The organism is Streptomyces sp. NPDC111656, assembly GCF_055656965.1.
Genome location: NZ_JBVKCA010000032.1, coordinates 57,672 through 99,087, shown reverse-complemented (window position 1 = coordinate 99,087; position 41,416 = coordinate 57,672). Strand labels below are relative to the sequence as shown.

The 41,416-nt window shown below is 67.8% G+C and carries 30 protein-coding genes and 6 pseudogenes (1 of these 36 running past the window's edge); 18 read left to right on the top strand and 18 right to left on the bottom strand.

What is annotated here, in order from left to right:
* Positions 1-101: 101 nt before the first annotated feature.
* Together ACZ7M3_RS48070 and ACZ7M3_RS48065 are read right to left on the bottom strand one after the other, a co-directional pair.
* Positions 102-401 carry an AzlD domain-containing protein gene (locus tag ACZ7M3_RS48070; protein WP_123980683.1) on the bottom strand — a complete coding sequence of 100 codons (300 nt, stop codon included), beginning with the start codon at positions 399-401 and terminating at the stop codon, positions 102-104.
* Complete coding sequence (locus tag ACZ7M3_RS48065; protein ID WP_472072458.1) at positions 401-1,159, bottom strand: AzlC family ABC transporter permease; 759 nt, start codon at positions 1,157-1,159, stop codon at positions 401-403. Before ACZ7M3_RS48065 ends, ACZ7M3_RS48070 begins: the two co-directional genes overlap by 1 nt.
* 79 nt (positions 1,160-1,238) lie before the next feature.
* Here ACZ7M3_RS48065 and ACZ7M3_RS48060 point away from each other — a divergent pair, with 79 nt between their 5' ends.
* Both ACZ7M3_RS48060 and ACZ7M3_RS48055 read left to right on the top strand, forming a co-directional pair.
* The gene (locus ACZ7M3_RS48060) at positions 1,239-1,688 is read left to right on the top strand and encodes an Lrp/AsnC family transcriptional regulator (RefSeq protein WP_388180810.1); all 450 of its coding nucleotides are present in this window, start codon (positions 1,239-1,241) and stop codon (positions 1,686-1,688) included.
* A 610-nt stretch (positions 1,689-2,298) separates the two neighbouring features.
* The gene (locus tag ACZ7M3_RS48055; protein ID WP_472072456.1) at positions 2,299-5,391 is read left to right on the top strand and encodes a hypothetical protein; all 3,093 of its coding nucleotides are present in this window, start codon (positions 2,299-2,301) and stop codon (positions 5,389-5,391) included.
* A gap of 147 nt (positions 5,392-5,538) precedes the next feature.
* On the opposite strand, the gene ACZ7M3_RS48050 is transcribed toward ACZ7M3_RS48055, so the two are convergent.
* The gene (locus ACZ7M3_RS48050) at positions 5,539-6,540 is read right to left on the bottom strand and encodes an AraC family transcriptional regulator (protein WP_472072454.1); all 1,002 of its coding nucleotides are present in this window, start codon (positions 6,538-6,540) and stop codon (positions 5,539-5,541) included.
* On the opposite strand from ACZ7M3_RS48050, the gene ACZ7M3_RS48045 reads away from it, so the two are divergent.
* The 3 genes from ACZ7M3_RS48045 to ACZ7M3_RS48035 all read left to right on the top strand — a co-directional run bounded on the left by ACZ7M3_RS48045 (position 6,451) and on the right by ACZ7M3_RS48035 (position 8,791).
* On the top strand, positions 6,451-6,963 hold the full coding sequence (locus tag ACZ7M3_RS48045; protein WP_472072452.1) for a DUF6417 family protein: 513 nt from the start codon (positions 6,451-6,453) through the stop codon (positions 6,961-6,963). The genes ACZ7M3_RS48050 and ACZ7M3_RS48045 overlap by 90 nt on opposite strands.
* A 231-nt stretch (positions 6,964-7,194) precedes the next feature.
* Positions 7,195-7,575: a hypothetical protein gene (locus ACZ7M3_RS48040; RefSeq protein ID WP_472072450.1), complete on the top strand. Its 381-nt coding sequence runs from the start codon at positions 7,195-7,197 to the stop codon at positions 7,573-7,575.
* A gap of 256 nt (positions 7,576-7,831) precedes the next feature.
* Positions 7,832-8,791: a hypothetical protein gene (locus ACZ7M3_RS48035; protein WP_472072448.1), complete on the top strand. Its 960-nt coding sequence runs from the start codon at positions 7,832-7,834 to the stop codon at positions 8,789-8,791.
* Here ACZ7M3_RS48035 and ACZ7M3_RS48030 read toward each other — a convergent pair.
* Positions 8,778-9,194, bottom strand: a complete 417-nt coding sequence (locus ACZ7M3_RS48030) for a DUF6262 family protein (protein ID WP_472072446.1) — start codon at positions 9,192-9,194, stop codon at positions 8,778-8,780. The genes ACZ7M3_RS48035 and ACZ7M3_RS48030 overlap by 14 nt on opposite strands.
* A gap of 323 nt (positions 9,195-9,517) precedes the next feature.
* On the opposite strand from ACZ7M3_RS48030, the gene ACZ7M3_RS48025 reads away from it, so the two are divergent.
* The 3 genes from ACZ7M3_RS48025 (at position 9,518) to ACZ7M3_RS48015 (ending at position 12,630) form a co-directional block, all read left to right on the top strand.
* The gene (locus ACZ7M3_RS48025) at positions 9,518-9,778 is read left to right on the top strand and encodes a DUF4240 domain-containing protein (protein ID WP_472072444.1); all 261 of its coding nucleotides are present in this window, start codon (positions 9,518-9,520) and stop codon (positions 9,776-9,778) included.
* Positions 9,779-10,018: 240 nt separating this feature from the next.
* Positions 10,019-10,870: a class I SAM-dependent methyltransferase gene (locus ACZ7M3_RS48020; protein WP_472072442.1), complete on the top strand. Its 852-nt coding sequence runs from the start codon at positions 10,019-10,021 to the stop codon at positions 10,868-10,870.
* Positions 10,871-11,034: 164 nt separating this feature from the next.
* Positions 11,035-12,630, top strand: a complete 1,596-nt coding sequence (locus ACZ7M3_RS48015) for an ISL3 family transposase (protein ID WP_472072440.1) — start codon at positions 11,035-11,037, stop codon at positions 12,628-12,630.
* 80 nt (positions 12,631-12,710) lie between these two features.
* Here ACZ7M3_RS48015 and ACZ7M3_RS48010 read toward each other — a convergent pair whose 3' ends face one another.
* A complete protein-coding gene (locus ACZ7M3_RS48010; protein WP_472072468.1) occupies positions 12,711-13,340 on the bottom strand; it encodes a DUF1963 domain-containing protein in 630 nt (209 codons plus the stop codon).
* Between the two features lie 198 nt (positions 13,341-13,538).
* Between ACZ7M3_RS48010 and ACZ7M3_RS48005 the strand changes: the two genes are divergently transcribed.
* Positions 13,539-14,087, top strand: coding sequence for a hypothetical protein (locus ACZ7M3_RS48005; protein ID WP_355978488.1), 549 nt, complete (start codon positions 13,539-13,541; stop codon positions 14,085-14,087).
* 32 nt (positions 14,088-14,119) lie between these two features.
* Here ACZ7M3_RS48005 and ACZ7M3_RS48000 read toward each other — a convergent pair.
* The 3 genes and pseudogenes from ACZ7M3_RS48000 to ACZ7M3_RS47990 all read right to left on the bottom strand — a co-directional run.
* A pseudogene (locus tag ACZ7M3_RS48000) lies at positions 14,120-14,378 on the bottom strand (tyrosine-type recombinase/integrase); the annotation flags it as partial.
* Positions 14,379-14,540: 162 nt separating this feature from the next.
* A complete protein-coding gene (locus ACZ7M3_RS47995) occupies positions 14,541-15,953 on the bottom strand; it encodes an FAD-dependent monooxygenase (protein ID WP_472072438.1) in 1,413 nt (470 codons plus the stop codon).
* 272 nt (positions 15,954-16,225) lie between these two features.
* Positions 16,226-16,480, bottom strand: a complete 255-nt coding sequence (locus tag ACZ7M3_RS47990; protein ID WP_472072436.1) for a hypothetical protein — start codon at positions 16,478-16,480, stop codon at positions 16,226-16,228.
* Between the two features lie 265 nt (positions 16,481-16,745).
* Between ACZ7M3_RS47990 and ACZ7M3_RS47985 the strand changes: the two are divergent.
* The 3 genes and pseudogenes from ACZ7M3_RS47985 to ACZ7M3_RS47975 form a co-directional block, all read left to right on the top strand.
* Positions 16,746-17,013: pseudogene (locus tag ACZ7M3_RS47985) on the top strand (hypothetical protein); the annotation flags it as partial.
* Between the two features lie 52 nt (positions 17,014-17,065).
* The gene (locus tag ACZ7M3_RS47980) at positions 17,066-17,377 is read left to right on the top strand and encodes a hypothetical protein (protein WP_472072434.1); all 312 of its coding nucleotides are present in this window, start codon (positions 17,066-17,068) and stop codon (positions 17,375-17,377) included.
* 180 nt (positions 17,378-17,557) lie between these two features.
* Positions 17,558-17,710: pseudogene (locus tag ACZ7M3_RS47975) on the top strand (UTRA domain-containing protein); the annotation flags it as partial.
* Positions 17,711-18,671: 961 nt separating this feature from the next.
* On the opposite strand, the gene ACZ7M3_RS47970 reads toward ACZ7M3_RS47975, so the two are convergent.
* Positions 18,672-19,673, bottom strand: coding sequence for a hypothetical protein (locus tag ACZ7M3_RS47970; protein WP_472072432.1), 1,002 nt, complete (start codon positions 19,671-19,673; stop codon positions 18,672-18,674).
* 411 nt (positions 19,674-20,084) lie between these two features.
* On the opposite strand from ACZ7M3_RS47970, the gene ACZ7M3_RS47965 reads away from it, so the two are divergent.
* Both ACZ7M3_RS47965 and ACZ7M3_RS47960 read left to right on the top strand, forming a co-directional pair.
* Positions 20,085-20,306, top strand: coding sequence for a hypothetical protein (locus tag ACZ7M3_RS47965; RefSeq protein ID WP_355311446.1), 222 nt, complete (start codon positions 20,085-20,087; stop codon positions 20,304-20,306).
* Complete coding sequence (locus ACZ7M3_RS47960) at positions 20,306-20,560, top strand: hypothetical protein (protein WP_472072430.1); 255 nt, start codon at positions 20,306-20,308, stop codon at positions 20,558-20,560. Before ACZ7M3_RS47965 ends, ACZ7M3_RS47960 begins: the two co-directional genes overlap by 1 nt.
* An 83-nt stretch (positions 20,561-20,643) precedes the next feature.
* Here ACZ7M3_RS47960 and ACZ7M3_RS47955 read toward each other — a convergent pair whose 3' ends face one another.
* The 4 genes and pseudogenes from ACZ7M3_RS47955 to ACZ7M3_RS47940 form a co-directional block, all read right to left on the bottom strand.
* Entirely contained in the window at positions 20,644-21,060 is a 417-nt protein-coding gene (locus tag ACZ7M3_RS47955) for a DUF4259 domain-containing protein (RefSeq protein WP_472072428.1), read from the bottom strand.
* A 61-nt stretch (positions 21,061-21,121) separates the two neighbouring features.
* Positions 21,122-21,490 (bottom strand): ISL3 family transposase, encoded by a 369-nt coding sequence (locus tag ACZ7M3_RS47950; protein WP_472072466.1) that lies wholly within the window; start codon positions 21,488-21,490, stop codon positions 21,122-21,124.
* A 202-nt stretch (positions 21,491-21,692) separates the two neighbouring features.
* Positions 21,693-22,919 (bottom strand): IS110 family RNA-guided transposase, encoded by a 1,227-nt coding sequence (locus ACZ7M3_RS47945; protein WP_472072426.1) that lies wholly within the window; start codon positions 22,917-22,919, stop codon positions 21,693-21,695.
* 463 nt (positions 22,920-23,382) lie between these two features.
* A pseudogene (locus tag ACZ7M3_RS47940) lies at positions 23,383-23,616 on the bottom strand (helix-turn-helix domain-containing protein); the annotation flags it as partial.
* A 403-nt stretch (positions 23,617-24,019) separates the two neighbouring features.
* Here ACZ7M3_RS47940 and ACZ7M3_RS47935 point away from each other — a divergent pair.
* A pseudogene (locus ACZ7M3_RS47935) lies at positions 24,020-25,116 on the top strand (integrase core domain-containing protein).
* A gap of 126 nt (positions 25,117-25,242) precedes the next feature.
* On the opposite strand, the gene ACZ7M3_RS47930 reads toward ACZ7M3_RS47935, so the two are convergent.
* Complete coding sequence (locus tag ACZ7M3_RS47930; protein ID WP_472072424.1) at positions 25,243-29,184, bottom strand: hypothetical protein; 3,942 nt, start codon at positions 29,182-29,184, stop codon at positions 25,243-25,245.
* 633 nt (positions 29,185-29,817) lie between these two features.
* Between ACZ7M3_RS47930 and ACZ7M3_RS47925 the strand changes: the two genes are divergently transcribed.
* Together ACZ7M3_RS47925 and ACZ7M3_RS47920 are read left to right on the top strand one after the other, a co-directional pair.
* The gene (locus ACZ7M3_RS47925; protein ID WP_472072422.1) at positions 29,818-36,786 is read left to right on the top strand and encodes an RHS repeat-associated core domain-containing protein; all 6,969 of its coding nucleotides are present in this window, start codon (positions 29,818-29,820) and stop codon (positions 36,784-36,786) included.
* Between the two features lie 97 nt (positions 36,787-36,883).
* The gene (locus ACZ7M3_RS47920) at positions 36,884-37,207 is read left to right on the top strand and encodes a hypothetical protein (RefSeq protein ID WP_472072420.1); all 324 of its coding nucleotides are present in this window, start codon (positions 36,884-36,886) and stop codon (positions 37,205-37,207) included.
* Between the two features lie 415 nt (positions 37,208-37,622).
* Here the strand turns inward: ACZ7M3_RS47920 and ACZ7M3_RS47915 are convergent.
* Positions 37,623-37,891: pseudogene (locus ACZ7M3_RS47915) on the bottom strand (ATP-binding protein); the annotation flags it as partial.
* 61 nt (positions 37,892-37,952) lie between these two features.
* Here ACZ7M3_RS47915 and ACZ7M3_RS47910 point away from each other — a divergent pair.
* Complete coding sequence (locus ACZ7M3_RS47910; protein ID WP_472072418.1) at positions 37,953-38,438, top strand: hypothetical protein; 486 nt, start codon at positions 37,953-37,955, stop codon at positions 38,436-38,438.
* 252 nt (positions 38,439-38,690) lie between these two features.
* Here the strand turns inward: ACZ7M3_RS47910 and ACZ7M3_RS47905 are convergent, their stop codons facing one another.
* The 3 genes from ACZ7M3_RS47905 to ACZ7M3_RS47895 all read right to left on the bottom strand — a co-directional run.
* A complete protein-coding gene (locus ACZ7M3_RS47905; RefSeq protein WP_472072416.1) occupies positions 38,691-40,013 on the bottom strand; it encodes a UDP-glucose dehydrogenase family protein in 1,323 nt (440 codons plus the stop codon).
* Positions 40,014-40,098: 85 nt separating this feature from the next.
* Positions 40,099-41,343 (bottom strand): hypothetical protein, encoded by a 1,245-nt coding sequence (locus tag ACZ7M3_RS47900; RefSeq protein WP_472072414.1) that lies wholly within the window; start codon positions 41,341-41,343, stop codon positions 40,099-40,101.
* 62 nt (positions 41,344-41,405) lie between these two features.
* On the bottom strand, positions 41,406-41,416 hold the 3' portion of the coding sequence (locus tag ACZ7M3_RS47895; RefSeq protein WP_472072412.1) for an aminotransferase class III-fold pyridoxal phosphate-dependent enzyme. It continues 1,294 nt past the right edge of the window; the window shows 11 of its 1,305 coding nt (coding positions 1,295-1,305); its start codon lies off the right edge, out of view; its stop codon occupies positions 41,406-41,408.

Genomic DNA, 41,416 nt, shown 5'->3' with positions numbered 1-41,416 from the left:
CCCCACCACCGACAACGACTGAAACGACCGAACCGAAGACACCCGGGTCAGATTTCACCTGTCCAGACTGGGTCCAGGTTCACCCGCCGCCGACAGTCCTGTCAGGCAATCAACCGAAGCAGGGCTGCCGCGGCAGCGGCGAGAGTCACCACCACGAGGAATGGGGCACGCAGCAGAACTGCGATGACGGCCACCCCGACCCCCGCCGCTCGTGGGTCGATCGTCAACTCCTGCTGTTTGCTGAATGTCTGCGTGACGATGAGTGCGGCAAGCAGCGCCACGGGCAGCAGCTCCGCCACCTTCTGCACCCGACGGTCCTCAAGCACAGCCTTGGGGGCTGATAGACCGCCCAGTTTCAAGGCGTAGCAGCTCACCGCGCCCACAGCTATAGCCACCCACATCAGCCGACCTTCCTTTCCTCGGGAACTGTGTCGTCTACATGACTTGCGTTCCGGGGAACCTCTCTGCTGTCCGTCTCGACACGCCTCCCGTCGTCGTGGGAACTCCACAGCGAGAGGGCAACCACGGCTGCTGCCGCCAGGAGCACCGGCACTCCGGCCGGCGTGAAAGGCACGGCCGTCAGCGCTACCGCGGCAGCGATCAGCGCGGCCCACCATGTGATGGGTGTGCGCAACCGGGGGGCCATCAATGCGACGAAGGCCGCAGGCGCGACCACATCGAGGCCGAGGACGGAGGGATTCGACAGTGCCCGCGCTCCCAGCGCGCCAAGCAGGGTCGCAATGTTCCAGCAGCCAAACACAGACAGGCCGGCCGCCCAGAATCCCAGCCGGGCAAGCGGTTCGTTGCGGGTGTCGAGGGACATCGCCGCGCTCTCGTCGATGACGAACTGCGCGGCCCCAAGGCGCCGTGGCAGGCGCATGCGATGCAAGCGAGCCAAGTGCAACCCGTAAAGCGCGTTGCGTGAGCCGAGCAGCGCTGCCGTGGCGGCTCCCGCCAAGGGTGCGCCTCCGGCCGCCACAACTCCAACGAAGGCGAACTGCGAGGCTCCCGTGAACATCAACAGCGACAGCACACACGTCTGCGGGAGGGTAAGACCGGCCGTCGTAGACAGGGCCCCGAACGAGAGGCCATAGGTGCCGGTGGCTATCCCGATGCCCAGCGCGTCGCGGATGACCCTTTTTTCCGCTTCATTTCGCATGGCAATATCGTACCGAGATTCGTGCACTATATTACTTCAAATATCCACCGTATGCAGGGATTCGGAGTATGTTCGACTCATGGATGCAGTAGACCGCGCGATTTTGTTCCAGCTGCAGCAGGACGGTCGGCTCTCGAACGTCGACCTCAGCGCACGTGTCGGCCTGAGCCCCACCCCATGCCTCAGGCGGGTGCGTAACCTCGAAGAAGCGGGGATCATCCAGGGCTACCACGCCGACCTCGACCCGACAGCAATCGGACGAGGCTTCCAGGTCCTCGTCCAGGCGAACATGATGATCAAGGACCAATCCACCATCGAGGCGTTCGAGGACCAGGTCCGCGAATTTCCGGAGATCGTCGAATGCAGGCGCATGTTCGGCGATCCGGACTACGTGATCTGGGTCGCCACCACGGACGCCGACGCCTACGAGCGCTTCTACATGACGAAACTGACCAATCTGCCGGGCGTGGCCAGAATGAACTCACAAATGACCATGAAGATGGTCAAGGAGCGCACTCTCACCCTGTGACCGGGCAGCCGGCCACCGCATCCAGGCCGCAATCAGGCAACGTCGCCGCAACCGCGGCAAGATCGTCCTGCTGCCCTGACCCGACCCCCGAGCCGTCACCCTCGTCACCGTTCACCTACACGAGGAATACCCATGCCGTTGTGCGGGAGAGCGTCAGGTGGACCTCGTCATCCGAGTGTCAGTGGCGCAGCCTCAGCGACCTGGTGATTGGCACTGACGGGTGATGCTCACCTGTTGCTGACGTGAGTGACGAAAGGCCAGGTCATTCTCCCTCCGACCGCTATAACGCGTGCAGAGTTTGCGCTGGTCAGAGACGTGACGCCGTGCTGTGGAGGGGCCCCGACCCGTTGGCGGCGGTGCGGAACTGCTGTGTGTCCAGCCACGGTTAGCCATGGCAGCCAGCGAACGTGGACGGCGGCAGCAACAGCACGTGATGGTCCTTGCGCGTCCAGGCTGGCTGGTGCTTTCACTGCGGGGGAGGCGATGGCGTCAGTTGAGGCCGCATGTCGGTGAAGCCCCGTAGGCTTTGAGGGTTCCGCTGTCTGAGCGGATTCCTTCCCAAGGGGTGCGGGTGCCAGCTCTTCCTCCTCCCAGCGCTACGGGTGTGCGCGTGGCCGGGGACACCTACCAGTGGTTGTACGTGTGGGAGGGGTGCGTCCAGGCCTACAAGGACTCGATGGAGGGTGCCCGGGGCGCGGTGGTGGCGGTCGGTGTCGAGGTCACGGGGGCCGGCAATCTGGACGATGTCGTCTACTACTACGCGGATGGGGAACCGACCCGCTACGCGCAGGTCAAGTACGCGGTGAACACGTCGACCGCGGTGGGGGAGGAGTACCTGTTCAAACCAAGCGGCAACGGCGGTCCGTCGATCCTGCAGAAGATCGCGAGCTCCTGGCAGACCTTGACCCAGGACGGGACGCCGGTGCGACTGGCCCTGCTGACCAATCGGTTCCCGGATCCGGCGGACGTCCTGCTCAAGGACCGGGACGCGCGAAGCGGTCTCCTGCGTCCCCGGGCAGACCAGCAGGGCCCCCAGTCTGAGCGGGGTAAGGCACGTGCTCGCTGGGCCGCTCATGCCGGGCTCGATGAGGCCCAGCTCTTGGAGCTTCTGGACGTATGGGAGTTCCACCTGGGACGCGACGTGTTCGTTCAGCGCGAACTCGTCTCCCACTTGATGCAAGCCGCTGGCCTGAGACACGACGATCAGGCGGTGATGGCCGCCATCCAGTGGGTTGCTGAGCAGGCCATCAACGGTAAGCGCCGGCTGTCTCTTGCCGACATCCACGCGGCGGTCAGCCAACTTGGCCTGCTGGCCGGTCGCTTGGCTGAGCCGGGTACCCTCCGGCGCGGCGAGGCGCCCGCGCTGGTCGCAAAGCCCCGCCAGGTCACCGACTGGCAGCCGGATCGCCTGGGTGTGCACCGGGCCGTCCAGGAGCACGATGACAGGAAGTTGCCCCCTTACGTCGAACGGGACCACGACGGCGAACTCCGCAGCCACTTGCGCACGTTGGCCAGCACGGGCGCAGGCATGGTCGTCGTGCGTGGGGACTCCTGCACCGGCAAGACCCGGTCGGCCTGGGAAGCGGTGACCGCGTGTCTGCCCGACTGGCAGTTGCTGTACCCGAAGTCCGCCGGCGGGCTGCGCTCCTGCCTTCAAGCCTACGTGCTCACCGGTCCCACGGTGATCTGGCTGGACAACGCCCACCATCTGTTCGCCGAGGCGGACGGCAACCGTGCTGCCGAAGACCTGCTCGGGCTGCTGGAGCAGCCGCCCGTCCCGGTCATCGTCCTGGCCACCATGTGGCCCACCCCTCTCGATGCGCCCGGATCCAAACCCAAGAAGAAGGGCCGGACCCGGCACATTCACTCCCTGCTCGATCTGGCCCGCACCGTCCACCAGCCCAGGGCTTTCGACACCCGTGGTCTCAACCGGTTCGCGGACCAGGCCCGTGGCGACGGCCAGTGGACCCAGGCAGCCGCCCAGGCACGCGCGAACGGTGAACTGTGCCAGCGCCTGGCGGCCGCCCCCGAACTCCTGGACCGCTACCGCCATGCCGACCACGCGCCCGGCAAGGCCGTCGTGACCGCGGCAGTCGAAGCCCGCCGCCTGGGCGTACGCGGGCCGCTTCCCCTGGTCTTCCTGGAGCACGCCGCACTGGGCTATCTCAGCCCCGACCAGAGCCGCGAGCTGGACCGGCAGACCTGGTTCACCGACGCCCTTGCCTGGGCGCGGACTCCGGTCAAAGAGGTCGTCTCCTGCCTGCAGGGCGTCCTCGCCCCCGACGGCATCGGTGAGGCGGCGGACCTGGTCGATCTAAGCGACATCATCGAGCAGCAGATCACCCCCGAGCGATGGGGCATCAAGCCCCCAGCCACACTCTGGCAGGCCGCGCAGGCGGACGTGACCGACGGCAGCGACCTGGAAACTCTCGCCCTGCAGGCGTTCGCCTTCGCGCGCTTCCACATCGCCCGGGACCTGTACGTCGCGGCCCTTGAGCGGGGAACCTCCTCGGCCTTCGAGGGCCTGTGCTTCTCCTATGTCGAGACCCACCGCATCCGCACCAGCCAAGGCCTGAAGGAACTGTGCGACCAGGTCGACCGCCTCCGCGACGGCGGCGCTGGCCTCGCAGACCTGGGCACCGCACTCATGCAGCTCGCCTTCGCCGGCGAAACCGTCGAGTACGCCGACACCCTCCTGCCCCTTACCGAAGAACTCCTGACCCGGGCCTGCCGCGAAGGCAACCGAGACGCCCACCTGGCACTGGAGCACTTCCTGCACGCCCAGGGCCGCCACGGCGACGCCGAAGCTCTCACCCTGCCGCCCGAGCCCTCGGCACCGCACGACCCCGCCCAGCTCCTGCACGACGCCGCCGCAGGCGACACGACCGCCCTGGAACGACTGCGGAAGGCCGTGGGCAGGCGGAACGAGACGTTCCATCAGATCGCAGCTGCCGCCTTCAATGCCAGTCCCTCATTGTGGAGTTGGCCCACCGACCTCGCCCGTGTAGGCGCCCCCGACCTGGTCGAACCGCTGCTGCGCGCCGGCGCCGACAGCGGCGACCGCCAGGCCCGGCAACGACTGGTGAGCTTCCTCGACGACCAGGAACGCACCCCCGAGGCTGAGGCCGTGCTCCGTACTGTCTCCGCCACCGACATGTACGCCCTCAACACTCTGTTTCACCGCCTGTGGCCCCACCGGCCCCGTACCGCCCGAGAGGTTCTCACCGAGGCCGCGCAGGCGGGCCACATCCTGCACGTCCTCACTGTGCTGCGGCCCCTGACCTACGGGGGACGCCTTCCCTGCGATCGCCGCTTCGCCATCACCGCCATCCGCGTGCTGGCCCGGCTCGGCTACGAACCCGCCCAGGTCCAGCTCGCCCGAACCCTGCTGGCCGAGGCGGACGAACTCGAACGGGAGAAGACACCACACCACGACCTCATCGCCCGCAAACGCGACGAGGCGCACCAACTGCTGCGACAAGCAGCCCCGAGCCACCGTGAAGCCCGTAGCCTTCTAGGCCGACTGGCCGAGCAGGAGGACAACTACACGGAGGCCGCCGACTGGTACCGCCAGGCCATCGACGTCGGCGACTACGAGATGTTCCCCTCCCTCCTGCAAGCACTGCGCCAGGGAACATCACCCGACGAAGATGAGGTTCTCTACGGCCTCGACGCCGACGGCAGCCTGCTCCCCCCGTGGTGATGTCGCGGGCCATCGGCACAACAGCGACATGCTCCGCGGCTCTGTCTGCGATCGGCTGGTTGAACCTTCGTACTGTCGGCGCGCGGAACCGTCCCATCACTCACGAACGGGCGACACCACATCATCAGGAACGGGACTTAACGCCTCTCAGGACGCGGCGCTCACAGCTTCCCGCGCCTTCAGATCGGTATGAGCGTGGTTGTGTTTGCGGGACTCTCTGCGGAAGCTGCCCGGCGCTACACCCAGTTCGCGTTTGAAGGCGAGCGCGAAGGCCGCCTCGGAGCCGTAGCCGACTGCGTCGGCGATGGAGGCGATGGTCTGGTTGGTTTCGGTGAGTTGGTGTGCTCCCAGTTCGATAGGCCACCGGGTGAGGTATTCCAAAGGCCCCCGCCCGACGATCGCCTTGAAGCGTGCGGCCAGCGTCGAGCGTGAGACGAGCGCCGCGTCTGCCAGCAGCCGCACCGTCCAACGGCGGGACGGATCGGCGTGGATGGCGCGCAGGGCTGCCGAGACGACGGGGTCACGCAGTCCTTGCAGCCAGCCAGCCAGCCAGCCAGTCCGGTCCGGCTGCTGGGTGAGGTGAGAGCGGACGACGTCGATCAGCAGAACCACGGCCAGGTGCTCGGTGACGACGTTGGAGGCGAGCCCGGCGGTGCGGGCCTCCTGGTCGATCCGGGTGAGCAGGTGGGGAAGCATCGCCGCGCCCTCGGCGTGGGCAGGCAGATGGATCACGGGAGGCAGGGCGTCCAGCAGGAGCTCCCGGGCGCGCCGGCCGAAGGTGAAACTGCCGCCGACCAGACGGGCTGTGACCGGCTGATCGAGAGGCCCGGCCTCCGTGCTGGCTCCGCCGCTGGCCCTGAAGAAGGGCGAGGCGGATAGCACCGTGGCCTCCGGTGAGGTGCTCAGGACGAATCCCTGGGGGCGGGTGAGGAGGAAGGAGTCGCCGGCGCGCAGTGTCAGCGGGTGGTCCAGGCCGTGCGTGCTGAGCATGCAGGAGCCGGTGAGGACCGAGTTGAACTTCGCACCCTCCGGGGCGGGGAAGCGCAGGGCCCAGTCGCCGTGTCCTGTCAGCGTGGAAGCCCGTCCGGCGCGTACGTTGACCAGCCCGAGGATCTCTTCGTGCGCTGGGCGGCCCGCCTGACCCCGCACGGGTACGACACCATTACCTACGGCCGGTCCCGACCCCGGGCCGAGCCCGCACCCGGCGGGGAGGGACCGAGGCGGCTGGTGGAGCTGATCCCGTCACAGATGGCGGCGCTACGCGTGTTCATCGGCCTCGCCGACCGGCTCCGGGTACCACCCGCTGACGGTTTGGCCGAGCAGGTCCGCACGGCCTCGTGCGATCACGGGATCAAACGGTGGCGGCTCTATCTGACGCAGGAGCAGATCGCATCTGCGGCATACGGGTTCTGGCTGCACCGGATGACAGGCTCCGCCGCAGAGGCCAACCGCTTCGGCCGCGAGTACGGAGCCGTCTACACCCCCTCTCCGGCGCCGGGAACCGGGCCGCCGGCAGTCGTCCCTGCGCCGACAGTGCTCGGACGTAGCAGGCACGGCGGCTCGAAGACCTAGCAGACTGGGGCCGTGTGACGAGCTGATCAGGCAGTGGCTACCGCTCTGCGGTGCGCCTCCTGTTGTGCTTCTTCGCGCGGGCTCCGCCCGGTGTGCTCGTGCGTCCGTCAGGCAGTATCTTGCCCAGTCGTTACCCGCTCGTGAGGGGTCGTCATGCGCTCGAACCGCCGCGCTGCACCGTCCGTACTGCTCGCCGCACTAATGCTGGCGGGCTGTTCATCTGTCCCGACGGTGTCCCCCTCCATAACGGGGCCATCGAGTACGGGCGCGCGGGGCGGCGGAGGTCCTGGGCGGGCGCTCGCGGTCGGCGCCGGCCCGCAGGCCAAGTACACCGTCCAGCAGCAGCCCCCGGCGGGCAGTTGCCACTACCGCTACGAGAAGGGGGAGCCGGTGGAGGATCCCACGTGTACGCCGGGCGCGGTCTCCCCGGCCGTCACGCAGGCGAACCTGAAGTCCACCATCTGTCGCAAGGGCGGCTACACCTCAGGCATCCGGCCGTCCACGACGGTCACCGGCAAGGAGAAGGCGCTCAATGCCGCCTCCTACGGCTACAAGGGCCGCATGGACGAAGCCGAGTACGACCATCTCCTATCCGGCGTCCTGACTGCATAGCGAGTCGTATCTCCTGTTCACAGCGCCAGCGGCATGTCGCTGACGAGCGCTCGGCGTGCAGATGACCCTGGAGTTCCTGGCTCGGGCACCAGCTGTGAAGCGGGGGTCGTGGCCCTGCTAGCGTGCCGCCGTGCCTTCGGAGATACCCCAGCTCGTTGACGAGCTTGTTGCGCAGATGAGGTCTGGTTCGGCTCGTGGCTACCGGCGGGCTATGTCGCGGTTGGGCGACACCGCGCGTGCGGGAGGTCCCGCGAGTTTGACCGCCGCGGTCGAGGCCCTTGCGCCGTGGCTGCCGGGTTTGGCGGGCGACTTCGCCAAGACGGCCGTCCTGGCGGGGGCGTGCGTCGAGTGGGGCGGTTCACCAATGGCGCTGGCCAACGTGCTGCCACAGCGCGCTGCGGAGGCGATGATGCTCAACGATATGGTCCCGGGGTGCTGGGCCGAAGCGGCTCCCGGGCGGCCGCTGCCGGAGCAGGTGAGTGCCAGTACGAAGCAGCTGGTACAGGCTCTTGTCACCCTGGCCAGACCGAAAGGACGCCCGGACAAGGGGGACATGACCCGGATCGCCATGTCCTGGTTCGACATGGAGGACTGGCTCAAGGCGCTGATCACCGTCTTGGGGCACGGTCCCTTCCGGGCAGCGGTGCCCACTGAGGTCAAGGCCGAGCTGCGGGAATACGCCACAGCGGTCGCCGACCGGTCGCAGCACGCTACCTGGGTCAGAGACCTGGCTGCCGTCCTCGACGACGAGCCTCTGGTCGTCCTCAACCCCCGTGCACGTAGGGGGTATGCCCTCACGATGAGCGGTGTCGGGGACAACTTTCAGCTGCACACCCTGCTCGCGGACCGGCTCATCGGCGACTCCGACCAAGGCATGGTTCCAGGAGTGCGCCCCGACCGCTCGTGGGTCGAGGCAGCGACGGACGCCGACCCGTACCTCGGCCCCGATAATCCGGCGCTCCGCCGTTTCCGCCTTTTCGACGGCCATGGCGCCTACATCTACCCGGAAGGGGTGCCCGCCGACATCAAACCGCTCGATGGCACCCGCGTGCTGGTACTGCACCCACCGAACGGAGACTTTGGCATGGGCGTCGGCCGGGCCTTCCTGAATATGATCCCCACCCTCAACCTTGATCGGGTCCTGGGACCGGACGAGGCGGAGTTCTGGCTCACCCGCATCACCCCCGCCGTCGAGAGCGACTTCATGGCTGACTAATAAATCCGCTCTGGGGCTGTCGTCGAAGCGCGAGGAGCTCACCGTGGGCCGCGGCGAGAGCGGCTTGCAACTGGGCTACGTCTTCTCGGTGTTTGCGGCGCTCGGTGGCGAGTTGCTGAGTGAGGCGGCGGACCAGGGTGCTGGCGGCTTCCTCGGTGTCGCATGAGTGGGCGTCGTCGGGGGCGGCATCGCGTCGTGCTCTGCGGAGGGCCTCGACCTGCGGGCGCAGGACAGGGTGCCGGTAGATGAAGTCGGTGGACACGCCGGCCGCCCTGGCAATCGAGGTCACGCTTACGGGGCTGCGTGTCTTGCGGGCTTCCTTCAGCGCTTTCTCGACGGCATTCTCCGCGCGTTCTCGGCGTCGGCGGGCGGCAGTCTTCAGGGCTTCGACGCTGCGGGTCATGTGCCCTCTACGGTGTTCTGGGCAGTGTCGGGCGAGAGCCGTCGCTGCGAGGCGCCAGCGCCGCGCACTGGCAGGGTGGTGCCATCAGAGCGGCGAATACGCTCGATGGCGAGCAGGACTCCGTCGAGGGCGGCGACTTCCTCGGTTCGGCTGTGGAGCCAGATGTTGTCGCTAGTCATCGGCTCGCCGAACCGCTCAGCGTGGGCACGCTGTCTGCAGTCGATCAGGTTCGTGGTCTCGTCGCGCTGCTGTTGCAGGATGTCAGCGAAGGTGGCGTCCGTGACGAACTTGGTGCAGGCCAGCGTGCTGCGTGACCAGGCCGGATGAGGTTTCCGGCAAGGGCACTGTCCGGCGACGCCTTCCTCTACACACGCTGCGCGGTCGTTGCCGTCGGCCGCACCGCGTTCGAAAGCGTCATGCGAGACCCTGCGGACTTTGTCCCGTACGCCACCGACCCAATCTGGGCCGAGAGCCTGCTCTACACACCGGATCATGCATACGAACGCATCACCGGCGAGAAATGGGACCACAACACCCGCTACTCCTACGAGTCGTACTCGAACACCGCGGGCTGGGCTGACTGAACGCTCTTGCTCACGTCTGGTGACGAAGTCGAACCCCGTTGATTCTCCTCACGGAATTTGTGCCTGATCCTCTTCGGGCTCTGGTCCACTTCGTGTGGTCGCGTACACAGGGTGACTGTTGATCTTCGCCTATGGCGGTTTTAGTGGTCGTAGGCGGTCGGTGCGCGCATGACTGGCTGGCCGAGCATGAAGCTGGCTCCCCTCAACAAGCCCCTTGGAATAGATCACTAGGCTGGCGCGATGACTGATGAGCAGGAGCGGGTGCAGCCGTCGGGAGTGTGGGCCACGGCGGTGGGGGTGGCCCGGGTGCGGGCGTTGGAGACCGAGCGGGAGGACGCGCTGTTCCGCGACCCGCTGGCACAGGCCTTCGCCACTGCAGGCGGCCTGTGGCCCTCCTCGCCGCCGCTGCCCGATGACGAGGCCGCGCGACGCCGCTGGCTGGCCGTGTCGTTCTCCATCGTCATCAGGACGAAGTTCCTCGACGACCTGTTGCAGCAGGCCTCCGCGTCCGGGGTCCGGCAGGTCGTGCTGCTCGGCGCCGGCATGGACAGCCGGGCCTTCCGGATGGACTGGCCCGAGGGCACCCGGCTGTTCGAGGTCGACACCGCCGCTCCACTGGACTTCAAGGCTTCGGTGCTGCGCCAGGAGCGGCCCGTCGCGCGCTGCGAGCGGATCACCGTCGCGGTGGATCTGCGTGAGGACTGGCCAGGCGCGCTGGCCGCCGCAGGGCACGACCCGGCGGTGCCGACCGTGTGGATCGCCGAAGGACTGCTGATCTATCTGTCCGAGGACGCGGTGGAGCTGCTACTGGCCCGGATCAGCGCGCAGTCGGCGGCAGGCAGTTGGATGGGGCTGACGTTGGGCTCGCGCGGCGTGATCGAGCGCTTCGGCGCGGACGCCGTGCCGGGATCGGCGGCGTCCATGTGGGTCTCGGAGATGCCCGACGACCCGGTGGGCTGGCTGGCCGGGCACGGCTGGGCGGCCGGCAGCCACACCCTGCGTGAGCGCGCTGCGGCCTACGGCCGCCCGATCAGCACCCCGCCGCAGCGCGAGGAGCGGCCCGGCGGGCTGATCTCGGCGGTCCGCCGGTAGAGCGCCTCCCGGTTCCCTGGATGATCGATTCCAAGGGGGACCTGATGAGTGGAGCTAGCTTGGTTCGCGGCCAGTCAGTCATGCGCGCAGTGACCGCCTACGACCACTAATGTTCGCCCGAAAATCGCCTGTCTGGACGGTGGTGTGGTCGACAGTCCTTCGCCGTGAACGAAGGACTGCCGCAGCTGAACGAGCTGCTGTTTTCCTCGGTCGAGGGCGTGTTGGTGGAATCGGTCGAGGTGACCGCCACGGCCGTCCGGGTCGAGGCCCGTACGACCGCAGGGCGGGCGGCCTGTCCGGCATGCGGGTGCTGGTCGGGGCGAATACACGGCTCCTACCTGAGATTTCCTCGTGATCTGCCGACGGCGGGCAAGTTCGTCGTGGTGTCGTTGCGAGTGCGGAGGTTCGTCTGCGAGGAGGAATCCTGCGAGCGCATGACCTTCGCCGAGCAAGTACCCGGTCTCACCCGCAGGTTCGGGCGACGGACCGAGCGGCTGCGGTCGGCGCTGGTGTCGGTCGGTCTTGCGCTCGCGGGCCGGGCCGGCGCCCGGATGACGGACGCCTTCAAGGTTCCAGTCAGCCGGAACACCCTGCTGAGGCTGATCGCCTCGCTTCCGGATCCCGCCGTCGCAGCACCCCGTGTGGTCGGCGTGGACGAGTACGCCCAGCGCAAGGGCCGTGTCTACGGAACCGTGCTCGTCGACGTCGAGACACGTCGCCCGGTCGACCTCCTTCCCGACCGGGAGGCGGACACGCTCGCGGCCTGGCTCGCCGAGCGGCCCGGCATCGAGATCGTCTGCCGTGACCGGGCCCCCTTCTTCGCCGAAGGAGCCACCCGCGGCGCCCCGCAGGCCCTCCAGGTCGCCGACCGATGGCACCTGTGGCACAACCTGGGCCAAGCCGCCGAGAAGTGCGTCTACCGGCACCGCGGATGCTTGCGCCCCACGCCGACGCAGCCGGAGGAACCCCAGGAGGAGCCGGAGCCGGCCACGTCGTCGCCCTGGCCGACGGGACACCGGTTCGCCGAACGCACCCGCGCCAAGCACGCCACCATCCACGCTCTCCTCAACGCCGGTCACAGCAAAAGGTCCGTCGCCCGCCAGCTCGGGATGACCCTCAACACAATCCTGCGCTTCTCCCGCGCCACCACCCCGGAGGAGATGTTCACCGGGCAGTGGCAAAACCGTGCGACCAGGCTCGACGACTACAAGCCCTACCTCGATCAGCGCTGGCAGGAAGGCTGCACCAACGCCTGGAAATTATGGGAGGAGATCAAGGAACAGGGCTATCCTCGCGGCTACGCCGGCGTCCGCGACTACGTCAGCAGGAATCTCCGCGGCAAACCCCAACCGGTCGGCCCGCGCCCGCCGTCGGCCCGCGCCGTCACGCGCTGGCTCCTCACCCACCCCGACGCCCTGCCCGAAGGCGACCGGCTCCAGCTCAAAGCCGTCCTGGCCAACTGCCCCGAGCTGACGGCACTTGCCGAGCACGTGCGTTCCTTCGGCCACATGGTCGCTCACCTCCAGGGCGACCAGCTGCCGACCTGGATCGAAGCGGCCACCTCCACTACCGACCTGCCCAGCCTCCGGCACTTCGCCCAACACCTCGAACGCGACCTCGACGCCGTCACCGCCGGCCTCACACTGCCCTGGAACTCCGGCGTCGTGGAAGGCCACGTCAACCGGATCAAGATGCTCAAACGCCAGATGTTCGGCCGCGCAGGGTTCGAACTCCTGCGCAAACGAGTCCTGTTGGCGTGACCGAGAGTCACGCGACCACACGAAGTGGACCAGAGCCCGTTCACACTTACGAAGCCAAGGGCGCGTGTGTTGGGACCGCCTCAGCACTGCCACAGGAACTTCGCGCGGCCACACGGTTCGCAGGCGAACGCATAGGCGCCGCCGCAGCCGCCGAAGTTCATGGCGGTGCTGTGGTCCGGACCCTCCTCAAGCTGGACGATCAGTGGCATAGGAGTGGCGCAGGACGTGCAGGACGGGGTCTCGTCGCCCTGAATCCAGGCGGGGCTACCCCCGAGCTGACCGAGCACGGATGACGCGGAGCGGTCGCTCCCCGCTGCCCACCCTTCGCCGGCCTGGTCGTAGTCGGGCCCGTCCACATGCACCAAGGTGACCGCCCGAACGGAACCGAGCAGAAGCAGTGCCTCATCGACACCGCCTTCGGGCTGGGGCAGTGGCTCAAGGCCATCCGTCGGGAAGAGCAATGCCTGGTTCCCGCCGGAGTCCGGTTCCCAGTCGCCGCACATACCTGGGTCGTTCTGGCATGCGAACAAGACGAGGACTCCGCGGTCCTCAATCCCATCCCCGAGGTCATCCAAGACCACTTGGGCGAGGAACTGCATCGGGCCATTGCACGACGCGCAGCAGGGCCACGGAGTGCCGGCCGGTGCCAGAGGCACTCCACCGGTCCGGGTCACCTGAGCCGTCGGCGCAACTGGACCTGCATCGATCATGAGAGTCGTCACGGCCAGGACTCTAGGACAGACCAGTGACATCACCGGGAGAGGTCGAGCCCGGCCCCTCCCTACCATCATCGTGACTAACGTGCCTCACGACCGTGCAAGCGCTTGACCTGCAAGAACAGTGCTCTCACTCGAGATATCCGTCGTGGTCGTCGCGTACATCGAGGTCTAGCCGCCGAAGGAGCCCGCGTGCCCTCCCTCGTCCAGCAGCTGTCCGCCCACCGCCAGCTCACCGCGCTGCGCACCGTCGTGCAGTGCAAGGCGAAGGCGACGGCCCTCCGGGAAGGTCCGGCCGCGGGCGACGGGCCCGGCACGGCCTGGGTCGCGTTCCTGTGCCCCGCGCACTCCGAGGGCCTGCCCAAGTGGCCGGCCACCCAGACCCACGCCGCCCAGGACTCGATGACGTGCGGGACGGTCCTCGATTTCCGGCTGGCCGAGCAGGTGCTCCAGTCGCACGCGGATCTGTGGCTGACGGCCCTGACCGGCGTCGACCCGGCCGCGTACGGCGCTGTGTGGTCCGACGTCTTGGACCAGGCCGACCGCGTGCTGCGCGAGCGCCTGGAGCAAGACGCCGACGCCGGTGAGGACGGGCCGGAGCACAGCATGCTGACGATGATGTGGCTGGCGCGCCGGGCCGCGGCCGAGGGCAACCTCATGCAGACGGCGTCAGCCCTGGGCTACTGCGAGACGATCGCCGAAGGCATGCAGTGGCGTGACACCGATCTTGCACCCCAATAGTGAGCGTTCTGAGGGAAGCGCAGGCCACGGGGTCATGTTGCCTCATGGGCCGTGTCGGGGCCGTCGTCGGTGCCCCCCCGGGTTCCGGAAGACCCGATCCACGGCGGCCCGGGTGCGAGCCTCGCTGTTCGGCATCAGGTGCGTGTACGTGCGGAGCGTGAAGCTCGGGTCGTGGTGACCGAGGTACTCGCTCAGGGCCTTGATGCTCTCTCCCGCGTCCAGGAGCACGGAGGCGTAGAAGTGGCGGAGGGCGTGCATGCCGTTCTCGCGTCCGAGGGGTCGTGCGCCGGGGCGGCCGCATCGCGAGGGATGAGGAAAAGCACTGCGGTGGGGTTCGTTTCCTTCGGGGTTTTGCATCGGGTCGGCCCGGCCGAAAAATCGCCAGGGGAATGAGGAATCACGGCTCGACAAGTTCGGTGGTCCAGGTTGCCGGGGCTGCCCTGTCCGGTGCCGTCACTGCTGGTGTCCCGCCGGTGCTGCCAGGGCCGCCGTGGTCGTGGCCCTCCCGGTGGCACTGACCGTGCCGAGGGTCGTCTCCCCGCGCCGCAGCGCCAGATACCTCCGCAGGCCCCTGTTGGCTTCCCGTCGTACCCGACGCAGCACCGGGATCTGGGTGGCCCTGTGCAGTTGGTAGTGCCACGGCACCTGGGCCCCCTGCCGTACCGACATCGCGTAGGCGAAGTCCACCAGATCCTGCTCAAGGTAATGGTCGAGACGCTCGAACCAGGCCATGCTCGTGCGGGCCGCGGCCTGCACGGGATGGAGCGCGGCCCGGCGGCGCTTGTCGTAGGCCTGCAAAGCGGCAGGCAGCTCTGCCTCCGTATACAGGCTGTGCGCGAGCTCGATCGCATCCAGCAGCGCCAGCCGGGTGCCCGAGCCCAGGGTGTAGTGGGTGGTGTGGGCGGCATCCCCCAGCAGCGCCACGTTGTCGTGGCACCAGGTGGCGTTGCGTACCTCGGTGAAGTGCTGCCAGCGTGCCGGTTCCCCCCGGGACTGGCCAAGCAGCGCGTGGCCGTCCAGAGCGGAGGCGAAGATCTGTTCCAACAACCGCACACCGTCGGCGGTGCCGAGCGTATCGAGCCCCAGCCCCCGCCAGGTCTCTGGGGCGCACTCGACGACGCAGGTGCTGATTTCCGCGCTCGATGGGTAGGCGTAAAACCAGATCCACCCGGCCGGGGTCGGTTCGAAGGCGAAGGTGAAGCGGGGGAACACCTTGTCGGTGCCCAGCCATATGTAGGGGTTGCGGCCGACTTCCAGGCGGGTGCCGAAGTGGTCGCCGTGCAACTGGCGCACCCGGCTGTTGGCCCCGTCGCAGGCGACGATCAAGTCGGCGTCGGCGAGCTCGGCCAGGTCGTCGACCTTGCGGCAGTGCTGGACATCCACCCCCAGCTCGGTTGCGCGTCGGGTGAGGATGCCGAGCAGGGTGGCGCGGGCGATGCTGTAGCCGTACCGGCTCAGATGCGCGGTCTGTTCCCCGCGGCGGACCTCCTGGTCTTGCCACAGGGCTGAGGCCGCACGCACCGCCTGGGCGCTGTCGGGGTCGTTGCGGTAGAGGTGGTCGAGCAGGTCGTCCCCATACCCCACGCCCCAGCCGTAGGTGGCCCCCGGCGGGTCGCGTTCGATGACGGTGATGTCATGGCCGGCATCGCGGCGCTTGGCCGCGATCGCGAAGTACAACGCGCCCGGTCCACCGCCGGCGCACACGATCTTCATGGCGTGTCCCGTGCCGGCTGCACGGCCGGGCGGCCGCATCGCGGCTGCGGCACCCTGGTGCGCGGCCGGTGTCGGGTCAGGGCCGCCCAGCCGCGGAAGGGCGGTCCCGGCCGGCGTCCCCTGCCGGTCGGGTCCTTGGAGTAGTGGTCGCATGGGTTCCTCTTCCCTGGGTTGAGTCTCTGGGTTGACTCGGTGGGTTGGGTCTCGGTGCCTGTGGGTCGGTGCGCGCCCGAGGGCACAGAAGGGGGCTGGGCCTGTGCTCGGCACCGGGCGCGCGGGTGCGGCGATCTCACACCTGAGGTGTGTCTGCCGCACCCGCGCCCGGGCCTTGGCGATCTGACCGGGGGCTCCTCGTGGCCGGTCAGGCGCCGCCTCGGGATGCCGCGGGGGTCAGGGCAGCGTCGGTGCCGCCTGCCCCGGGTCGGCTACCCCCAGCTGCCCCAGCCACCCCAGCTGCCCCAGCCACCCCAGCCTCCGTCGTCACCCCAGCCACCGTCGTGACCCCAGCAGTCGTCGTCACCCCAGCCTCCGTCGTGACCCCAGCTGCTGGCGCTTGCCACGGTGGTGGCGTGCGTCGTGGCGGGTGCGGCCTGGGCGGCGGCGCCGCCGCCCAGGAGCGCCCCTGCGGCGGCTACAGTGACGGCCGCGACCTTGGCGATCTTCTTTCTCGTTCGAAACACGACCTGTCCTTCCTTTCGGTGGATGAGCCTCACTCCGGATCGGTGAGGTCGTGTTTCGAGTAAGCCCGAACGGGTCATGCGTCGTCACGCCACTGAATGCCGTGCCTTGACACCCGCAAATGATCTTGATATGAGTCCGCGTCCCGCCCAGGCCAGCCCGGTGCCCAGCCCCGTGACAGCCCTGCCGGCCCTGGGACGGGCCCCTTGAGGCGCCGGCCCCGCAGACCAGCCGGACGGTCACCGCGACCCCGCCCTCCGCACCGACCCCGGCGTCTTCGCGGTCTACCCGTACGCGGCCAGACCGAAGCTCGTGAAGCGGATCATGAACCTGGTGCTCGCGGGCGTGGCCCTGGCGATCTCCAGCTTCTGGTGGACGGCGGCCGCGTCCACTGGTGCCCGCCTCGGAACGGCCGTACATCGGCGGCTCCACGGACGGCACCGCCTGAGACCTGATCACGGGCTGCAACGGCCTCGGCCGGGTCTTCGGCGGCAAGGGCAACGACGGAGGCGGCAGCGGAGGCTTCTCCGGCGGCCAGCAGGGCAAGGGCAATGAATCGCTCCAGACGTAGCCATCCGCACGAGCGTGTGAAACTGCCGCGTGGGAACCAACTCGTCAATTTGCTGGAGCATTTGACCATGTCGCCGTCGTTTGCGATCTTCTTGCTGCCGCTCGTGCTGTTGGTGGGGACGCTCTGGCTCGCATGCGCCGTTCTCGGCGTGCATGGCTTGCTGCTCGGGCGGATGCCAGGCAAATGGCTACAGCGCCACGTTCGACAGCCAAGACTCTGGGGAGCGGGGGCGCTGCTTGTGGCGTGCGGCGCGTTCAAACACCCGTCGTTGGTCGTAGTCGGGATCGGCTTCATCGCCCTGGGCCATGCCGTGAAGCCAACGTCGTGATAACCCAAGGCCGAGATGGGAGGCCTTCGGCTGACGCCCCAGTGTTCCCCGTGGTTCCCCGCCCGATCGGGCACGCGACTGGCACGAGTGGCGAGCATTCCGTCCCAGGTCAACGGGGCAACAGCTCTAGGACCACCCAGGCTTCCCAAGCTGATGGCTCAGGCAGTGCGCTCCGGACCGGCCAAGGTGCCGGCGCCTGCCGACATCGCCGCGCGGCTCGGTATCGCCGAGGGTGAGCTGTGCGTCCGGACGACGTACGAGTTCCTGGCGGACGGCAGACCGGCGCAGTTGTCGGTGAGTTGGGAGCCGTACGACCTCACGGCAAAGCGGCTGCCTCCCCCAACGCACGAGCGCCCTCCCGGGCCGTCCTGGGGCCGTGGAAGGGCGCTCAACGATGACCAACGTCGACAACTGCCGACAGCTCAGCAGCAGGTCAGAGTGTTGATCGATTAGACGGTCACAGGTCAGGGCCGCCGGTGATCAGTTGTGGTTAGTACAGATAGTGCTTCTGGTGCGGGCTGTAGATCCTTCCCCCTGAGAGCGGAGCTCGGTCCGGGAGCAGTCTGGGCGGTGGGGGTGCGGTCCGGGCAGAGGACGGCGCGCGGGGGCGGGAACTCGCCGGGGCCCGTTGCTACCCGCTGCTGTCCGACCGAGGCCGGCCTGCTGCTCGTGCAGCACCCTTGTGCCACACGGGCCGTGCGAATACTGCGCCACAGTCCCCGACCCCGAGCAGCAACCGGCCGTGCACCCTTCACCACCAGGAGCAGCAGCCCGTTGCGCAACCCCGCTGCACGATGCAGGCCAGGAGGGGTGCGCGGGCGCTGTACGTGGCAACCGGTAGCAACGGCGGACTTCACCGGGAGCACCGGCGCCCCTCGAGGACGGGGCCGATCGGCACCGGATCTTGCACCCCGCGAGGGGGGCGTCGGCGGTCGGCGGCGCCCGGGGCTGCGGCATGGACGGGGCAACGCTGGGTGCGCCAGCGCATTTGCTCGGCGTACGGCAGGCGGCTGAGGCGGCAGTTGCGGATCTTGGGTCCCGTGGTCGTTCACGAGAAGTAGCAGCACGGGTGACCCGCAGTGCGTGGTGCCTGCGGTGACGCCATTGCCTGGCGTGTGAACGGGTACGTCTAGGGCCGATGCTGTCGGCATCCGGTCGAGGAGATGGAGGGTGTGCGCCGTGTCGGTACTCCGTGCGTCGTGCCCGGCCGATGGGCGGCGATTCCCCGCTGAGTTGCGGTGTGGGCGGGGCAGCTACCCGGTTCCCGACCTTGCGGGTGGCGACCGGGGCACGGTCAGGACCACGGGTCGTCCCAGCGGTCTTCGGCGTCAGGTGTGTCGGGGTGCAGCATTGTGTGCAGGCAGCGGTGCAGGCCGTTGCTGTTGGTGTTCTCGGCCGCACGCATCCACGGCAGTGGCGCCATCAGCCGGGCTGTCTCGTGGGTTGCGAGGTCGTCCAGCATGGCGCGCAGTTCGTCCGGGACCGGTAGGTCGGTGAGGCACATCCACCCCAGTGCCGCGCTCACGCGTACCTCGGGCGGCCGTGCGGGGTCGGGCCAACAGGTCCGCATCCACACCGACGTCCGCGAATCCTGGTGCGCCCGGGCCAGTTGCGCAATTGCCAGTACCAGGCCCGCGCGTACGGCCGGGTCGTGTTCGGCGAGCAGGCGGGCGTGGAATGCGGAGAGGATGTTCTGCGCGCGGGCGGAGGCGGCCGCCAGCGCGTAGGCGGCGGCGATGCGCACTTCAGGGTCGTGGTCGTCGAGCAGGGGCAGGATGAGATCGGTGTCCGCGGCGATCGCGTCGCGGGCGGCCTGCACGGACCAGTTCTGCAAGTAGCCAGTGACCTCGAAGAACCATTCGTTATCGCCGCGGAACCGCAGCATATCGGCACGCGTGCACACACCCTGGTGCTGCATGCGCGCCACTTCGGCTGTCACCGCCAGAGCCTCGGCGCGGTGGCCGGCCTCCGGGTCGGTACCGACCCGGATCAGGAAGGGCACCGCCGGCGCTACTGCGGCCCTCATGTCGTTGGCGCACAGGCCGATGGGCATGCCGAGGGAACCGCGGACGGCGTCGCCCGAGCGCAGCCGCTCCATGTTCTCCCGAACGCTGACGCCCTCCGGGAAGCGGTCCCAGGGCACCTCCTCAAGCAGGAACCCGTCCTTGGCCTCCGTACGAATGCCCGCCACCACCGCACGGACGTCGAGGGGCCCTCCCGCCTGATCGAGCGGATCCCCGTCCACGAACGCCCGCAGCACCCCCTGGTACGCCAGGTCGCTGTCCAACGAACTCACCGGCAACCTCCATTGAGCCCCCCCGGGCCCGGCACCGCGGCGCTGGAGGAAGGTCGAACATACAGCTGATCACGCCAGCCGCCACAGACAGGGCACCGGGTGGTCCATCCGGATCGCGGCGTACACCTCGACCTTCGACATCTGCGGCATGGCCAGGGCCTTTCACTAGGAGCACCTCGATGCTCCCCTGGCAAGTGCCCCAGCGACTTCAAAACTCGCGGACATCACCCGCCCGCGGATCTGGGTGCCTCCCAAACCCGTGAACAACTGACTTCCAATACTCGTGAACAAAGCCACCGGGCTTGTGCGCACAGACCGGTGCGCATCGCAGGCCCCGCCTGGGTCGAAGGCCTCCCGGCCCGCGGTGGCTGGCACTACCGTGGACCTCACCACGATGCGCGGGAGACCGTCATGAGTCAGGAACCGTCCGCACGCCAGCCGTTGGAGCCCGCGGCCGCAGACGCGGTCCGCGCCTACGCCGCCCGGACCCGGGCTGATGCCGACCGGTTCGCCGGCGCGCTCGAGGACATCGCGGCCAACGGACTGCCGGCGGTCGAGGAATGCACGCCATGGGAGGAACTGCGCGAGGCCCACCTCGCCCGCCTCGCAGCACAGCGCCCGGCCGTCGCCTGATGCCAGGACGGCGCCGCGCTCAGATCGCCTTCAGCGACGCGGCCGCGAAGCAGCTGGAGAACCTCACCGACGCACACCAGATCCACGCCCTGGACCGCGCCCTGGTCGCCGTCTCCGTCGACCCCGAGATCGGCGAGCCGCTCCCCGGCGACACCATCCACCCCGCACTGCGCCAGTACGCGGACGAGATCGAACGTGTCCGCGTCCTGTACTTCGTCACCGCACTGCGCACCGTCGCGTACACCGAGGCCTGACCGCCCAGACCACGACGCGTGGGTACAGGGTGACTGCGCCCGCTTCTTCGGGCTCTGGTCCACTTCTTGTGACACGGTCACCGTTAGTGATCAGTGGGTAGTGCGAGGGTCTCCATGATCTGTTGGACTTTGTGGCGCCACTGGTCAGCGTCGGCACTGTCCACCCAGCCCGTCGCCATTTTGGATCCGTCTTGGAGTACCCGGTGGAGTGCGAGCATGGCTGACCTTCGGAGGGATGCCGGAAGTTCCGGCAGCGGTTTTCTGGGCCCGCCCTCAGGGTCGATCACGATCCTGCTGTCCGGGATTGTGCTGGCGACGAGAGCTGCAGCGGCAACTGCTTCGATGCCGTCTCCGCCATCCACGCGTGCTCCGGAGCTCGCGACTCGCTGGAGTGCTCGCGCGAGTACGTCGATGACCTGTTGGGGAGTCAGACCCTCAAGTCCATCGACGAAATCTGCAGCGAGGTCGCTGTCGAATGGGCCAGTTCCCCACGTTCCCATGCACGGCTCCTGGTATCGCCTTCTCGGACGGGGGAAGCATGCCAGCAGCCACTGACATCGCTCACGTGGCCAGGAGGACTCGCTTGCGAAGCAGCGCGAATCCCGCGCGGCCGAACATCTGGCGCTTCAGCATCTTGATCCGGTTGACATGGCCCTCCACGACACCGGAGTTCCACGGCTGTGTGAGGCCGGCGATGACGGCGTCGAGGTCGCGTTCGAGGTGCTGAGCGAAGTGGCGGAGGCTGGGCAATTCGGTGGTGGCGGTGGCCGCTTCGATCCATGTCGGCAGGTGGTGGCCTTGCAGATGGGTGAGCATGTGGGCGAAGGAGCGCACGTGCTCGGCGAGTGCTGTCAGTTCTGGGCAGTTGGCCAGGACGGCCTTGAGCTGGAGCCGGTCGCCTTCGGGCAGGGCGTCTGGGTGGGTGAGGATCCAGCGGGTGACGGCGCGGGCCGATGGCGGTCGGGGCCCGACTGGCTGGGGCTTGCCGCGAAGACTCCTGCTGACGTAGTTGCGGACGTTGCCGTAGCCGTCCGGGTAGCCCTGTTCCTTGATCTCTTCCCATAGTTTCCAGGCGTCGGTGCAGCCTTCCTGCCAGCGCTGGTCGAGGTAGACATCTCACGATGCCAAGTCGTCAAGGCGCCTTGGCCAGTTGGGAGTGGAATGCGACGTGCTCGTCGAACAGTTGGCTGGTTTGGAGGCAGTGGTAGAGCTGGCCGATCATGCGGTTGAACAGATGCCGCTGGGCGGCGGCGTGCCAGTCCCCCTGTTCGCGCCGACGTCGGTAGTGGGCTTCGGCGCCGGGCGAGGACCGCAGGGCGGAAAAGGCCCATAGGTAGCCGACGTGGTTGAGCCGATCGTTCTTGATCATCCGGCGCCCGACGTGGTGTTTCTTGCCAGATGCGCGAGTGACGGGGGCGGCTCCGGCGTAGGCCTTGAGGCCGCGGGCGTCGGTGAACCGCTGGCGGTCGTCGCCGATCTCGGCCAGCATCCGGGCGCCGAGCTGGACGCCGAGGCCGGGGAAGCTCAGGATTACCTCGGCGTCCGAGTGCTGGAGGAAGGACTCCTCGACCGCCTCGGCGAGCTCATCGGCGGCGAGGCAGGCTGCCTCGAGTTGCCGCAGGAGGGCGAGGGCCTGCTTGCCGAGCGCGTCCTCGACGAGCCGGGCCTGGGTCGCGTAGTCGCCGTGGAAGACCTTCCGAAGTCTGTCGGCTCCGGCCTCGATGCCGCGGCTGCGGCCGGCGCGCTTGAGGGCGGAACGCAGCTGTGTGCGTGTGAGGCGCGCGGCTTGAGTGGGGGTGGGAGCGATTTTGAGCAGTTCACGGGCTTCGGGACCGCACAGGCCGTTGGCCCACACAGCGAAGGCGTCCAGGGCAGCAGGGTAGTACTCCCGCAGCAGGGAGCGGAGTTGGTTGGCGATCTGCTGGCGGTTCCAGGTGGCGTCCTGCTGGGCGCGGGCCAGGACCGCGATGGCGCGGGCGAGATCGGTGTCGGTCGGCAGCGGGCGGTGCGTCGGCATATCGGTCCGCAGGATGTTGGCCAGCACAAAGGCGTCGCCGGGGTCGGACTTTTTGCGGGAGACACCGTGCCGGTCGCGGTAGCGGGCGGCGGCCATCGGGTTGACCGCGAAGACGTGCCGCTTGCCCGACCGCAGCGCGGCGACCAGAAGACCGCGGCTGGTCTCGATGGCGACGGGGATGGGGGCCTCCTCGGTGTCGCCGTACTCGGCGAGGAGCTCCAGCAGCAGCCGGTAGCCGGACACGTCGTCGCTGATGCGGCGCTTGGCGAGCAGCTGCCCTGTGCTGTCGACCAGGGCGACGTCGTGGTGCTTCTCGGCCCAGTCGATCCCGCAGTAGATCACGGTGTTTCCTCCCCTTGGCGCTGACATCTGCGCTGGTCACGAGCGCATGCGGGCCGCGCGGCTCCCTAATTCCAGGACTCTTCGGTCCGACATCTCACAAGCCGTTCGCGGCACCAGCGCGCCTCACGGGCCTCGGTCTTGCCCAGAACTCGGTGGTTCAGGGCTGGCAAGAGGTCGCCGTGAAACGGGCTCGCACCACCAACTCCAAAGAGTGGAGGTTCAGTCCTGTGGTGGCGACCGTGACGACGTCAGGCGTCACCGCTCTACCTAGGAGGCCTCGCGGGCCGGGGCTTGTATAGGTTGTCCGCCCGACGCCCGCACGGCTGCCACCACACGAGTCATGGGACTGGCGCCCCTCTCAGTGGAGGCCTCATCGGCCGGGGTCCAGGAAGGCGTCACAGCCCCGCACTCGAACAGTCCGGCAACGCTCCTAGACACGCGCCGGTGCTGCTATCAACGAATTAGGGTCCAGGCAGGCCAGGCCGATCTCGTTGAACCGGTGGATCACATCCCGGACGGTGTCCTCGTCGGCCTGCACCAGCTGGGCGATCACCGGGACGCGGTTGCCGCCGGCCGAGGCCAGCAGCATCATCGCGCGCCGGTAGCGCACGGAACTGGCGCTGCCCCGGCGCACGATCTGCTGCAGCCGCTGCCCCTCCTGGTCGGTCAGTCTGCGCACACGGACAGGCTCGGCCACCGCACCCCCAGCGGTTGGATCGGATGTCACCGCACATCCAACCGCGACAACCACCAACCCGGCGAACCTATGCGGCCACAGCACTAGAAGCCGGTGGTCACCGCGGCAGCGATCTCTTCGTCCCGGGCGAGTAACCGGATGAAATTGCAGCACCGGCCGCCGTCGCAGAACCCGATGCCAGGCTCGCTCTCGCGTATCAAGCAGGACGCGCACAGGCCGCTCTGGTGGACCCGTCGCCGTGTTCAGAAGGAGAGTTCGACTGACTGACCCGGCACGCTGCCCTAGTCGATATCCTCATCCGCCCTGGTCAGAGCCCGTGTGCCGTGATCTTCGTTCCGTCGGATGCTGAGGCCGGCGCAGTGCTGTGGCGGAGATGACGATCATCTCGGCATGATGGTCGCTCGTGCTGTTGAAACTCGCCTGCCTGAGCGTGACCAACATGTTCGCGATGCTGCGACTGCTGCCGGTGAGCACCCGGGACAAGGATGTAGAGATCCTGGCTCTACGCCATCAGATCACCGTGCTGCAACGGCATCTGAACGGGCAGCGAGTCCAGTACGCACCGGGGGATCGGGCGTTCCTGGCGGCGCTGCTGCATGACCTCCCGAAGGAAGCGCTGCTCCGTGTGCGGTTGCTGGCGCGGCCGGACACGATCCTGCGTTGGCACCGTGACCTGGTCGCCTGTCGGCACGCCGCCCGATCCCGGCCCGACCGCGGGGGCAGACCCCGCACCGTCCGCTCCATCCGGGCCCTCGTACTGCGCCTGGTCCGTGAGAACCCGAGCTGGGGGTACCGGCGCGTGCACGGCGAACTGCTGGTACTCGGAGTGAAGGTAGCCGCGTCCACGGTCTGGGAGATCCTCCAGGACACCGGCATCCCGCCGGCCCCCGAACGGGCGTCGAACACCTGGTCGGACTTCCTGCGCTCCCAAGCGGACGTCCTTCTGGCGTGTGATTTCTTCGAGACCGTCACCTTGTCCGGGGCGCGGTTCTACGTCTTCGCGGTGATCGAGCACGCCAACCGGCAAATCCGGGTCCTGGGCGCCACTGCGCATCCCACCGCGGCCTGGGTGACCCAGGCCGCGAAGAACCTCGTCATGGACCTCGAAGACGCCGACTGCCGGGCAAGGTTCATGATCCGGGACCGGGACGGGAAGTTCCCCGCACTGTTCGACACCATCCTCACCAACGCCGGCATCGAGGTAGTCCTCAGCGGCGTGCGAATACCGCGCATGAACTCGATCATGGAACGGTGGGTGCAGACCTGCCGCCACGAACTCCTGGACCGCACCCTCATCTGGAACCATCACCACCTGCTCCGCGCGCTGAGGGAGTTCGAGCAGTTCTCCAACGGGCATCGACCGCATCAGGGCATCGCCAACGCCCGCCCACTGCATCCGTTGCCCCCACCGATCACCGATCCGGGGCGGATCGCCGCCTCGACATACGAAAACGCGACCGACTCGGCGGCATCCTCCACGAGTACCAACATTCCGCGTGACCTGTACGGACGAAGTTTTCGGCAAGGACAGGTCGGGGTCGGCGACGGCGAACAGCGCTCCCGCACCGTCGGAGCGGTGCGGGAGCGCTGTTGCTGTTTGATCGACGTTATGCCGGTCGGCAGGCTCTATGTGTCTGGTCCCAGCGAGGCCAGGTCGAAGGAGTTGCTGATTGTGCTGTAGCCGTGCTCTGTCAGGTTGACGTGGTCGCCGGAGTCGAAGTCGGAAGGGGCGGGGTCTGCGTTCAGCATCAGTGCCTGCGGGTCTGTGGTGCTTGCCGGGTTTGGCACCGCCACGGCCGACTCCGCGTCCACGTAGCTGACCCTGGGTGTGGTGAGGTCGAGTTGGTCGGTGATCCAGGTGTTGGTGTCGATGCGGTTCTGGTCGACGGTTGCGGTGCAGGCGCTGTAGCCGTTGCAGGGGGTCAGTGTCGTGAAGATGACTTTGATGCCCCAGCCCTTGAGTTGCTTGCGCAGCAGTCCGAGTGCGCTGTCGATGTCGACGTCGTCATGGCCGGCGACGATGTCCTCGAGGCCTTGGGTGACCACGACGGTGCGCAGGCCGGGGATCGAGAGTACGTCCCGGTCCAGGCGGGTGAGCACCGAGCGGCCGCCGGCTCCGGCGCCTTGGTCGGTGCCAAGGTAGTTGTTCTCGATGCCCGAGGCCACGATGCCGTAGACGGGGGTTCCGTCGGTGTTGGTGCGTAGCCGTGCGGATAGGTCGTTGGAGAAGCGTGGGGTGTTGTAGCCGGCGGTGGTTCCGGTCGTACGGGTGTTGACAAGGCCATCGCCGAGTATGGAGACGGACGGGCGGTTGTCGGCGGCGACTACGTCCACCTCGGTGAGAATGTCGGTGAAACGGCCCCACGTTGTTCCGGTGCCGGTGAACGCCGTGTCGGTGGCGTCCGCGGTGTGGTCACCGCTGCCGACCGCGCTGACGTACCCCAGCGTGTCGGGCGCTGCCCAGGGGTGCATGACCAGGTACGTCACCTGGTTGACCAGGTGAACGCTGGTCAGCAGGGCGCTGCCGGCGTTGATACGGATTGGGATCGGGTCGCTGTACAGCTCGCCGCCCTCCGGGATCACCACCGACTTGCTGCCGCCGAATGTTACGTCTGCCGGTGTGGAGGTCGGCACCGCGCCTTGGCTCTGCGAGGCCACTGTGACATGGTCAAGGGTCAGTGGGTCGGTGCCCAGCGCGTTGGACAGCCTCAGCCGCACTGTGTTGCCAGAGACGCTGGCAGTGGTGGCCATCCGGATGGTCTGGTTGCGGAAGGCGCCCATACTGGAGAACTGGAACCGCTCCTCGGTGGGCGCGCCCCAGGTTCCCGTCCAGGTCGCGCCGCTGGGCGCGGTGGTCGTGTCGCGGACGGCCATGCTGATGATGTGCAGCCCTGGTACGTACTGGCGTGCGGTGTCGGCCAGGTCGGGCAGTGTCACCGAGTCGAGGGTGGCGCCGGCCTTAAGCGAGACGGCGAAGGCGTAGATGTTGGTGTTCCGGGTTTGCTGGGTGCTCGGGGTGTTGCGGTGCAGCAGGGTGACGGCGGCCAGGGCGTCCGAGCCGTAGACCCAGTCGGGCATGGTCAGGTTGAAGGGTTGTGCGGTGTGGTCACCGTAGGTGATGGAGCCCTTCGGGGTGACGCAGTCCTCGTAGGTGCCGTCGCCCAGGCTGCAGTTGGTGGCCGAAGTATTGGTGTTGTCGGGGACGACGGGGCTGGTGTTGTCGCCGTCCTGGTGCTGGGAGCCGACGAAGCCGTAGGTGGAGAAGCCGAGGAAGACCAGGGCCTGGCCGCTCGTGCCGTTCATCTTGATGGTCTGGTTGGCGGACATCACGTTGTCGCCGGCGGCGGAGCCGAAGTTGGGCAGGGTGAAGGTGGCGCCGTCGACGGTGACTTTGCCGCCGGGCTGCCAGCCTGCCGCTTTGAGGTCCTGGAGTGAGAGTGTGGCGCCGACGCCGTCGGCGTCGCCGGTGGCGTGGTTGCTGTCGTCGGTGGTGGCGGTGTTGTTGAAGGCTTCCTGCAGGCTGGTGTACGGCTGCGGGGCCGGGGCATGGCCCAGTGCGGTGAACTCGTACTGCTGCTGGGAGGAGACGTTGCCGGCCGAGTCGACGGCGTAGACGTAGAGCGTGTGCGTGCCGGGGGCCACCGGGGTCGCGGAGATGGTGGCGGTGTTGTTGTTCGCCTTGGTCCACTGTGAGGTGGGGGTGTTGGAGGTGGGCGGGGCGGCGTCCAGGCCGTAGAGGAACTTGGCCGCGTTGTTGCCGTTGGTGCCCGGGTTCACGGAGACGGTGAACTTGCCTGTGGTGCCTGCTGCGGTGATGCCCGGGGAGTCTTCTGGGTAGAGGTTGTCTGCGGTTTTGACGGTGGGTTGTGCCGGGCTGTGCAGGTCGACGGTGAAGTGGCAGGTTGCCGAGGGGGCGGAGGTGTCCTTGCCGTCCGTGGAGGTGACCTTCCAGCTGACCACGCTGCCGTCGGCCAGGCCGCTCATGAAGGTTGAGGGCAGTTGCTTGGGCGCGTTGGCTCCGCTGGCGACGGTGGCGCTGGTGGTCGTGGTGGCCGAGCCGCTGCCGGCCCAGTACGAGTACGTGGCGGAGAGGGCGTCCTTGTCTCCGTCGCTGACCGTGGCGTTGAGCGTGGGCGGGGTGGTGGCCAGGGTCTTGCCGACGATCGGGTACGGGGTGACGGTGCCGCAGCCGAGCGACGTGGAACCGACCTTGGTGGCCAGGCTGCCGGGCTTGCTGGGCACGTGGTTGTACTCGATGGACATCGAGGGGTTGTTGTCGAAGCGCTTGAAGTAGTTGCCGTCGCCGCTGCCGTTGTGGCTGTTGACCAGGGCGAACGTCCAGCTCTTCCAGGGCACCTGGGCGCCCTTTTTGATTGTGTCGGTCACCGAGAAGCCGCCCGAGGGCTCGCTTGTGCAGGCGGGGCCGAAGCTCTTGGTGGCCAGCTTGCTGGTCAGGGACGGTTTGGTGTTCCAGGTGGTCGACGAGTTGATCGCGCCGGACCAGTAGAGGGAGACGTCGGAGGAGAGGCTGCAGCTGGCGGAGTAGTTCTCCTTGACGTCCACTGTGGCCGAGACGACGTGCGCGTTGTCGATGACTGAGGGCACGGCGAGCTGGAAGTAGGAGCGCTCACCGCCGATGCAGCCGGACCAGCTGTTGTAGCCGACGCCGGGGTCGCCGTACTGGGTGGAGTCGTAGTTCTTCGCCGTGGGGCAGCCCTGCTGGGTCTCCACGTAGTGCTGCTTGGCGCCGCTGGCGTAGTGCGGGTTCCAGGTCGGGTCGATGAAGACGGGATACCTGGTGTGCGCGTCGCCGAGCAGTCTGGCGTCGGGGACGAGGGAGAGCGTCCGGCCGTGGAGACGGCCCTGGACGCGGGCCACCCGGGCCTTGGGGGCGGGCCCGTTTTCCGGTGCGGTGTGCTGTGCGCCGATGCCGCTGGAGTCCCACATGGCCGGCTGCGGGGCACTGAAGAGTATCCGGCCGTCGGGAGCGGTGGCGGCGAGGTTGCCGTGGCCGTCGTCGGCGACGGCGACGCCCTTGGCTTCCGTGGTGAGGGCGATCTTCGCGAGCGCGGGGTTGGCGGCGGCCCTGGCGTTCTTGACGATGAGGACCTCGGACCAGCCGCCCTGAGTGTCGGCCGTGAGCCTGAGGTCCACGTCTGGCAGTACACCCGGATAGGTGAGGCTCGTGCCCGCGGCATGTGGGGTGGGCAGAGGCTTGGGCCAGGAGAGGGCGAGGGAGGCCTTGCCCTCGGACATGGTGGCGAGCGGGGTGGTGCCGCCGCCGGAGAACACGAGCGGCTCGGCCGAGGCCCGGGGGCTCCAGGTTCCGTCGGCATTGCGCTTCAAGGTGGCATCCACCGCCGCCCACCGGCCGGCTCTGCGTACCCGTACGGGCAGCAGGCTCGAGTCGTAGGTGAGGGTCCCGGAGGGGTTGGCCGTCGTGGTGGCGGTCTCGGTAGTCAGAGCGTTGACGCGGACCGGCTCGCCCGATGCCGCGGCCTGCTTGGCGGCGGAAGTCAGCGCGGTCCGCTGGGCTGCCGTCAGCCCGCCGTCGTCGGTCGCGCGCAACGAGCCGCTCGGCTCCGGCTGCTCGGTGTGGTCGTCCGGTGCCGGAGTGAGCGCCGGCTGACTGGCGTCTACGTCCGCGACGGAGCCTGGAGCGGAGTCCGCCGCAGCCGGTAGGGCGCCCGTGAGGACGGTGACCGGGGAAAGACAGAGCGAGCTGACAGCGACGGTGGCCAGAAACCGGCGGGGTATTCGCGGGATTTTTCTGAATGGGCCGCCAGTGGAATGCCGGCGGAAGCGATCGGACATCTGCCCCCCAAGTCGAGTCCGAGTGGAAAAGCGCCATTGGGCGCCAGGGAGGCTACCGGTAATCGCATCAAGGCGACAACTGCCCATGAAAAGGGGTCTGGTTTTGGATCCTCAGGCGGTGAAGGCGATGTGTGCAACTTTGTTGTGTGAAGCGCCAGTTGGTTGCGTTTCTTGATCAATAGCGCTGATTCATGGGTGAGTTGATGTATTTTCTGGCGTCTCTTGGGTGAGTCTGGAGTGTTCGATGACGATCTCTATACCTTTTGAGCATGTGAAGGGCCTGTGGAACGCGGCTTCGAACTGATCAAATATTTCCCCGACAGCTGTGCTGGAATTGGGGGGTCCGGAGTGCGTCGGAATTCGCGTTGGCAGATTTACAGAAAGAGCATGCGGATACGCAGGGCTCCTGCTTTATGGATCGTCGCAGTCACCGCGCTCGGCCTGCTCGTAGGGCTCCTCACGCCTGTGGAAGCGGTGGCCGCCGGGCATCGCCCGGATTACCTCGTCAAGGCGAAGAAGGAAAAACCGGTACCGGTGTCGCCGGTCAGGGGCAGGGCGGCGAAGGTGCCGCACATGGCCCGTTGGAGTGCCGCCCACGCACACAAGACCTGGCCCACGGCGGCCATGGCCGACCTGGCGGTACCCGCGCACGGCGCTGCCGCCAAGCGGGCCGTCGGCCTTCCGGTGTCCATCGGCGCGGCCAAGGGCTCACACCGGGCTCACACCGGGACCGGTGTGCACGTGACGCTGCCGGGCCAGAGTGCCGCGCAGCAACTCGGTGTACGCGGTGTGGTCTTCACCGTGCAGCCGGACAGCGGCACTCCGGGCGGCAGTGCCCAAGTGGGCCTGGACTATGCGGCGTTCAAGGACGCCTACGGCGGCGACTGGGCCGGGCGGCTGCGCCTGGTGCGGCTCCCGGCCTGTGCTCTGACCACTCCGCACGCCGCCGCCTGCCGCCAGCAGACCCCGCTGGCCTCCGCCAACGATGTCAAGGCACAGACGGTCTCGGCCGATGTCGCGTTGTCCACCCACACCACAGCACATCAGGGCGCCAAAGCCGAGCCGATGGTGCTGGCGGCGGTGGCGGCCGCCTCGGGTGGCGGCGGCAGCTACGCAGCGTCCTCCCTGGCCCCGTCCGGCCAGTGGTCGGCGGGCAGTTCGAGCGGAGCCTTCAGCTACTCGTATCCCATCTCCGTGCCCGACGTCCCCGGCGGTCTGGCCCCGAGCGTGTCCCTGGACTACAGCTCGCAGAGCGTGGACGGGCGCACCTCATCGACGAACTCCCAGTCCTCCTGGATCGGCGACGGCTGGGACTACTCGCCCGGCTTCGTCGAGCGCAGCTACGCCTCCTGCTCGGACGACACCGCGGGCGGCAGTCCCAAGACCTCCGACGCCTGCTGGTCGGACGCGGCCGACACCCTCACTCTTTCGCTGAACGGCTCGTCCAACACGCTCGTCCACGACGACGCCACGAACACCTGGCACCCGCAGGGCGACAACGGCGAGAAGATCGAGGTCAAGACCGACACGGTCAACGGCGACAACGACAACGAGTACTTCATCGTCACCACCGCCGACGGCACGAAGTACTACTTCGGCCTGAACCGGCTGCCCGGCTGGGCATCGGGCAACGCGACCACCAACTCGGTGTTCACCACGCCCGTGTACGGCAACGACACCACCGAGCCGTGCCACGCCTCCACGTTCGCCGCCTCCTGGTGCCAGCAGGGCTACCGGTGGAACCTCGACTACGTCGTCGACCCGCACGCCAACGCCGTCAGCTACTGGTACACCCCGGAGACCGGCTACTACGGCCGCGACAACGCCACCACGCCGACCCCGTACACCCGCGGTGGCTACCTCTCCAAGATCCAGTACGGGCAGCTGGCGGGGAAGGTCTACGACAGCACCGCCCAGGCCGCCGCCCAGGTGTTCTTCGACACCTCCGAGCGCTGCCTGGCCGACTCCAGCTTCGACTGCGCGTCGTCCAAGATGACGACGGCCAACGCCTCGCACTGGCCGGACGTCCCCGTCGACCAGGTGTGCGCGTCCTCGGGCACCTGCAACAACCACGGTTCGGCGTTCTTCACCACCCAGCGCCTGACGGGTATCCGCACCCAGGTCCTGGTCGGCACCGGCTACCAGAACGTGGACGCCTGGTCGCTGACCCACGCCTTCCTGGCGACCGGGGACACCACCACCCCGTCGCTGTGGCTGAGCCAGATCGTGCACACCGGCAAGGACGGCGGCAGCCTGGACCTGCCGCCGGTGAAGTTCGCCGGCCAGGCGCTGGCCAACCGGGTCGACGGACTGGACGGCTATCAGCCGATCACCCGCTACCGGCTGACCACCATCGCCACCGAGTCCGGCGAAGCGATCACGGTCAACTACACCGGGCCGCAGTGTCACCGCGCGGGCACCCAGGTGCTGCCTTCCAGCGCAGACAGCAACACCTACCGCTGCTACCCGCAGTACTGGACACCGCCGGGCCAGACGTCACCACAGCTGGACTGGTTCAACAAGTTCCTCGTCAACTCGGTGACGGAGCAGGACCCGACGGGCGGCGGCCTTCCCGTCCAGACCTCCTACACGTACGTCGGCGATCCGGCCTGGCACTTCAGCGACGACCCGCTGACCCAGGCCAAATACCGCACCTGGAACCAGTGGCGCGGCTACGGCCAGGTCGAGACCCGCACCGGCACATCCCCCGCGAAGATCACACTGTCCCGGCAGACGTTCTTCCGCGGCATGGACGGCGACAAGACCTCCACCGGCACCCGCACCGTCCCCCTCAACGACCGCGCGGGCGACGACTCGCAGAAGGACTCCGACTGGCTGGCCGGCCAGACCTTCGAGACGGAGTCCTTCAACGGTGACGGCGGCGCCCTCCTGTCGGACAGCGTCACCGACCCCTGGAGCTCCGCGGCAACCGCCACCCAGGCACGCACGAAGGCGGGCCTGGAGCCGCTCCTCGCACACCGCACCAACATCAAGCGGGCCCGCACCACCACCACCAAAGCGGACGGCACCACGCGCACCAGCGAGATCGACTACACCCTCGACGACGCCACCGGCCTGCCCAAAGCCATGGACGACCAGGGTGACGTCTCGACCTCCAAGGACGACAAGTGCACCCGCACCTGGTACGCCACCGACGCCACCGGCAACCTGCTGCCGACACCGCGCCGCGTCCAGGAAGTCGCCGTCAAATGCTCCGACACTCCGACCTACCCCGATGACCTGCTCAGCGACGACCTGACGTTCTTCGACAACTCCACCGACAACACCGCCACGCCCACCAAGGGCGATGTGACGATGGTGCAGAAGGCCGACTCCGTCGCCGCCGACGGAACCGCGCACTACATCACCGCGCTGAAGAACACCTACGACACCTACGGCCGCGAACTCACCGAGACCGACGCCGACAACCACGTCACCACGACCGTCTACACCCCCACCACCGGTGCCACCCCGACCTCCATCAAGGTCACCCAGCCGAAGGTCACCGGCCAGACCGCCGGCTTCACCACCACGACCACGCTCGACCCGGCCCGCGGCCTGGACCTCAAGACCACCGACGCGGCCGGATACTCCACCACCAGCACCTACGACCCCCTCGGCCGGCTCACCGCCGTCTGGAACCCGGGCTTCCCCACCGACAACAACCCCAACACCAAATTCAGCTACGACCTCAACCCCAAGGCTCCGTCGACGGTCACCACCCAGACCCTCAACGACAACAACGCCTACCGCACCTCCATCGCGATCTACGACGCGCTGCTGCGCCCGCGCGAGACACAGACGGCCACCGTGGACGGCGGCCGCACCATCACCGACACCGTCTACGACTCCCACGGCTGGCCGGTCAGCGCCTCCGACGCGTACTACAACACCGGCGCCCCCTCGGGCACGCTGGTGGACGCCGCCGACAACAAGACCCCGTCCCAGACCGGCACGGTCTACGACGGTGCGGGCCGGGTGAGCGCCCAGATCGCCTACACGTTCGCCTCCGAGACCTGGCGCACCACCACCGCCTACCCCGGCTCCGACCGCGTCGACGTCACCCCGCCCGACGGCGCCACCCCCACCACCACCTACACCAACGCCCGCGGCCAGACGGTCAAACTGCTGCGCTACCACGGCACCACACCGTCGGGCGCCGCAGACACCGTCACCTATGCCTACGACGCGGCAGACCACCAGATAGGCCAGGACGACGGCCAGGGACACACCTGGTCCAGCAGCTACGACCTCCTCGGGCGCCGCACCTCCCAGACAGACCCCGACACCGGCTCCTCCAGCTCCACCTACGACAACGCCGGGCAGCTGCTGACCGCGACCGACGCCCGCAACAAGACGATCAGCTATCAGTACGACGAAATGGGCCGCAAGAAGGCCGAGTACGACACCACGGGCAACGTGGCGCCCGCGGCCGGCAACGAGCTGGCCGCCTGGACGTACGACACGCTGAAGAAGGGCAAGCCCACCTCCTCCACCCGCTACGTGGGCGGCACCAGCGGCACGGCCTACACCGAGAAAGTCGCCGGTTACGACAGCCACGGCTGGCCGCAGGCCACCCAGCTCGTGATCCCGGCGGCCGAGGGCGCGCTTGCCGGCACGTACACCACCCAGAACAGCTACAACCTCACCGGCACGCTCTCCTCGTACACCGACGCCGTGCCCGCCACAGTCAAACTGCCGCAGGAGACCGTCTCCTACAGCTACGACGCCTTCAACCGCCCCACTGCTGTAGGCGGCGACGTCAACAGCTGGGCATACGTCAACAAGCTCAGCTACACCGAGTTCGACGAGCCCTACCAGTACACCTACGGCACCTCCGGCAACTTCGCCCAGCAGACCCTCAACTACGACGACCAGACCCACCGCCTGACCGACTCCACCACCATCACCCAGTCCGGCGCTGCGATCGCCGACAAGACCAGCTACGCCTACCAGCCGTCCGGCAACGTCACGAAGATCACCGACAAGCTGGAGACCGGCACGAGTGACACCCAGTGCTTCAACTACGACTGGGCTCAGCGCCTGAAGACCGCGTGGACGGCCGCCGACGACTGCGCGGCCACCCCCGCCCCCGGCACCTCCACCACCGTGGGCGGCCCCTCCCCGTACTGGCAGTCCTGGAGTTACGACGCCACGGGCGCCCGGGCCACGCAGGTGGACCACGACCCGTCAGGCGACACCACCCACGACACGACGGCCACATACACACCCTTCACAACGACGGGCAAGGGCCACCCGGCACACGCCGTGGACAAGGTCGACAAGGTCACACCGGGAGACCCGGCCGCCAACACCACCAACCGCTACACCTACGACGACACCGGCAACGTCCAGACACGCACCACCCGCGCAGGCACCGACACCCTCACCTACGACGACGAGGGCAACCTGTCCGAACTGGCCTCGACCGGCTCCAGCGGCGACACGAAGTACCTCTACGACGCCGACGGCAGCCTGCTGCTCCGCCACAGCCCCGACGCCACCACCCTCTACGCCGGTGACGAGGAGATCACCCTCAAGAAGGACGCCACGAGCGCCGACGGCGTCCGCTACATCTCCCTCGCCGGCGAGACCGTGGCCACTCACTCCTCCGACGGCCACTTCACCTACCTCATCCCCGACCGCCAGGGCACCGGCACCCTGGCCATCGACTCCCAGACCCAGCAGGTCACCCGCCGCCAGTACAAACCCTTCGGCGAAACCCGCGACCAGACCGGCACCTGGACCGGAGGGCAACGCGGGTACGTCGGCGGCACCCAGGACGACAACACCGGTCTGACCAACCTCGGCGCTCGCGAATACGACCCCTCCATCGGCCGATTCCTCAGCCCCGACCCCATCCTTGCCCCCGGCGCCCCGCAGTCCTGGAACGCCTACGACTACGCCGACGACACCCCGGTCACCGGCTCCGACCCCACCGGCGCCTGCGCGGACGTCGACTGCCCGACCCGCAACTGCCCCAGCTGCCTCAACCGCACACCCACCGACATGGACCCCCACTCGCCGGCGCTGACCGACTACGCGGGCTCGGGCAGCACACCCACCAACACCAAAGCAAACGCCGCCCGGCAAAAGGCCGACGTCAGCAACAGCACGGCCCACGCGCAGGCAGAGGAACGCGCACTGGAGCGGCAGAAAGCCACCGCGGACGCGGCGGCGGCCGCCGCGAAGAGACAGGCGTCCGGCTTTAAACACCGCCTGCTCAGCCTGGTCGCGGACGTCATCGGCCTCACCGACGCCTACAACTGCTTCACCAAGGGCGACGTCATGGGCTGCGTCAACACCGCCCTGACAGCCGTCCCCTGGGGCAAGATCTTCAAGGCCATCAAGGTCGGCGTCGAAGCCTTCAAGGTCTGGCGCGCCCTGGACCGTGCCTACACCGTGGTCAAGGACGCGGAAGAAGCCGCCAAGGTCGCTGAGGACGCCGTCAAGGCCGAACACATGGTCGTGGAAGCGGAGAAGGCGGAGGGAGCGGGAGCCGAAGCAGCCAGCTGCGCAACGCACAGCTTCATACCCAGCACAGCCGTCCGCCTCGCCGACGGCTCATCCAAACCGATTAGCAACGTCAAGGTCGGCGACACGGTCCTGGCCACCGACCCGCAGACCGGCGTCACGGCACCGGAACCGGTCCAGAACGTCATCGTCACCACGACGGACAAGGACTTCACCACCCTCACTCTGGACACGGCCCCGGTCCGTGGACCACCGCAGAAGGCAAAGGCTGACGCGCCTGCCCGGCAGCCCCTCACAACGACCTGGCACCACCCCTTCTGGGACGTCACCCACCACCGCTGGACCAACGCCCACGACCTAACCCCCGGCACCAAACTCCGCACCACGGACGGCACCACCGTCACGGTGGCCCAGGCCCACAGCTTCCACCAGCACCAGACCACCTACGACCTCACCGTCGGCACCCTCCACACGTACTATGTGCTGGCGGGGGCTACGCCGGTACTCGTTCACAACTGCGGGGAAGGAACTGCCACGGTCTATTTGGACCGGGCGGAGGGTCACGCCACCATCAAGGTGGATGTGGACGGTGGGGAATCGTTGCACAGTGAGCAAGTGATTGTGGGCGACTCAACAACCGGTGCGATCAGGACCGAAGGGCACAGTGCCACCACTATCGCCGTGAAAATTCGACTTCCCAACGCAAACTTGGCCCTCGCGTACCAGGAAGTGACAATGGGTGCGAACCTCAAGGCGTATGACCTCGCCAAGAATAGTTGCGTCACGTACTGTGCGAAGGTTCTACGCGCTGGTGGGGTAACAGATATTCCTATCGACAGTACTATTGCCGCCACTGGCTGGCTGATCAGAAAACACGGATGACGGGTGAGTGATGGGCACGCCTGAAGGATGGGAGTGGCTTCCGAAGGTCCCGGAATGGGACCCGCCCGCGGAAGTGAGAAAACCTACTCCCGTATGGATGTACAATCTGGTGATTTCGATGATATCCAGTGAAATCGTCGGAAATGCTTCGATGCGCCTGGTAGGGGATGTGTTGTCGCGCTATGCGGCATTCAATTCGTGGATCGAGGCCGAGGGTAAAGCGGCGCTCAACGCCAGCGAGCTATTGGTGCGGGCCGCTGTCCTGGAGGAGATCACGGCCAAGGTTTACGAGGCATGGAACTCATATCGAACTCGATATGAAGCATTGGGGCGGGCGCTCGGTGCGGCTGAGGAAGAGCGTCGGAAGCTCTCCGAGGTCTTGCAATCAGCGTCTCAGGAATTGGACGCGCTTCGGCGATGAGTCAGGCGCGGCAAATCTGAAGCCCTGCCAGGTACTACAGCCGGAGATCTTGAAGTGAGCGGGTGGCATGGGGCCGGGCCCAGTCGCGGAGGTCGGCTGGCAGGGGGTCGCCGCGTCGGCGGTAGTGACTGACCAGGGCTCTCGTCTGGTGCAGACGCCGCCACAGGTCGCACTGGATGATCACGTCGAGTGCGTGGCGGGCCCCTGCATGATCGTGCCTCGGTGTATGTGATCGACAAGCACTACTTCGTCGCGGCCAAGCTCGTCGATCTTTTGCTGGAGGAGCGGTTCAACGCCCTGGGCTACTACATCGTCAGTAATGGTGTGGGCAGGCAGTTCGCCCTGGACCTGGCTGCCGAAGGGCCCCGGACACTGGGCCGCGACGGCTCGGGGCGGGCAGCGGTTGGAGGGGGCGGGCGTTGGCGAGTTCCTGGTGCGGACTGTGCTCGTTGTAGAACCTCTCGAACATTTCCGCGCCGCGGCGGTCCAGCTCGAGGTAGCCGAGCTCGTCGATTTCGAGACGGTCGACGCGTCCGTAGCGGGCGACGATCTTGCCCAGCTGCTGTCGTCTGCCGCCTCGACCAGCTCGTTCACCAAGGCTGCTGCGGTGGTGTAGCGGACTCGGTAACCGGCCATGGCGGCCGCGGTGCCCAGCCCGATCAGCAGGTGCGACTTGCCGGTGCCGGGCCCCCGATCAGACGTAATCCGCTGTCCTGTTGGAGTGGTGCTTCCATAGGATCACGTCATGACTGCCGACGCCACGCTCACCCGAGAGTCGTTCCGGCGCCTCCACCCGATCAGCACGCCCCGGCCGGTGTCTCAGTTGCCGGATCGTGTATGGACTGACGAGGACTGGGACCGGATCCGGCGCGGATATCGAGCCCGGGACATGGATGAGAAGTGGAACGTCTTCGTTGAAGGCGATGTCCTTTTGATGCACCGGAGTTGGACCGGTCACGGCGTCTATGAGGTGTCCTTTGCCCCCGCGGCTGGTCGTGGGAGGAGGATCGCCTCTGCCGTGTTGGAGGCCGATGGGGAGCGCTATCGGAGCATGGGCGACGAGTACGACTGTCTGATGATGGAGCTGATCATCAGTGCGATCGTCCTTGGCGAGCCCGCCGCCGAACTCCGAGCTGGCCTTGTTGAGTTGACTGCCAGGGCTTCGGGAAAGAGTGATCTTCCCTCGGGTCTGGTGGAGCACAGTGTTCTGGGACTGCGCTCTGGATCGTAAGCCGGCTTCCAGCGGGACGGACTCGACGCGACCTCCGCCGCGGCGGGAACCGACCTGGCGGACACTCTCGGTGTCGATGCCACGCTGCTCGACCCCGGCGCCTGCTGGATCGAGACGGGGCACCCTTGACGGTGCCCCATCCGCTTCGGCGCATGCCGGAGGAGTGCTATCCGACGATCACCGGCTGCCCGGTGTGGCAGGTGAGAAGTCGTACAGGGCGAAGGTGGCCCACCCAACCGGTGTCCGGAGCCGCTACTTTCCGGGACGTCCGAGCTGGTGGATGGTCCAGCCGGCCGCGCGCCAGGGCTCGGCGTTGAGAGTGGTGCGGCAGTCCACGAGCAGGGGCGTCCCGGGCCGGTCCACGAGGGTGTGGGGGTCTGCCTGCTGGTACTCGGGCCACTCTGTGGCCAGCACGACGACATCGGCGCCGTCGAGCGAGGCGGGCAGGTCGTCGGAGTAGTCGAGCTCGGGGTTGCGGATCATGGCGGTGGCGACGGCCTGCGGGTCGTGGACCGTGACGACGCCTCCGGCCTCCTGGAGTGCGTGGGCCAGGGCGAGAGCCGGAGACTCGCGGACGTCGTTGGTGCCGGGCTTGAACGCGGCACCCCACACGGTCACCCGGGCGCCCTGCATAGGCCGGTCGCCCAAGGCGCGGGTGATGAGGTCCATGGCAACGCCGGTGCGAGCTTCGTTGATGTTCTCGGCGGCGCGCAGGAGGGTGGCTGCCGCGGCGGCGCCCAGTTGCCCGGCGGAGGCGGTGAATGCGCGGACGTCTTTGGGGAGGCAGCCGCCGCCGTAGCCGATGCCGGGCCTCATGCCGCCGGAACCGATGCGGGGGTCGATGCCGAGGATGTCCACGATCTGGGAGATGTCGGCGTCGGCAGCATCGCACATGTCGGCGACGGCGTTGATGTACGAAATCTTCAAGCCGAGGAAGGTGTTCGCGGCGCCCTTGGCGAGTTCGGCGGTCTGCGGGTCGGTGACGAAGAGGGGGACACCGGCATCCAAGATCGGGGCGTAGACGTCGCGGATCGCCTTCTCCGCCGAGGCGGTGGTGAGTCCGGCGATGAGGCGGTCCGGACGGAGGGTGTCTTCGACCGCGTGCCCCTCGCGGAGGAACTCCGGGTTCCACACGACGTCGACGTGTTCGCCAGCGGGGGCCAGGCTCTGGGCGAGGGCGGTGACCCGGCGGGTGGTACCGACGGTGACGGTGGACTTCCCGACGATCGTGCACGGGCGGTTGAGATGGGGGGCGAGTTGACGGATGGCGCCGTAGACCTGTCCGGTGTCGTAGGAGCGGCCGTCGGCGTCGATGGGGGTACCGACGCCGATGAAGTGCAGCTCGGCGAAGGTGGCAGCCTCGCGGAGGTCGGTGGTGAACCGCAGGCGCCCGCTCTCGGTGTGGCGGGCGAGCAGCTCGGGAAGCCCGATCTCGAAGATGGGGCACTCGCCCGCGTTGAGCCGGTCGACCTTGGCCTGATCGACATCCACGCCGATGACCTCGTGGCCCAGTTCGGCCATCGCCGCCGCGTGCGGGATGCCGAGGTGGCCACAGCCGATTACTGAAATGCGCATCCTTGACTCTCACTCTTGGGAGGGGGCCCGCGTGTGGGGCCGGGGGACAAGCTCAGAGGCTACTGCCGTTGCCCGGCCCCGCAGTTCAGCCGTTGTCGCTGTCGAGGTTCAGCAGCCGCTCCAGGGCAGCGATCGCGTCGGCGGCCGTCTTCCGTACGACGACATCACCGGTCTGCGGCGCCTCCAGCGGGTACGCGAACCAGGACCCGTCGGGGCGCGGGAATCCCTCTGGGTCGACGTGGAACACCTTGAGACCGGCCGCACGGGCCCGCTTGGCCACCCACCGCCGGTCGGCGTGCAGTCCGACCACGACCAGGGCTTTCGCGTCGGGGTGGAAGGTGACCGGAGGAATCCGCTGGTCGTAGCGGCGCATGAACTCCTCCTCGAACCCGGCGCGGGCGCCGAGCGCGTCGAAGTTGTTCGTGATGAACGGCCCGACCATATGCCCGGCCTCCTCCATGCGCTTGAGCGCGTGCAGGGCCGGGGTGACCTCGGCGTTGAAGCACGCCCGGTACATGTCCGACAGCTCGCCGACCTTGTCCTCCGTGTCGAGGAACATCTCCGCGAGCAGCGGGTCCCGGCCCGGCGCCAGGACGAACGTGAAGCCCTTGCGCAGCTGCTCGTCCTCTATCTCGTTGACGTGGTACATCTCGTGGAGCCGGTGCAGCGGCGGAATCCCGGCCTCGTAGGAGACACCACAGCCGACCTCGACCTGGAACGGCAGGAAGTCCATGAGCTGCGCCAGGTCGTCGGCGTAGACCGGCTGCCCGGGGGTGTCCTTGACCCGGACACCGTGGGCCAGAACCTCCCACGGCCGGCGCCGGATTGCCCTCGGCGGGTACGTGTTGACGGAGGTGAACGTGGTGTCGATGACCTCGTAGCCCGCGGGAAGCCGGCGGCCCGCCCGCAGATCCTCAGGGTGTTCCTCGGTGCGGATCATGTGGACGCGCAGGTCACCCAGCTCGAACCGGCCCGGCCCGGCATGCTTCCAGCAGCCCTCGGTCAGCATGGCGTGGTTCTCCTCCCACGCCACGTCGATCTCGGCCTGCGGCGCCGCCACCGAGTGGTACAGATACATCTGCTGCATGGCCAGCGATGGCGCCGCGGTGGTGTCCACCAGCCCGTACTGGTGCCAGTAGTGGACGATGCGGCGTCGCGCGTCACTCTCGCCTGTCCAGCCGGAGTTGGAGGCGGTCTCCTCTTGCTGGGTGCGCCGCCAGATGCCCTCCTCTTCGAAGCGGGGCCGGTCCGCGTTCACCCCGTAGAAGTCGTGCCACCTGCGGAGCTGCGCCTCATCGAGTTGGTCGATGACCGTAACGGGAAAGTGCATGTCGTGTCCTCGATCTCTCATTCGAAACGATCCGCCCTTTTGGAGGAGGAGCGGCGGGTGGGCTAGCTGAGGG

What these genes read in the sequence shown, in the direction of transcription:
- ACZ7M3_RS48070 (WP_123980683.1), bottom strand. Translation starts at nt 401, where the DNA reads ATGTGGGTGGCTATAGCTGTGGGCGCGGTGAGCTGCTACGCCTTGAAA.
- ACZ7M3_RS48065 (WP_472072458.1), bottom strand. Translation starts at nt 1,159, where the DNA reads ATGCGAAATGAAGCGGAAAAAAGGGTCATCCGCGACGCGCTGGGCATC.
- ACZ7M3_RS48060 (WP_388180810.1), top strand. Translation starts at nt 1,239, where the DNA reads ATGGATGCAGTAGACCGCGCGATTTTGTTCCAGCTGCAGCAGGACGGT.
- ACZ7M3_RS48030 (WP_472072446.1), bottom strand. Translation starts at nt 9,194, where the DNA reads ATGACCCGCAGCGTCGAAGCCCTGAAGACTGCCGCCCGCCGACGCCGA.
- ACZ7M3_RS48025 (WP_472072444.1), top strand. Translation starts at nt 9,518, where the DNA reads ATGAGGTTTCCGGCAAGGGCACTGTCCGGCGACGCCTTCCTCTACACA.
- ACZ7M3_RS48020 (WP_472072442.1), top strand. Translation starts at nt 10,019, where the DNA reads ATGACTGATGAGCAGGAGCGGGTGCAGCCGTCGGGAGTGTGGGCCACG.
- ACZ7M3_RS48010 (WP_472072468.1), bottom strand. Translation starts at nt 13,340, where the DNA reads ATGATCGATGCAGGTCCAGTTGCGCCGACGGCTCAGGTGACCCGGACC.
- ACZ7M3_RS47995 (WP_472072438.1), bottom strand. Translation starts at nt 15,953, where the DNA reads ATGCGACCACTACTCCAAGGACCCGACCGGCAGGGGACGCCGGCCGGG.
- ACZ7M3_RS47965 (WP_355311446.1), top strand. Translation starts at nt 20,085, where the DNA reads ATGAGTCAGGAACCGTCCGCACGCCAGCCGTTGGAGCCCGCGGCCGCA.
- ACZ7M3_RS47960 (WP_472072430.1), top strand. Translation starts at nt 20,306, where the DNA reads ATGCCAGGACGGCGCCGCGCTCAGATCGCCTTCAGCGACGCGGCCGCG.
- ACZ7M3_RS47955 (WP_472072428.1), bottom strand. Translation starts at nt 21,060, where the DNA reads ATGGGAACGTGGGGAACTGGCCCATTCGACAGCGACCTCGCTGCAGAT.
- ACZ7M3_RS47925 (WP_472072422.1), top strand. Translation starts at nt 29,818, where the DNA reads ATGCGGATACGCAGGGCTCCTGCTTTATGGATCGTCGCAGTCACCGCG.
- ACZ7M3_RS47920 (WP_472072420.1), top strand. Translation starts at nt 36,884, where the DNA reads ATGTACAATCTGGTGATTTCGATGATATCCAGTGAAATCGTCGGAAAT.
- ACZ7M3_RS47910 (WP_472072418.1), top strand. Translation starts at nt 37,953, where the DNA reads ATGACTGCCGACGCCACGCTCACCCGAGAGTCGTTCCGGCGCCTCCAC.
- ACZ7M3_RS47905 (WP_472072416.1), bottom strand. Translation starts at nt 40,013, where the DNA reads ATGCGCATTTCAGTAATCGGCTGTGGCCACCTCGGCATCCCGCACGCG.
- ACZ7M3_RS47900 (WP_472072414.1), bottom strand. Translation starts at nt 41,343, where the DNA reads ATGCACTTTCCCGTTACGGTCATCGACCAACTCGATGAGGCGCAGCTC.